Origin of the sequence: Bradyrhizobium sp., from assembly GCF_035484855.1 — a bacterium.
GTDB lineage: Bacteria > Pseudomonadota > Alphaproteobacteria > Rhizobiales > Xanthobacteraceae > Bradyrhizobium.
On the sequence record NZ_DATHOP010000208.1, the window covers coordinates 1 to 43,279 of the forward strand.

Genomic DNA, 43,279 nt, shown 5'->3' on the forward strand with positions numbered 1-43,279 from the left:
CGTAATTTAGCGCGCGGGCGAGGATGCGCGCGGTGGTGGTCTTGCCGACCCCGCGCACGCCGGTCAGGATCCAGGCCTGCGGAATCCGCCCGGTTTCGAACGCGTTGGAGACGGTGCGAACCACCGCGTCCTGGCCGATCAAATCCTCGAAGCTGGAGGGGCGGTATTTCCGCGCCAGCACCCGATAGGGTTTTCCCGCCTGCGGCGGGCCGCCGAGATCGAAGCCGCCCTGATGGGTGCTGTCGGGAACGCCGGGGGCGGCATCGCTAGGGGATTTGGGGGGCGTGCCAGCGTCGCTCATCGATCGATCCGCAATTGAGTGTCTCTCGAAGCCGGCTTGCGGAAACGCAGGAGAATCAAGCGCAGGACGGGTCACCCCTTTTGGCGCGATTCGCAGGCAATAACAGGCAAAAAAACGAGTAGGAGACTGACGAGCGACCCGATCCGGACCTCGTTAGGGCTGCTTCCTTCCGGACCTGACCCGGTTGGCGAGTGGCTCGTCCACCGCCAATCTCCCGGTCCCTATTTGGGGCCAAAAGGGGCGGAAAGCAAGCGGGGCGGCAGGCCGTTTCCGGGGCTTGTGCAGAAACGCGGAAAGGCATTAGTTGCCGTCATGCCCCCCGACGTTCCCGCCTGGTCGCTGCATTCACGGCTCAAAGAGGACACCATCGACATCGGCGACCTGCCGCTGTGCCGGGTGCTTGTGATCAAGGATGCCCACTACCCGTGGCTGTTGCTGGTGCCGCGACGGCATGAGGCCAGCGAGATCATCGACCTCGACGAGGTCGAGCAGGGCCAGTTGATGACCGAGATTTCCCGCGTCGCACGCGCGCTGAAGGAAGTAACAAGATGCGACAAGCTGAATATCGCCGCTCTCGGCAACCTGGTGCCGCAACTGCACGTCCACGTCATCGCGCGCCGCGCCAGCGACGCGGCCTGGCCGCGTCCGGTCTGGGGAGTGATGCCGCCGCTCGCCCATGACGCCGAGGAAGTCCAGAATTTCATCAGCGCGCTTCGCCGCAAGATTTGGCTTGGTTAGGACATGACAGCATTCGAAAAATTTCCCTTAGGGAAGCCGGGTTTCGTCAGCAATATCCTCGATCGCGCCGCGCATTTGCGCGGCGACGATGCGAAGCTGCTGGCGCTGGAGGGCGAGAGCTCCTCCCGCGCCTATGTGGTGCATCGCGATTCGCTGGTGGTAGCGCAGGACGCAGATAGTCCGCGGGCGCTATTGACCATCGAGGAAGCGCTGAAATTCGGCGCCAACCCCGGGACGATCTTTTTGGGATTGCGCGAGGGCTCGGCGATCTTCGGCATGGGCATTTCGGCGGCTGCGGTGGAGGCCCTGTTGCCCCGCAACGACGTCAAGGTCAGCGAGTTGCGCGGCATGGCGATGCAGGGCGTGGTGCCGCCCGAGCAGCTGTCGGCGATCGCGATGGCGAAATCGATGGTCACCTGGCACCAGCGCCACGGCTTTTGTGCCAATTGCGGAACCCGCACCGCGATGAAGGAAGGCGGCTGGAAGCGCGACTGCCCGAACTGCAAGGCCGAGCATTTTCCGCGCACCGACCCGGTGGTGATCATGCTGGTGACCTCGGGCGACAAGGTGCTGCTGGGCCGGCAGAAGCAGTTCCTGCCGGGGATGTATTCCTGCCTCGCCGGCTTCGTCGAGGCCGCCGAGACCATCGAGGACGCGGTCCGCCGCGAGATCTTCGAGGAATCCGGGATCCGCTGCACCGACGTGACCTATTATATGACCCAGCCCTGGCCCTATCCGTCGTCGCTGATGATCGGCTGCACGGCGCGCGCCACCAATGAGGATATCGTGGTCGATCACTCCGAATTGGAAGACGCGCGCTGGTTCAGCCGCGCCGAGGCGACCCTGATGATCAAGCGGGAACATCCCGACGGGCTGGCTGGACCGCATCCCTTTGCCATTGCCCATCACCTGCTTGGCCGCTGGGTGCATGGGGGAAACAACGCGACCGCATAGCGGGGAACGGCTCATGGCCCAGTCCATTAATTCCGGACCGGGGTTCCGGCAGAAAGCGGAACCCGCATGACGGACTCCGACATGAACTTTCACGCCACCGCGCCGAAAATCCCGCCGCGCATCCTCTGCATCGGCATGCCCGTGCGCGACCTGACGTTCCGCGTGCCGGGCGTTCCGGCGCGCGGTTCCAAGGAGAATGCCACCCATTTCGACGAGATCTGCGGCGGCAATGCGCTCAACGCAGCGATCGGGATCGTGCGCCTTGGCGGCCGTGCCTCGATCTGCGGGCCGATGGGCGATTCCCGGGAGACCTCCAGCCGCTTCATCTTCGAACAGATGGCGCATGAGGGCATCGACACCCGTCACATCGTCCATATGCCAGGACTGGTGACCCCGATTTCGGCGATCATGATCGACCCCTCGGGCGAGCGCACCATCGTCACGTTCCGCGATCCCGAATTGTGGAAAGTCCACCTGCCCGATGCCGACGTCCTGCTCGACGACTGCCACGCGATCCTGACCGAGAGCCGCTGCGCGGAATTCTGTACCGAGTTGTGCGCGGAGGCTCGCCGGCGCGGGATTCCCGTGATCGTCGACGTCGACCGCGCAATGTCGCTGCGCGAGGGATTGCTCAACGCCTCCTCGCATCTGGTATTTTCCAGCGAGCCGCTTCAGGAGACCGCCGATGTCAGCGACGACGGCGAGGCGCTGAAGAAGATCGCCAAGCTCACGCCGTCGTTCCTGGCGGGCACCCGCGGCGCGCAAGGCACGATCTGGCTCGACGAGCATCAGAACCTGCAGCAGACCCCCGCCTTCCCGGTGCATACCGTGGACACACTCGGCGCCGGTGACGTGTTCCATGGCGCGTTCGCGCTGGCGATCACCGAAAAGCAGGAACTGCGGGAGGCGCTGCGGTTTGCCTCCGCCGCCGCAGCCCTGAAATGCACCCGTTTCGGTGGTGCCTTCGCCGCCCCGCAACGTGCTGAAGTTGAAGGGCTTTTGGGCCATGACCAAGCTGCCGGCGCAATCAGGCGTGGCTAATCGGGGCTTGTCATAGAAGAATTTTCTCTATATGAGGGTGATTAGCCCCATAAATGGAACAAAGTTCTTCCCATGACCGACCTCGCCGTTCAGCTCCATGAGCCCAATCGCCGCCTCGACGCCATCGACCGCAAGATCCTGACCGTGCTTCAGGAGGACGCTTCGCTCTCCGTCGCCGAGATCGGGGACCGGGTCGGGCTGTCCTCGACCCCGTGCTGGAAACGCATCCAGCGGCTGGAAGCCGACGGCGTGATCCTGCGCCGGGTGGCACTCGTCGACCAGAACAAGATCGGGCTCGGCATCACCGTCTTCGTCTCGGTCGAGAGCGCCGATCACTCGGAGGCGTGGCTGCGCAAATTCGCCGACGCCGTCAGCGCGATGCCGGAGGTGATGGAATTCTACCGGATGGCCGGTGACGTCGACTACATGCTGCGCGTCGTGGTCGCGGACATGCCGAGCTACGACGTGTTCTACAAGAAACTGATCGGCGCGGTGCCGCTGAAGAACGTCACCTCGCGGTTTGCGATGGAGAAGATCAAGTCGGTCACCGCACTGCCGGTGCCGGTGGCGGCCTGAAAGCTACCCCGCCCCTCTGCTGTCATCGCCCGCGAAAGCGGGCGATGACAAGTGAGGTTGTCATTGCGAGCGCAGCGAAGCAATCCATCGCGCAGCAAAAAGAAAGAAAGAGTAGATTGCTTCGTCGCAAGAGCTCCTCGCAACGACGTTGAGACATGACTTCACGATCTCGCCGCATGCTTTTTTGCGCGAGGTATTCTTTTATTCCCGCCCTCTCCAAATCAAAGGGCGCGGGAATGCCCGGCGCCCGATAGCCGCGCGTGCGATGGGTAGCAAAAAAATGCACATGCGTTGGTCAGGTCACACCGGAATCACCCGGCATTCCCCACGCATCGGCCTGGAGCGGGCACTTCCCGACAATTTCCGGTTGCAAAACCCGAGTGGCGGGGCATGTTGGACCGGCGCAACCCTGCCTGGCGGCAGGGCGAAGGCTCAGACAGGAGGAACTCGATGGCGGACCCCGCAGTATTTCCCAGGACCCAGCGCATCGGCATCTTTGTTTTCGACAAGTTCGAGCCGATCGATGTGTTCGGCTTCGTCGAGGCCTTTTCGATCGCGCGCTTCCCAGGCACCCACTATTTCGATCCGCCGCCATATCCCTTCGAGATCAGGCTGATCGGAAGGCACAAGGGCAATGTGAGGAGCATCAACGGCCCCTCGGTCGCGCCCGACTGGGATTTTGACCAGGCGTTGGCCGAGCCGCTCGACATGCTGATGGTCCCCGGCGGCGGCGGCACCTGGCCGCTGCTCGACGAGAAGACGTATCCGAAAGAGGTCGCGGATCTGTTCGAGTGGATGCATGCGATGGACAAGAGGGTGAGCATCATGGCCTCGGTCTGCACCGGCGCCGCTGTACTCGCCAGATGCGGCTTTCTCGACGGCCTGCCCGCCGCCACCAATCATTCCGCGTTCGACTGGGTGGCGGCCCAAGGCCCGAAGGTCAAGTGGGACAGGATCTCACGATGGGTTGACGCCGGCAAATACGTCACGTCCGCGGGCGTATCGGCCGGCACCGATATGGGCTTCTACCTGGTCTCGCGGCTGGCCAGCTATCCGGTTGCGGTCGAGGCCGTGATCGCGGCCGAGTATGACTGGCACCGCGATCCGCAGGCCCCGATCATCTATCCGCCGCTGCCGCCCTCCTGACTCGGCTCTGCGGCGCCCGACACTTCCCAGTTGCAAAAGCTGGCGGGCACGGCATGGTTGGCGCCGATGCCCGCGAAACTAAGCGACAAGCCGGATCCGCCCGCCGAGAAGCCGCATTATCACGGCCATCGGGAGCGGCTGCGCGAGCGATTTCGCAGCGCCGGTCCCGATGCGCTGAGCGACTACGAACTGCTGGAGATGGTGCTGTTCACCGCCCAGCCGCGCGGCGACATGAAGCCGGCCGCCAAGGATTTGCTCAAGAGGTTCGGCTCCTTCGCCGAAGTCGTGCACGCCCCGGAGCACCTGCTGCGCGAAGTCGATGGCATTGGAGAGGCCTCTGCAACCCAGCTCAAGCTGATCGCGGCGGCCGCCAGCCGCATCGCCAAGGGCCAGTTGAAACAACGCACGCTGCTATCGTCCTGGAACGACGTGATCGACTATTGCCGCACCTCGATGGCGTTCGCCGACAAGGAGCAGTTCCGCATCCTGTTCCTCGACAAGCGCAACCAGCTGATCGCGGACGAGGTGCAGCAGACCGGCACCGTCGACCACACCCCGGTCTACCCGCGCGAGGTGATCAAGCGCGCGCTGGAACTGTCCGCCACCGCGATCCTGCTGGTGCACAATCATCCCTCCGGCGACCCGACGCCCTCGCAGACCGATGTGCAGATGACCAAGGCGATCATCGACATCGCCCAGCCGCTGGGGATTTCGGTGCATGACCACATCATCGTGGGCAAGAACGGGCATGCGAGCCTGAAGGGATTGCGACTGATCTGAGTGCGGCTTCCAGTTCGGTGGCTTCATCCTTCGAGACGCCGCAAACGCGCGGCTCCTCGGGATGAGGTCTTCGATCCTCATGGTGAGGAGCGCGGCGAAGCCGCGCGTCTCGAACTACGAGGCTGCGGCACACGCCGTCATGATTCCGATCGAGTGGAATTGCCCCGTCGTCGCTATTGTCCCAGCCGCTGCAACTCAGCCCTTGCGGCGTTGTATTCGATGAATGTCTTCGGGCAGCTGCCCTCGGCATCCACCAGATACGGCCGGGCGGCGGCGCGGTCGCCTTTCAGAAGCTGCCATTCGCCGACATAGAACTGCGCCTCGCAGCGCTCCTCGGGCTTTTGCGCGGCATCGAGCACAGCCTGCGGATCGCGCCGCCCGAGAAACAGCTCGAACACCGGATAGGGCCAGTCCTGGTTCTTCAGACGCTGCATCGCGGGCTGGAGATCGGGCGCCGCCTGACCGCTGCGCGATTGCGCGAGATATCCGATCAGGCTCGGATACGGGTAGGGACTTGACGCCGCGACCCGCAACAGATCCGCCGCCGCGTCAGCAAAATCGCCCCGATAGAAGTGCAGGTAACCGCGCATGCCGAGCGTGTTGTTGTCCTGCGGATTGGTGGCGAGAACCTTGTCGTAGTCGGCGATCGCCGCATCGCTGTCGCCGTTTTTCTCGTAGGCCACGCCGCGGGCGAGATGGACGTCGGAATCGTTGTCGTTGATGGCGAGCGCGGCGCTGTAGTCCGAGATTGCGCTGGGGTAGTCGGCCTTGCCGTACCAGGCGTTGCCCCGGTTCCGGAAGGCGTTGGCATATCCTGGCGCGATCGTCACGGCCTTGCTGAAATCGGCGATGGCGGTGTCGTAGTCGCGCTTCTCCAGGTATTCGAGGCCGCGGTTGTTGTAGGCCAAGGCGAATTTCGGATCGAGGCGGATCGCGCTGTCATAGTCCACGAGCGCAAGGTCGCGCTTGCCGAGACTGTCATAGGCGATGCCGCGGCTGTTGTAGGCATCGGCAAAGTCGGGATTGATCCTGATGGCCTCGTCATAGTCCGATATTGCGCGGGTGTATTCGTGCTTGTCGTCCCGATAGGTCTTGCCGCGATTGATCCAGGCCATGAAAAATTTCGGGTTGAGCCGGATCGCCTCGTTGTAATCCTCGATCGCCCGGTCCGGCTCGCCCTTGCGGGTGTATGCGTTGCCACGGTTGTTGAAGGCGAGATCCAGCTTCGGATCGATCTTGATCGCCAAATCGTGATCGGCGATGGCGCGGTCCTCGTCGCGCTTGTCGTCATAGGCGCTGCCGCGGTTGGTGTAGGCGATCGCAAGGTCGCGGCCGGAATATTCGCCGGAGGAGATCATCGCCGAACATCCGGCGATCATCATGTCCGGCGTCGCGTGGTCGTCGCCATTGCACCAATCAAGGGCCTTTTCCGCAGTAACGGGAGCCGCCGGCGTAAATCCACCGCTGATCAAGGCGAGGGCTACGACCAATGCTCCGAAATACCGCCCCGCGCATTGAGATTTGGCGTCTTGCATGGCGTCCTCGACCGACCGCACTAACCTCTATCCGGGTGCAGTCGCGCCAGCACGCTTGCCGGTTCACTTCGTCCGGCTCGATCTCAGGTCAGATGTCGTTGTGCCCGCTATTGGGCGAGCGCGCCGCGTTGCTCCCATGGTCCCGGATTGAGAACCGCGCCATTGACTTTGCCGGCTGCGTCGCGGACGAAGGCGATCCGCGTGTGATCGCCACTCTCGACGTAGAATTCATCCTTTGAGCGAACCGCCACTGATGTCGGCTGGCCCTTGTCGAAATCGAGGATCGACCAGCCGCCCGTGGCTTCAACGACCAGCTTGCCATCCGCGACGCGGACTCGAAGCTGAACGCTGTGCGCGGGGACCGCCTCCCGGGCAAAGGCGACAACGAGCGGATCGCTCTGCTTCCCGCGGATGATCTTGAGCTTGATCGGGGCGTTGACCGGACCCGAAATCCGGCCAAAGGCCGCTTCCAGAGTCAGGCCCCCGGTCGACTTGTCGCCGATCGCCGTGATGAGATCTCCTGCCGTGACGCCCGCCCTCGCGGCGGGGCCTGCCTCGGCCGGTTTGATCACCCGGAGGCCACCGGTCTCCGCGACAACGGACTCAAGACCGGTCCAGCCCTTGCCGTCGGCGACCAATACCTGTCGGTCCAGCGAACTTGCCGACCCGCCGAAATCGTAGCGTCCGACGTAGTCGGTGAGCGCGGCGGTGTTCGATGGCCCCGACGCGGGCGGCGCGGGGGCTTCGGGAACCTTCAACGCCGCATAGGACAGACGACGGATGGCGTTGAAATAGAGGCCGTTATCTTCGTACTGCTGTCTCTGCGTCATCATGACCAGGATCAGCTTCTCAACGGGGTCGACCGAGAAAAACGTGCCCCAGCTTCCCTGCCAGTTGAAGCTGCCCACCGCGCCCGGGATGAAACTGAAATCCGGGTTGGTACGGATGGCGAAGCCGAGCCCCCAACCCGTCCCATAGGCTGGACCGGCTTCGTGTCCCGCGAGGTGCATGTCGGGCGGCAGCGAATTCGTGGTCATTAACCGCACCGTTTCCGGTTTCAAAATGCGCGCACCGTCAAGCTCACCGCCGTTGAGCAGCATCTGGCAGAAGCGCAGGAAATCGGGGACCGTTGAGACGATCCCTCCCCCACCCGAAAAGAACGTTTGCGGCCTGCCTACGTCCCCATCCGAAAGCGGTGCGGGCTGCGCGCCCGGCACGGCGACGAGACGGTCGAGTTTATCCGCCGGCACCGAGAAGCCGGTGTCGACCATATGCAGCGGCGCAAAGAGACGGCTTTGCAGAAACTGGTCGAAGCTCTCACCCGACACGACTTCGATGACACGTCCGAGAACATCGTAACCTATGGAATATTCCCAGACTTCGCCCGGCTGGTGCAGAAGCGGGAGTGTGCCGAGGTTTGCTACGAAGGAGGCGATGGGCTTGTCGCGCCGGAACGGCGCCCTGGCGCCGTAAAGCACGTGGATCGCCGTATTGCCAAATCCGGGATCTGCAAAGTAGGGCTGTGCATAGACGAGACCGGACGTGTTGCGCAGGAGATCCCGGATGGTCATCGCGCGCTTCGCAGGTTCGAGATTCAGGGGGAAGGCATCGACGATGGCGTCCCCGGTGGCCGGATCGGTCTTGACCACCTGCATATCCCTGAGTTCCGGCAGATACTTCGCCACGGGAGCGTCAAGTTCGAGCTTGCCTTCATCGACCAGCATCATGGTGGCGACGCTGGTGATCTGCTTGGACATCGAGCCGATGCGAAAGATCGAATCCGGCCGCATCGGAATTTTCCTGTCGTGGTCCGCAAAGCCGGTGGGCTTCAAATAGGCGAGCTTGCCGCCTCGGGCGATGCCAACGACAAATCCGGAGGGGTCGCCCTTTTCGCTATGCTCCTTGAACCAGGAGGTCATGCGCTCCAGCCGCCGCGCCGAAAAGCCTGTAATGTCCGGATCGCCGACGGTCTCTAAATCGTAGGCCCGCGCCACACCCGCCAGACAGAGCGTGAGAGCCGCCATGCATGATGCCTGGATGATCTTCATTGTAAGCCCTGTCCGCGTTGTCGTGGATCTGGTTGAGAAGGATTCGCGGATCACTCTGTCTGATTTTTTCGGTTCCTTCTCGCCGAATCCTGCAACCCGGCTGGCCGATTCCTCAACCCGACTGGCCTATTTTCAATCGGCTGTTTGCCGGGGATGCATTCCCGGCCATCGCGAGACGCCGGAATTCGGTGGGAGTTAGATCGGTCGCTGCCTTGAAGGCGCGGTTGAACGGCCCGATCGACTGGAAACCGGCGTCCAGGGCGATCGTCAGCACCGGCACCTCCACTTGTTCGGGGTCGGCCAGCGCCGCCTTGGCTTCCTCGATCCGGTAGCGATTGAGGAACGCATTGAAATTGCGATGACCGAGGCCTTCATTGATGAGCTGACGCAGCCGGTATTCCGGCACGCCGAGCTCGGCGGACAGCGAGCCGATGGTCAGTCCCTCGCGGCGATAGGCGCGCTCGACGGTCATCAGCTGTTCCAGCCGGCGCAAGAGAGCCGGTTCGATCGCGGCAGGCTTGCCCCGATCGGTCGATGCCACGGCGTGCGTGCCGCCGGGGGCGTCGCCTTTCGCCGGCAGCAGCATCGAGCCGTCGCGCGTTCCCGCCTCCAGCAGATTCCATGCGCTGAGGCCGACCAGCACGCACAGAGCGAGTGCGTTGGCGACGCTAGCCATGGAAAAAGTGCGGATCGAGGGCTGCTGCAAGAAGCTCAAGTAAGAGTTGAGAACGATTTGGGCCGACGCCCCGATCAGTACGACCAGCCGGAGCCGACGCCGGCCCTCCACCAGATCCGCCCGCCAGGTGAGAAGGGTCTGCGCCACCGCCAACAACGCCAGGCCGAGAAAGGTGAACGACAGCGTCCGGTCGATCGCCAGCTCGAGCGCGGCCGATCGTGTGATGCCGCTGGCCTCCAGCCATTGCGCGACGGCGACGACCGCCCACAAGGCCGCATGCCAGGGCCGCGGCACGAAATCGTCATCGAAGGCGGCACGCGCCCATAGCCAAAACACGACCGAGTTCGCGCTGGCCACCGCCAGCAGCAACAGGCCCCACCACGCAAATGGCCGCGGGAACGTCGGCGCCGAGCAGATCATCGAAGCCGCGGCGCCGATCGCGAGCGCAGCGCCGAGCTGCGCGGCCATGCTGTCGCGGCGATCGCGCAGCGCCAGGGCTGCAATCAGCAGGCACAATGCGACGACGGCGCCCCGCAGACCGAGATCGATCGACATCAGGCCGCTGCGGTCCACGATCGCCTATGCTCCATCGCCGCCCAACAAGTCGCAACCACGCGGGCTCGCTCATACGCTGGAAGCGCAGCCAATGTCGAGGGGAGATCATTCCGCCACAAGAGGGCCTCGGTCAGGCCTGTGCGCCGGAACCGTTCCGACTGGAAGGATAGACGCGTGTCGCGACGTACATCGCCAGCATGCCAAGCATGAAGCCGCCGAAGACGTGAAGCAGCGGATGGCCGGGGGTGGGGCCCCTGACGAAGTATCCGACCACGAAGATCGCCGCCCATACGACGACAACGCCGATCACGTAGGCGGTCAGCGTATTGAAGGATTTTGGCATCATGATTTGCTCCCGGCGTGTATGGAGTCGTCACCGGCGGCAGGCCGACCGGGCCATTTCGTCCGCTTGCGGGAAGAAAGGCGCAGCCGGTCCGCTGGTTCCGGCATCAGCCTATCACATTCTGGTTCGCCTTTACTCTGCTCGGCGCGCCCGGAGGCGGCGTGGTTCCGACAAAGTTCGGCCGCGCCGCATGCCGCTCGAAATAGGCGGTGAGATGGCTGGCCGCGGCGCCGGACGGATGTGCCGGGAAGCGCCGCTAGCCGGGGCTTGAACCCATAAAACCAAAGGCGCCGACGACCGTCCGCTTTGGTGCGCATGCGCATAACGGGTTCGAGTCGGACATCGCGCCAGGTCCGAAAGTGCCAATTTTAGACTCATGCGCCGTACCAAGCAGCGTCTCTATTCGATCACTTCTTCGGCTTGAACCAGCAGGTTTGCCGAAATGGTGATGCCCAGTGCCTTCGCGGTCTTGAGGTTGATCACCAATTCGAACTTTGTAGGTTGCTCAATCGGCAGATCGGCGGGCTTGGCCCCTCGCGCGAGACGATCGACATACTCGGCGGCACGCCGGTACATTGGGGTGAAGTTTGGTCCGTAGGACAGCAAACCGCCTACTTCCACACATTCGCGAAAGCAGAACATCGACACGACCCGATTTTGCAGCCCAAAGCGAGCGAGGCGTTCCCGATCTCGAAAAAACAAACCCGATGCCAATACAAAGACAGTTCTGCGATAGTCAGGGTTCGCCTGCGCGAGCGCTTTGTCATAGTCAAAAGGCGGGTCGCCTAGATCAAAGCCCGCGAGCCTCAAGCCCAGAGTTGTGGCGACGCTTTGCGCCGCCTCCCACTGGTCAAAGGCCGTTCGATCGTAGAACACAGTCAAGGCCTGCATCTCAGGAAATGCGTTCTTCAAGAGCTGCAGACGCTTCGCCGTAAGCTCAATCTGTTCTAGAAACAATCCGGTTACATTCCCGGTAGGCCTTGCCAGGCTCGTCACATAGCCATGGGCGAGCGGATCGTAATCAACTGCCACCATCACGATCGGCTTCGTGCGTGAAGTTGCGAGAGCCGACTTCAAGGAAATCTCAGGACCGGAAGCAACGATAATATCGACGCCGCGCGCGACGAGTTGCCGATAGTTCGGTTCGTATTCCTCAATCTTGGCCACATTCAGATAATCAAACGTGTAATTGTCGCCCTCCTGATAACCAAGCTCGCCCATACGCTGCTCGAAGGCCTTCCAAAGGGGCGACGATTTCGGTTGGGTGCTAGCCGTCCCCACACGCAGCATCTTCTCCGCCTGCTGCGCACGCACAGCGTTCGGCCATGCTGCGGCCGCGCCGCCAACTAGCGCGATGAACTCGCGGCGTCTCATGTACCCCCTTTGGGAACGGGCCTCGTCCGATGCTAAAGCCTAGCACTTTGCGACCGCCAGGTGAGGGAGAAATTGCGGACAATCGACCTCTGACCGGTCAGGTCCCGATGTCGGGGTTGGGTTATTCGCGTCGATTTAGAGCGTTTTCGAGCGAAGCGGTCACCGGTTCGCGTGAAGAAAACGCGTCAAAACAAGAATCTAGAGCCCCGTTTCGATTCCATCGAAACGGAAAAGACTCTGGGTGCGTCGGCGTCATGCCCGGTTGGGCGACATTCTCGGAAATGCCGGTTGTCCGATTGAAAGCGTCGGCCTGGATGTGATTCAAGCGCCCATCGGAGGCCCGAACCATCCGGCATGAAGTCATGGATTTTAAATGGGCTGCTCGCGGCCAACTATCTGGCCTTCATCGAACTCGCATCCATCCGCATTTGGCGGGTATTAAATCCGCGCCCTAGTTCGGCGTGGTCCGCCGCGGCGGCCCAATCGGCGGAACGGTGCGCGCGAAGCACGGCCGCGCGGCGTGGGCGTCGTAATAGGCGGAGAGATGAGGCGCGCCGGCGAACGCCTCGCCGCCCTCCGGCGTCCGCCGGATGTAAAACAGGATCGGCAGCAGGTTGATGTCGGCGAAGCTGAACTCGCCGCCGACGAGATAACCGGTCGCGGCGACCGCGCGATCGAGGATGCCGAGTTGCTTGCGCACATCAGGCATCACGGCCTCGATCGCCGCGCGATCGGGCGTTCCATCCGGCCCCTTCGGGACGATATAGGCGAACAGATAGGTGCGGATCAGGGTGCGGTCGACCGAGGTATTGACGAACGAGACCCATTGCTCGGTCAGCGCCGCAAGGTGCGGATCGGAGGGGAACACCGAAGGACCCGGAAAACGGCGATCGAGATAGGTGGCGATCGCCTTGGATTCGAACAACTCGACCTCGCCGTGGCGCAACACCGGCATCTTGCCCAGCGGATGGATGGCGGCGATCTCGGGGGCGCCCAGCAGCCGCTCGGTCAGCACGTGATCGATGCCCTTCTCCTCGCACACCATGCGCACCACGCGGGTATAGGTCGACCGCTGCGAACCGATGATCTCGGGCTTTGGCATGGCGCATCTCCACAACACTTAACCATTCTGTTAAGTATCGGATTGCGGCTACACTGTCAATGCCGTCGCGATGGTCTCAAGGCTCGATCCAGCGCTGCACGGCGGCCACGGTGTCCGCCGGATTGGTGTTGAAGCAGATGCAGGCTGTGGGCGCGAGCCGGTGAATGAGGTTGATGATCTTTTCGAACAACAGCAATTGCGGCGCGGGCAGCCGCAAGCCGGCGCCGATGACGACGCAGTCGAATGGCTTGGCCTTGAGCGCCGCCGCCGTCACCTGTTCGGCGGTCTCGCCGAGATCGATCAGGCAGATCTCCGCATCGAAGCCGAGCGCATGCAGCTGCTCGATCTGCGCGTGGACATAGGCCCGCACGCGGTCGGGATTGAGTTCCGGCGCCGCCGTGAAATCCGCCAGCGCCGGCTCGATGCCGATCGCGAGCACGCTCTTTTTCGCCATGGTGGCCGCTCCACCGCCGATTACGCGCGAGCGCGGGATGGTCGAGGCGAGGTGCCGTCAGGTCGGCTTGCCGGACCGTTCCTCTTCCAGCGTCACCGCGACAGCCGCATTGGCCGACAACCGCACTTTCTGGCCCTCGACGCCGGCGACCAGCCCGAGTTCGACGAAATGGTGATGGCCCTTGTGGTGGCCTTCGCCGCTGTCGGCCCTGGTGAGCTTGATCCGGCCGCCTTCGACGCGGTCGACGGTGCCGATGTGAACGCCGTCGGCGCCGATCACTTCCATATGTGGCTTGATATTCATTGCGGAATCTCTCCCTCCCACGTGTTGTTTTCGCTGCAGCAGTTCATCGCGCTGCCGGGTCAGCCGTTCGAGTTGCGCCTCCTGGTCGGCGATCCGCTGGGCGTTCAACTCCTCGGTCGCGCCCCCGGAATAGGCGGCGGCTTGATCTTCCAGCTCGGTGAGGTTCTCCCTGAGCGCCGAGATGCGCTCCTCGATCTCGGCGAGGTCGAGCAAAATGTCAGGCATGGATCATCTCCTCGGCAACCACCCACTGCAAATATGGGGCTCCGGAGGGCGGCAACAAGGCAGTTTTTCGGTACCCCGGCAAGCAACTGCCCGTGCAGGGAAATTACTGCCGCAGCATGATCAGAGGATCGGCCGAGTCGGGCACCCGGCGCCATTGCGCGTTGTCGTCGGCCTCGAACTGCCAGACCTCGCCGCTCTCCGACATCAGGATCATCTGGCCGTGCTCGAGCCGCCATTGCGTCGGCGCAAAGGCGGCGACCCCGGGATCGCATTTCGGCTTCAGGAAGACCTGGAAATTATCCGGGCTGGCCTCGGTGTTGGTCAGGGTCAGGCCGCAGATCGCCTGGCCGTTGCCGCGGACCATCGCCCAGTCGCCGATCATTTGGTCCATCGATTTGGCGAGCGAGCGTGCCGCGGCGAGGTTCTGCAGGATGTAGATGCCCTCGCCCTGCCGCAGGCCTTCGAGGATGCCGCTCTCGACCTCGGTGAAATCGATCACCGATTCTCCGCCTGCATCCTGCAGCCGCACGATGTCCAGTCCCTTGATGCTCCAGGCGGTGATGTCCTTGGTGAACGGCAGCGCCGCGGCGCAGCCAGGCTCGAGCTCGAGCTTGAGTCCCTGCGGAGTGCTCTCGTTCTTCAATGTCACCACGCAGGTCTTGCTGCGCTCGGTGGTCGCCAGCTCCCACTGGCCGATCATGTTTTTCTTCAGGGTCGCGGCATCCTGCGCCAGGACCGGTCTGTCCCCGACCGCGAGCGCCAGCAGCGCCGCGAGAGCGATGCCACAACCGCGCGTCATCAGCGGCTCTTCAGCGGGGTTTCGGCGACCGGCGTCAGCGGCGGCTTGCCGGCAAACCAGGCTTTCAGATTGTCGACCACGAGCTGATCCATGGCGTTACGCGTTACCACCGAAGCCGAGCCAATATGTGGCAGCAGCACGACATTTTGCATGCTGCGCAATTCGTCCGGCACGGCCGGCTCCTTTTCGAACACGTCGAGACCGGCGGCCAGGATGGTTCCCGATTTCAGCGCCGCGATCAAAGCCTGCTCGTCGACCACGGAGCCGCGCGCCACGTTGATGATGACGCCGCGCGGGCCGAGCGCCTTCATGACGTCGGCATTGATCAGCTTCGCGGTCGCGGGTCCCCCGGGGATGATGACCACGAGGGTATCGACCGCCTTCGCCATCTCGATCAGATCCGGATAGTGCTTGTGCGACACGCCTTCGGCGGGCTTGCGCGAATGATAGACCACGGGCACGCGCGAGGCCTCCAGCCTTCGCGCGATCGCCTGGCCGATCCGGCCCATCCCGACCATGCCGACCTTGCGATCCCGCAGCGAGCCGACGCTCAGGGGAAAATTCTGCGTCATCCAGAGCCCGGAGCGCAAATAGCGGTCGGCCTTGACGAACTCGCGCAAGGTCGCGATCAAGAGCCCGAGCGCGATGTCGGCGACCTCCTCGGTCAGCACGTCGGGGGTGTTGGTGACGACGATGTTGTGCTGGCCGGCATAATTGGCATCGACGTGGTCGTAACCGACGCCGAAGGCTGCGACGATCTCGAGTTTCGGAAAGCGCGCCAGGGTGGCGGCATCGCCGCGCACCGAATTGTAGGTCACCGCGGCGCCGCGGATTTTTTCGGCGACGGAAGGCGTCAGCCGCTCGAGGTCGGGAATGGTCTCGAACTTGTGCAGCACGAACTGGTCGGAAAATCCGTTATCGACGATCGGCTTGCTCGGCCCATAGATCAGGAGGTCGATCTTCTCGGAGGAAATATTGCCGCCAACCATCAGTTTTCCTTTCCAAGCGCGCTCTCGTGCCAGCGCCGCAACGCGAGGTGCGAGGTTAGCGCGAGCAGCCCATAAATGACAATTCCGGCGGCGGAGAGCAACAGCAGCGCCGCGAACATCCGGGGAATGTTGAGGCGGTAGCCGGATTCGGCGATGCGATAGGCCAGCCCGGACCCGGCGCCCGCGGACCCCGCCGCGATTTCGGCGACCACCGCGCCGATCAGCGACAGGCCGCCGGCGATCCTCAAGCCGCCCAGGATGTAGGGCAGCGCGGACGGCAGCTTGAGAAGCACGAGTGTCTGCAGCCGCGAGGCGCCGTAAAGCCTAAACAGCCCGGCCAGATTGCGGTCGACCGAATTGAGCCCGAGCGTGGTGTTGGACAATACCGGGAAGAACGCGACGATCCAGGCGCAGACGATCACCGCCGTCTGCTGCGGCAGATAGATCAGAAGCAGGGGCGCGATCGCGATCACGGGGGTGACCTGCAGGATCACCGCATAGGGAAATAACGAGACTTCGAGCCACTTCGATTGATTGAACAACAGCGCCAGCGCGATGCCGCCGATGCCTGCTGCGACAAAGCCTTCGAGCGTGGTCGCAAGCGTGGTCATCAGCGATTGCGACAGCACCGGCCAATCGGCAATCAGCGTCTCGAACACCGCTGATGGCCCCGGCAGCACATAGGGCGGGATGTTGTTGACGCGTACCACCAGTTCCCACGCAGCAATGCCGACGGCCAGCACGGCAAGCGGCAACAGGATGCGAAGCGCGCGCGAGGCGAGGCCATCGGGCGTTGCCTGTTCGGCTGACGGAGGCGGCTGCAGGGCGCTCATGAGACCGCCTGCCCGGCATAGGACGGCGCCAGCGCGTTCGAAACCTCGCGGCAATAGCCGGCGTAAGCCGGAGAGGTTCGAAAATCCTCAGTCCGCGGCTCCGGCGCGTCGATGCGGATCTCGGCGGCGATGCGGCCGGGCCGCGCCGTCATCACCACGATCCGCTGCGACAGGTACACCGACTCGAATACCGAATGGGTGACAAAGATGACGGTCTTGCGCAAATTGCGCCACAGCGCGAGCAGGTCGTTGTTGAGCCGAAAGCGCGTGATTTCGTCCAGCGCCGCGAACGGCTCGTCCATCAGCAGAATGTCCGGATCGGTGACCAGTGCGCGCGCCAGGGATGCCCGCATCTTCATGCCGCCGGACAATTCCCGGGGGTATGCATCGGCGAAATCCGCGAGCCCCACTTGCGCCAGCGCCTCGGCGACGCGGGCATCGGCCTCGGCGGGGGAGGCATGCGCGATCCGGAGCGGCAGCCGCACATTCTCGCGCACGCTGGTCCACGGCATCAGCGTCGGTTCCTGGAACACGAAGCCGATCGAATGCGCCGCTTGCGCCTCACGGCTGCGATGCGCGACGCCGACCTCCCCGGAGCTCGGCGCGTTGAGGCCGGCGATCAGCCGCAGCGCCGTCGACTTGCCACACCCCGAGGGTCCCAGCAGTGAAATGAATTCGCCCTTGCGCACGTCGAGGTCGAGCGGCCCGAGCGCCGCGACGCCGTTGTCATAGACTTTTGTCACGCCGCGCAGGCGTACCGCTAGGCCAGCCGGACCGGCATCGATTTCGGACAAGGCTCCGGGCTCGGCCATCGCGCCGCTAATTCTTCGGCCGCAGGTCGAGGCCGACGCCCTTGTTGATGAAGCGAAGCGTATAGGCCTTGCGGAAGTCGATGTCGGGCTTCACCACGCCGGCCCGCACCATCTTGTCGAAGAAGCTCGCCTCGCGTTCGTCGCTCATGGCGCCGATGCCCTCGCGCAAGGTGTCGCCGGAATCGACGATGCCGTATTCCTTCATCTTGGCGAGCGAAAAGGCGAGCAGATCGTCGGTCATTTCGGGATTGAGTTTCTTGATCAGCGCATTGGCCGGCGCGTTGTCGCCATAGAGATAATTGTACCAGCCGATGATCGAGGCGTCGACGAAACGCTGCACCAGATCGGGCTTCTTGTCGATCAGCTCGCTGCGGGTTTCGATCAGGGTCGAATAGGTGTTGAAGCCGTAATCCGCCAGCAGGATGATGCCCGGCTTGAACTGGGCGGCCTTTTCGACCGCGTAGGGTTCCGAGGTGACATAGCCCTGCATCGCGCTCTGCGCCGTGGCGATGAACGGCTGCGGGTTGAAGGTGTAGGGACGGACATTTTTCTCGTTGAAGCCGTATTCGGATTTCAGCCACTGGAAATAGCCGGTGATGCCCTCCTTGGACACGAACAGCGTCAGCGGCTTGAGCTCTTCGAGTTTGGTGATCTTCGATTCCGGATGGGTCAGAAAAACCTGCGGGTCCTTCTGGAAGATGGCGGCGACGCTGACCACCGGCACCTTGTTGGCGACCGCGTCGAGCGACATCAGGGTGTTGGCGGCCATGAAGAAGTCGAGCTTGCCGGAGATCAACAGCATGCGGTTGTTGTCGTTGGGGCCGCCCGGCACGATGGTGACGTCGAGCCCGTATCTCTTGTAGGTGCCGTCGGCCACGGCCTGGAAGAACCCGCCATGTTCGGCCTCGGGCACCCAGTTGGTTCCGAACGAGACCTTGTCCAGCGTGGCTTGGGCGCGCGCGGGCGAAAGGGCCGCAAGGCAGGCCAGAAGACCCATCGTTAACGCTCGCGGCAAAATGGCCGGGTTCATGGTTGGACTCCGTCGATCGTTCTGGCCCATGATGGGGAGGCAGCGGGCGCAGACAGCGTCCTCTAGCCCATACAAACTAGCTTGCAAATCGCCCCAAAGAAACATTTCGCTCGATGACAGCTCCGTTTCCTCCCCGCGACTGGACCGCGATCCGCTGGCCCGAAATCGCCCCGACTGAGGCGGCGCGGTGGATCGCGGTGTTGCCGTTGGCGGCGACCGAACAGCACGGCCCGCATCTGGCTGTCGGCACCGACGTCATGATCGCCGAGGCCTATCTGGCGCGGGTGCGGGAGCTGTTGCCGGAAACCGTCCCGGCGACCTTCCTGCCGCTGCAGCCGGTCGGCATTTCCACCGAGCATATCGATTTTCCGGGCACGCTGACGCTGTCTGCGGAAGAAGCCTTGAAGAGCTGGCTGGCGCTCGGCGAGAGCGTGGCGCGGGCCGGCGTCCGAAAACTCGTGATGGTGACGAGCCATGGCGGCAACAGCGCGGCCATGACACTGGTGGCGCAGGAGCTGCGCGCGCGATGCGGGCTGCTCGCGGTGACGACGAGTTGGTCGCGCTTTGGCGCGCCGGATGGATTATTCTCAGGTGAGGAATTGCGTCACGGCATCCATGGCGGCGCGGTCGAGACCTCGATCATGCTGGCGCGGTACGCGCAGCATGTCCGCATCGACGCGATCGCCGATTTTCGCTCCAGCAGCATCGCGATGGAAAAGCAGTTTCGCTGGCTCTCCACGCAGCGGCCGGCGCCGTTCGCCTGGCAGGCGCAGGATCTGCATCCGAGCGGCGCCGTCGGCGATGCCACGCAGGCTTCCGCTGAGAAGGGCGAACGTTTGCTCGATCACGGCGCGCGCGCGTTTTGCGAATTGCTCGGCGAGGTCGATAACTTCGACGTGAAGAGGTTTTTTGGCAAACCCGATACTCCTTCTAAATGATTGTTTTATTTATCTAATATTGGATCGACCTGACCTCCGGCACGGGATTCGAACCGGAATCCAAAAGCCTCCGTCCAACTGGCATGCGGACCACAACGGATACCGCCCTCAACCGGATGGAGTTTTTCATGTCGATCAAGACCAGGATTGCCGCTGTCGCACTCGCAGCCCTCGCCGTCACCGGCAGCATCGCTTCCACCTCGACGCCTGCGGAAGCCCACGGCTTCGGCCTCGGCTGGGGCATCGGCGCCGGTATCGTCGGCGCCGCCGTGGTTGGCAGCGCGATCGCCGCCAGCAATGACGGCTACTACTACAACGGCTATCGCCGCTGCGGTTGGGTGCGCCAGTTCGACGCCTACGGCAACTACATGGGCCGCGTTCGCACCTGCTACTGATTGTTGCCTGACGCGTTTTCATTGCTCGAAAACGCATCTCATCGTGGATCCCGCGTTCGACACGGGCGCCTCATCCACCCCGTGTCGCACCCGACCCGCCCGGTCGTCCCCCCGGGCGGGTCAACTTTTTTCAAGCGCGCTGGCTAGCCAGGCATGAACATCAGCACGGCAGCGAGCCCCATCACCGCGGCGCCGATCCAGCCGAGGATCACGATCGGCCGGCTCGAGGTGAATGCGCCCATCACGGATTTGCTGGAGGCGAGCAGGACGATCACCACCATCAGGGGTACGGCGACAACGCCGTTGATCACCGCGCTCCAGAACAGGGCTTTCATGGGGCTGATCGGCGAATACTGGATGACCAATCCGGCCAGCAGGCTGACCGCGATCACGCCGTAGAAGCCCTGTGCCTTGATCGGCTTCCGCTCCAGGCCCGATTTCCAGCCCATGGCTTCGGCGAGCGCATAGGCGGCGGAGCCGGCGAGCACCGGCACGCCGATCAGGCCGACGCCGAGAATCCCCAGCGCGAACAGAATGAAGGCGAAATTGCCCGCCAGCGGCCGCAACGCGCCTGCGGCCTGTGCCGCGGTATTGATGTCGGTGATTCCCGCCGTATGAAGCGTGACGGCCGTGGCGAGGATGATGAAAAAAGCGGTGATATTGGAAAACAGCATCCCGCTCCAGGTGTCCCACTGGATGCGCCGGAGTTCGGCGGGCGCGGACGCCGGTTTATGCAGAAGCGCCGAACCTTTCCTGGCATGCATGTCCTCGACTTCTTCCGATGCCTGCCAAAAGAACAGATAGGGGCTGATGGTCGTTCCGAGAACGCCGACCACCATGGCGGCAGTGCCGGAATCAAATGTCAAGTTCGGCCAGACCGTCCGCAGCGCGACTTCACCCCAGGGGACATGGACCGTGAACAGCACGGCGACATAGGCAAACAGCGACAGCGTCAGCCATTTCAGGAAAAACACGTAGCGGTGATAGGGCACGAAGACCTGCAGCAGCAGCGTGAGCCCTACGAAGAACGCCGTCATCAGATGGCGATCGATGCCGCTGACGAGTTCTGCGACTTCCCCCATCGCGGCGACGTCGGCGGCAATGTTCAGCGTGTTGGCGATCAACAGCAGCAGGACGACGGCCTTGAGCACCACCGGCGGGAACGCGGTCTTGATATTGGCGGCCAGCCCCTTGCCGGTGACGCGCCCGATCTGCCCGCACATCGCCTGGATCGCGGCCATCAGCGGGTAGGCCAGCGGCATGGTCCAGAGCATGTTGAGGCCGAACTGGGCGCCGGCCTGCGAATAGGTGGCGATGCCGCTCGGATCGTCGTCCGCCACGCCGGTGATGAGCCCCGGACCGATCCGCGCCAGCGGATGCTTCTTCAGGCGCCCCCAAAACGATCGGAGCGCGTTCACGCGTCGGTATTTTCCTGCCGCCATCCCCAGACAACCGCACAGTGCTCCACCTGTTCCCCTCGGACGCACGGACAGCGCATGATCAACGACCGCAAGAGGGCACGGAATTCACGATCGGTGCAAGACCTCGACCGTCAGATGCGACAGCGACTTGAACCGGGCGAGCCGGGTCCGATAGTAGTCGGCATCGTGCGCCTTGCTGGTGACGACCGAAATGATCGCCCCGAGATGTCCCGGCCCGAGCCGCCACAGATGCAGGTCGGCGAGCGTATCCCCTTCCGTCTCGACCGCTTCGCGCAATTTGTCGGCCATGCCCTTGTCGGGATTCATGTCGAGCAGGATGGCGCCGGTGTCGCGGATCAGGCCGTAGGACCAGCTGGCGATGACGCCGGCGCCGATGATGCCGGCAAGCGGGTCCATCCAGAGCCAGCCGAAGGCGCGCGCCAGCAATAGGCCTGCGATCACCAGCACCGACACCGCGGCGTCGGCCATGACGTGGATCACGGCTGCCCGCATGTTGTTGTCACGGGCGGTCGAGCCGTGCGCGTGTTCGTGTTCCTCGAACCTCGCCGGATAGCTCTGCTCGTCGATCCGCACCGTCGCGGTGAAGGCGTGCGGTTCGGGGATCTCGTCGATGGATTCCAGGAAGCCGTCTCGAGCCCGCATCTCAAAAAGCTGCCGCGTTCCGTCGGGACGCATGGTTTCGATCGGCGATGCTTGCGCCAGCAGGGCGGAGCCGTCGGCGGCCCGTAGCCGGAAACGCGGCGGGACGCCGTCTTCAAAGATTTCGAGCACGACGATTCCATCGGAGGTCGCAATCTCATGCCGTTCATCATGGCCGTGGCCTTCATGCGCGTGGCCATGACTGTGGCCGTGGCCATGGCCGTGGTCATGATCCCCACCCCCGCTCAAGAGCCATGCGCTTGCGACATTCACCGCAAGGCCAAGGCAGGCGATCGGAATCGCCTCGGCAAAATGGATCGGCACGGGACTGAAAATGCGGGCGACGGATTCGTAGCCGATCAACAGCGCGATCATGGCCAGCACAATGGCGCTGGTGAAGCCGGCGAGATCGCCGAGCTTGCCGGTGCCGAAGGTAAAGGCGGGATTTTCGGCGTGCTTGCGGGCGTAGGTGTAGGCCAGCGCCGCCAGCAGCAGCGCGCCGGCATGCGTCGACATGTGCAAGCCGTCCGCCACCAGCGCGATCGAACCGAACAAAAGGCCGCCGACGATTTCGGCGATCATCATGGCCCCGCACAGCCAGATCACCGTCCAGGTCTTACGCTCGCTCCTCTCGTGGCCTTTGCCGAGAAAGACATGGCTGTGAAAAGCCGCCGCCGCGCCGTGGTTGGGCTCGATCATGAGCGTTCTCACTTCAGGTAGGTATGGACCACGTCGATCAGCTGGTCGGCGGCTTCCGCGTTCAGCGCCCCGGGGTTCTTCTGGGGATCGACCAGATGGGTGCGGATGTGATCCTCCACCACCTCGGCCATCAGGCTGGCGACGCCGCCGCGGATGCCGGCGATCATGTGCATGATGCGCTCGCATCCGGCTTCTTCGTTCAGGGCCCGCTCGATCGCCTCGACCTGGCCGCGAATCCGGCCGACGCGGGCGAGCAGCTTCTTCTTGTCTTTGATGGTATGTGACATATTGCCAATATAGGATACCCCCCTATCCTACGTCAACCCGAGGCCGGGGCGATCCGGCTTGGCGGAAGACCGTCCGGGATGCGCCTCACAAATACTTCGCGATCAGCTTGAAGTCGCGCAGCGCGGCGCGGCCTTTGGCGCCCGCCGTTTCGAACGATCGTTCGAGGCTGTGGCTGATGTGGTCGTGGATCAGCGCCTTCTTGGCGCTCTCGATCGCGCTCTCCACCGCCTGCAATTGCTGCGCGATCTGGGCGCAGGGGCGGTTACCTTCGATCATTTCAATGATGGTTTCGAGATGGCCGTTGGCGCGCTTCAGGCGCCGGGCAATTGCGGCATGCGGATGGTCCATATATTTCTCCTATCCTCCCGGGAGGATAACAGCCATCCTCCCGGCAGGATACGGAAAAATAACTTGACACCTTGAAGCGTCGGGCATACTTGCCGAATGCTGCCGCGAACGCTTGCGTTCAAGGCGGCCCTTTCAACCCTGATGAAGAGCCCATGGGCAGTACCACCTTTGGCAACGTCACCCCGGCGATGACCGGGCAAGCGCTGCCGCAAGACATCAAGATCAATCGCGCCGGCTTTCGCCGCGTGAGTGGTATGGTCGCGCCCAGCTGACCATTTCGCTCACCGGCCAGCCGCACAATGCGGACATGGAGGTGAGCGATGTTCGAGACGCTCGCGAAATCCGGACTTGTCGACTTCCGATTTGCAGGATTGCGGCGCCGCGTGGCCGCCTTCTCCAGCCATTCCCATTCCAATGACAACCTTCCGGGTTTTCGCCGCCCGAAGGGCCGGCGCCGGATTCCAACCCCGGCACTGGCCTGTCATTGGATCGTTCGCAACGGCCGGCTCGAATGCCGCTGGCAGGCCGATGGCGATTTGCCGAAACCAGCCCTGGCAATGGAGGCGTGATCGGGCCAGCGCCGCATTTCACATAACCGTCTTCGAACTGTCTTACTCAGGAACGCGATGGCTGCAGCGGTGCGGGCATGGTTAGCCCGTCGCCGCCGGCGAAAGCGCCAGTAAGAGGAACAGGAATTTCGTCGTGAACGGATCGATCGATCAGGCCGCCATCAGCCTCGCCATGGCCACCATCATGGGCGCATGCATCGGATTCGAACGCCAATGGCGTCAGCGGATGGCCGGCTTGCGCACCAATACGCTGGTCGCGATCGGCGCGGCGAGTTTTGTGATCTTCTCCGGTCTGATTCCAGGGGAGGACAGTCCGACACGCGTGGCGGCGCAGGTGGTCTCCGGCATCGGCTTTCTCGGCGCCGGCATCATCTTCCGCGAGGGGATGCAGGTCTCGGGCCTCAATACCGCGGCCACCTTGTGGTGCTCGGCGGCGGTCGGGCTATTGGCCGGCAGCGGCCATCCGCTGCACGCGGCGCTGGCCACGGGCTTTGTCGTCCTCGTCAATCTGATCCTGCGGCCGCTGGTCCGGGTCATCAACCGGCAGCCGATCGCGCAGACCGAGACCGATTTTCACTATCGGGTCCGCGTGGTCTGCCGCAGCCCGGAGGAGGCCCATGTCCGCGCGCTGCTGCTGCAAAGCGCCGGCAGCGGCCAGCTCAGCCTGCGGCAGCTCGACAGCACCGACCTCGAGGACAGCGGCCGCGTCGAGGTCACGGCCCAGCTGACATCTCCGTCGAAGAACGACGCCATTCTCGAGCAGGCCGTCGGCCGCCTCAGCCTCGAGCCGACGGTTTCCGCCGCCAGTTGGAGTGTCGAGACCGGGCTGGAATAGTAGCTGTCAACAGGGCAGTCTTGCTATATGCGAATGAGTCGCAATAATGCTTGGAAATGAATGTCACCTTCGTTTGATCTAACGTCGGTTGGGGTAGTGGGGCGCGTGATGAAGGCGATCTGCAGGATCGGGGGCGGCATCGGCATCGCGCTATCGGCGTGGTCTGCCGCGAGCGCTGCCGATTTACCGGTGAAGGCGCCGGTACCCGCCGCTGTCTTCAACTGGACCGGCTTCTACATCGGCGGCCATTTCGGATATGCGACCGGCAACACCAACTGGAACGCGACCGAGGCGGGCGCCGCCATCCCGACCCTCAACGGCTCCATCGATCTCTTCAACTCCTACGATGCGTTCAAGGGCACCGGGAGCTATTTCGCCGGACTGCAGGCCGGCTACAATTACATGCTGAATTCGCGATTGCTGGTCGGGTTCGAGGCCGATGCCTCGGCCCCGAACACCATCGCCGGGACGCAGATCTTCTCGTCGCCGCTGGTCGGGCAGGCGAGCTACAACGATACCGTCCTGGAATTCGGCACGGCAAGGGGCCGGATCGGTTACACCTTCGGCCGTTGGCTGGTCTATGGCACCGGGGGCGTCGCCTGGGCCTACGACAAGCTGACACGCACGCAACTGGCGGGAATGCCGGCGGGTGGCACCGCGACGGTCGGCACGACCGAGGCGCAGTTGCTGTGGCGATGGGGTTGGGCCGCGGGCGCCGGAGTGGAAGTGCCGATCGCGCCGAACTGGAGCGCCAAACTCGAATATCTGGCGACCGATTTCAGCGGCAGGCCGAAACCCTTTCTCGCATCGGCACAGACGTTCAACTCCGACCTCGAGATGCAGAGCTTCCGGCTCGGCCTCAACTACCAGCTTGGCGCCGATCCCTTGAAAAGCGACGTATTCGTCAAGGGCGTGCCGGCGCTGGACACCAGCAATTTCGCCGTGCATGGACAGGCCACGCTGGTGACGCAATATGCGGCGCCTTTTCGCGCCCCCTATGCCGGGCAGAACAGCCTCGCCTCGGATTCCGGGAGGGAGACTTTCGACCTCGATGTGTATCTGGGTTTTCGCCCCTGGAAGGGAGCGGAGATCTGGATCAACCCGGAGATCGATCAGGGTTTCGGCCTGAGCGGGACGTTCGGCGTCGCCGGATTTCCAAGCGCCGAGGCCTACAAGGTCGGCGAGGCCTATCCCTATGCGCGGGTGCCGCGCGCATTCCTCCGGCAAACCATCGACCTCGGCGGCGATGTTCAGAAGGTCGACGCCGGCCTCACCCAGTTTGCCGGGACCCAGACCGCGGACCGGCTGGTGATCACGGTCGGCAAGTTCAGCGTCGTCGATATCTTCGACCAAAACAAATATGCCCATGATCCGCGCGGCGATTTCCTGAACTGGACCCTGGTCAATACCGGGGCCTTCGACTACGCCGCAGACGCCTGGGCCTTCACCTATGGCGGCGCCGTCGAATGGTACACCGGTCAATGGACATTCCGCGGCGGCGTGTTCGATGGCCCGGTGGTCCCGAACAGTACCGATCTGGACCCGACCTTCGGGCAGTTTCAAATGGTCGGCGAAATCGAACGCCGCTACTCGCTGTGGGATCAGCCCGGCAAGATCGCAGTAACAGGCTATCTGACGCGCGCGCGGCTGGGGAATTTTGCCGACGCGGTCGCGCTTGCCGCGCAGACCGGCGCCGCACCGGACCTCTCATTGGTGCGGACCTACACCAGCAAGACCGGCATCACGGCCAATCTGGAGCAACAGATCATGCCCGGTGTCGGCCTGTTTGCGCGCGCGGGATACACGCCCGGCCAGCTCGAGGCCTACGCATTCACCGATGTCGACGCAACCGCCGCCGCCGGCGCCTCGCTGTCAGGCTCGCTCTGGGGGCGAACCGGCGATACGCTTGGGCTTGCCGGCGTCGTCAATACCATCTCCAAGGAGCATCAGGCCTATCTTGCCGCCGGCGGATTGACCGCCTTGATCGGAGACGGAATGCTGCCGCATCCTGGCCCGGAGAAAATCCTGGAGGCCTATTACCAGATCCCGATCCAGGCCTGGCAGCTCACGTTCGACTATCAGTTCATCACCAACCCCGCCTATAACCGGGACCGCGGACCGGTGTCGGTGATCGCCTCGCGCATCCACACGCAGTTCTGACCGGCGAGTTCTCAACAAGGCGCCGCTGATGCCGCTTCGAGATATTCCGTGGCTGAGATTCGGGCGGAGCGCGCTGGCGATCCTGTCTTTGTTCGCGACGACGAACCAGCCGAGCGCAGCGCACGCCGGCGAATGCCCGACATCGGCGTCGGAAATCGCGACCGACCGGCCGGACGTGACAAATTCGAGCCTCGTGGTCCCGGTCGGCAGCCTGCAGAATGAGAATGGAATCAACACGACCGGGCGGGACTTCGAAAAGACCTTCGACGGCACCAACAGCAGGTGGAGGCTGGGGATCGCGCCGTGCCTCGAAATCCTGGTCGACCTGCCAAATTACACGGGCAAGCTGCAGGGCGACGCCAATAGCGGCTTCGGCAATTTGGTGCCGGCCGTGAAATGGCAGTTGAACTCGCTTCCCGAGCAGTGGAACCTGTCGGTGACCGCCGGCGCCGGATTGCCCACGGGTTCTGTCAAGATAACGGGCCCCGGCCTGCAGCCCTATCTGCAATTCCCATGGTCGCACGAACTTGGCGGCGGCTGGGGCACCAGCGGCATGGTCACGTCATTCTTCTTTCCTGCCGACCCATCGAACCAGCAGACCACCGAGGCAACCTTCGTGCTGGAAAAGAAGATGACCGAGCGGACCTCCCTGTTCGTCGAATATGTCGGGGACTATCCCAGCCGCGGCGCCAGCATGAGCCTCTTCAACAGCGGCGGGGAATATTTGCTGACAAAAACCCAGCAGGTCGATTTTCACATCGGCTTCGGCCTCAACCGAAACTCTCCCACCTACATCTTCGGCGTCGGATATTCTTTTCGACTTGACGGCCTGTTTCGTGTATCGGCGCGCTGAGACAGGTCTTTGCTGTCTGTCTTGCGGGGACACAACCGGACATGCCAATCTTGAGAGAGTTGTGGTCCCCTGCATGATATTCGTTGTCACACCGCTGTCGCGCCGGTCTGAATAGAAGAAATCCATCCGATTCGGTCAGACCAGCGGTCGTCAGCCCGATCGAATATCTCCCTGCCCCCGTATCAGAGACGACCTCATGACGCTTCAGGAAATTCTCTCGCCGCGATTGGGGCAGGCGCTGCGGCCCAACATCTGGGACGCGGTGGCGCTGATTCTGGTGGTCGGCGCCATGGTCCTGATCGTCTATGGCGGCGAGCAGACCACGCTGCCGCTGTCGGCGCTCGACGTCGCGCCTGTCACGCTCGATCCTTCGAACCTGCCCCTCTATGCGTTGCGCACCACGATGCGGATGCTGCTCGCCATCGCCTGCTCGATCGTGTTCACCTTCGTCTACGCGGCGCTGGCGGCGAAAAGCCGGCGCGCCGAGATGGTGCTGATCCCGCTGCTCGACATCCTGCAGTCGGTGCCGATTCTCGGCTTCCTCACCTTCACCGTGGTGTTCTTTCTCAACCTGTTCCCCGGCAGCGTGTTCGGCGCCGAGCTGGCCTGCGTGTTCGCGATCTTCACCAGCCAGGCCTGGAACATGACCTTCAGCATGTACCAGTCGATCCGCAACGTGCCGAAGGATCTGGAGGAGGCCTCGCAGAGCTTCCATCTCAGCGGCTGGCAGCGCTTCTGGCGGCTCGACGTGCCGTTCGCGATGCCGGGCCTGATCTGGAACACCATGATGTCGATGTCGGGCGGCTGGTTCTTCGTGGTGGCCTCCGAATCGATCACCGTCGGCAAGACCACGGTGACGCTGCCCGGGATCGGCTCCTATGTCGCGCTCGCCATCGAAAAGCAGAACCTGCCCGCGATCGGCTACGCCATCCTGACCATGCTGCTGGTGATCATCGCCTATGACCAGCTGATGTTTCGCCCCGTGGTGGCCTGGGCCGACAAGTTCCGCTTCGAGCAGACCGCCTCCGGCACCGCGCCGACCTCCTGGATGCTCGATCTGTTCCGGCGGACACGGGCGCTGCGCGCCCTGACGCTGCCATTCGCCGCGCTGAACCGGACGTTCTCAAATTTCAAGATATCGCTGCCGGCGGCGTTGCGGATGCGGGCGCAGGGCGGGCCACCGTCACGAATCGTCGACGCGATCTGGCTTCTGATCATTGCCGTCAGCACCTGCTATGCCGGCTGGAGGGCCTATCAATATCTCTCGGCCACCTTGACCCCGTCGGATATCCTCATCGCCTTCGGCCACGGCTTCGCCACGCTGTTGCGCGTCATCGTGCTGATCGCGCTGGCGTCGCTAATCTGGGTGCCGATCGGGGTCTGGATCGGGCTGCGGCCGAAACTCGCCGAGCGGGTGCAGCCGCTGGCGCAGTTCTTGGCGGCGTTTCCCGCCAACCTCGCCTTCCCGGTATTCGTGGTGATCATCGTGCGCTACAGCCTCGATCCGAACATCTGGCTTTCGCCGCTGATGATCCTGGGCACCCAGTGGTACATCCTGTTCAACGTCATCGCGGGCGCCAGCGCCTTTCCGACCGATTTGCGCGAGGCCGCCGGCAGCTTTCATCTCGGCGGCTGGCGCTGGTGGATCAAGGTGATCCTGCCCGGCATCTTCCCCTATTACGTCACCGGCGCCATCACCGCCTCCGGCGGATCGTGGAACGCCTCGATCGTTGCAGAAGTCGCAAGCTGGGGCGATACCCACCTGACGGCGACGGGGTTGGGCGCCTATATTGCCGAAGCGACGGAGGCCGGTGACTTCCCTCGCGTCGTGCTCGGCATCGCCATCATGTGTATCCTGGTGACGCTGTTCAACCGGCTGCTCTGGAGGCCGCTCTATGCCTTCGGCGAACGCCGCCTTCGCCTCGGCTGATCCCGGAGGGAAAACCCATGCTCGACATTGCCAAGCCAACCAACCTGCTCGAAATCCGCGGCGTCTGCCGGTCGTTCCCGAAAGGCAGCGGCGAGGAGCTTCTGGTCCTGGAAAAGGTCGACCTGACGATCCATGCCGGCGAAATCGTCGGCCTGCTCGGCCGCTCCGGATCGGGCAAGTCGACGCTGTTGCGTATCATCGCCGGGCTGATCACGCCGTCCTCGGGCAACGCCAAATGCCGCGGCGAGACCATTGTGGGGCCGCCGAACGGCGTCTCCATGGTGTTCCAGTCGTTCGCGCTGTTTCCCTGGCTGACGGTGCTGCAGAACGTCGAACTCGGACTGGAGGCACTCGGGATCGATGCCGCCGAGCGCCGCAAGCGGGCGCTGGCGGCGATCGACCTGATCGGGCTCGACGGCTTCGAGTCCGCCTACCCCAAGGAATTGTCGGGCGGCATGCGCCAGCGCGTCGGCTTCGCCCGCGCGCTGGTGGTGCATCCGGACCTGTTGCTGATGGACGAGCCGTTCTCGGCGCTCGACGTCTTGACCGCCGAGACGCTGCGCACCGACCTGGTCGATCTCTGGATCGAAGGCCGTCTGCCGATCAAGTCGGTGCTGATGGTGACGCACAATATCGAGGAGGCGGTTCTGATGTGCGACCGCATCCTGGTGTTCTCGTCCAATCCGGGCCGCGTCGCCGCCGAGATCAAGGTCGACCTGCCGCATCCGCGCAACCGGCTCGATCCGACCTTCCGGCAGCTGGTCGACAGCATCTATGCCCGCATGACGCAGCGCGCGGAGCCGAGAAGCCCGACGGTCGAGGGCATTCACGGCACCGGCGTCGGCATGATCCTGCAGCACGTCTCCTCCAACGTGCTGTCCGGCCTGATCGAGACGCTGGCGGCGCCGCCCTATAATGGGCGCGCCGATTTGCCGGTGCTCGCCGGCCAGCTGCAGCTCGAAGCCGACGAGATCTTCCACCTCGGCGAATCCCTGCAATTGTTGCGCTTCGCCCAATTGAGCGAGGGCGACCTGGTGCTGACCGAGGCCGGCCAGCGCTTCGCCCATTTGGAGACCGACGCGCGCAAGAAATTGTTTGCCGAACATCTGATCAACTATGTGCCCGTCATGGGCCTGATCCGCCGTGTGCTGGACGAGCGTCCCTCGCACACCGCGCCCGCCGCGCGCTTCCGCAACGAGCTCGAGGATTACATGGCGGAAGACCAGGCCGACGAGACGCTGAAGACCATCGTGTCATGGGCGCGCTACGCCGAGCTGTTCGCCTACGACGAACAGTCGGAACTGTTCAGCCTGGAGAACCCGCATTGAATTCGCATTGAATTCGTAGGGTGGGTTGAGCCCTTCGCGAAACCCACCATCTTCTTCGCGATTGATGGGTATCGCTATGGAGGCTGGGCATGCCCAGCCTCTGACGCTCCACCCATCCTGCCGTCTGCACCGGGACGACGATGGAGCAGAGTCATCACCCCGCCGGCTGGAACGACTCCGGCCGCGCCATCGCCCAGGCTTCGCGGAAGCGGGGATCGCTGGTGCCGTCGATCAATTCGCCCGGACGCAGCGACGGATAGAGTCTTGCAAAGGTCTGCACGTCGGTGGTCGAACTGCGCTGCGAGAAATGGATCGGCCGCAGCTGCTGCGGATGTTCGAGCCCGGCGGCGGCGAGCAGTTCGGCCAGCGCATGCAGCGTGGCGTGGTGATAATTGTAGACCCGCTCGACCTTGTGCGGCACCACCAGTGCGCGCTGGCGGGTCGGGTCCTGCGTGGTGACGCCGGTCGGGCAGCGGTCGGTGTGGCAGGACAGCGACTGAATGCAGCCGAGCGCGAACATGAAGCCGCGCGCCGAATTGCACCAGTCGGCGCCGATCGCCATCGCGCGCGCCATGTCGAAGGCCGTGGCGATCTTGCCGGCGGCGCCGATCCGGATGCGATCGCGCGCGTTGATACCGATCAGCGCGTTGTGCACGAAACTGACGCCTTCGCGCATCGGCATGCCCAGATGGTCCATGAATTCGAGCGGCGCCGCGCCGGTGCCGCCTTCATTGCCGTCGACCACGATGAAATCGGGATAGATTCCGGTCTGCAGCATCGCCTTGCAGATCGCCAGGAATTCCCAGGGATGGCCGATGCAGAGCTTGAATCCGGCGGGCTTGCCGCCGGACAGCCGCCGCATCTCGGCGATGAAGGCCATCATCTCCAGCGGCGTCGAAAACGCACCGTGGCAGGCCGGCGAGATGCAGTCCTCGCCCATCGCGACGCCCCTGATCCTGGAGATCTCCTCGGAAACCTTGGCCGCCGGCAGCACGCCGCCGTGACCGGGCTTGGCGCCCTGGCTGACCTTGAGTTCGACCATCTTGATCTGGTCGGAGGCTGCGACGCGGGCGAATTCCTCCGGGTTGAATGAGCCGTCGCGGTTGCGGCAGCCGAAATAGCCGGAACCAACTTCCCAGATGATGTCGCCGCCGTTCTCCTGATGGTAGGGGCTGAAGCCGCCCTCGCCGGTGTCATGCGCGAAGCCGCCCTTCTTGGCGCCGGCATTGAGCGCGCGCACCGCGTTGGGACTGAGCGCGCCAAAGCTCATCGCCGAAATATTGAAGACCGACGCCGAATACGGTTTCGCGCAATCGGGGCCGCCGATGGTGATGCGGAATTTCTCGCCGGAATGGACCTTCGGCGCGACCGAATGGTGCATCCATTCATAGCCCTCGCGATAGACGTCTTCCTGGGTGCCGAACGGGCGCTTGTCGAGCACCATCTTGGCGCGCTGGTAGACCAGCGCGCGGGTGTCACGCGAGAACGGCATGCCGTCCTTCTCGCTCTCGAAGAAATACTGCCGCATCTCCGGCCTGATCTCTTCCAGCAGGAAGCGCATATGCGCGGCGATCGGATAGTTGCGCAAAACCGCATGGCTCTTCTGCGTGAGATCGCGAATCCCGAGCAGCGTCAGCGCGCCGAAGATCAGCATCGGGATCAGCACCAGGTCGAATGCCTTGTGATCGACCAGCCCGATGCCGAGCAGCAGCGCCGTGACGACGGCGCAAATCGTGAGAACGATGAAGCGTGGCGAAAACGGAAGCATCAACGTTTCCATGACATCCCTCCGGCAGATTCCGCCGTATTTTTGCTCTTCAGCCGCAATCGGATGCGGCCATCACACCACTGCAGTACCACGATATCCGACCCTGAGGTCGCTGATATGACACCCCTGACGCTAGCGAATTCCGGGACTGCGAATCAATCCGTTTCACGGCATCGGCATTTCGCCCGACGCGCGGATTATTGCGCTGCAACGTAGCCTGATCGGCTCCTCCACGGCTCAGTGGTTGTGCGGCCGCATCTCGTCTGGAATTCCGGTTTGTTCAAGGCCATTTTGCGCTAGCCATGCATCGGTGGAGCGGATCGCGCGCTCGATGTGATCGGCGGTTCGCGAGAAGTCGTAGGGTGAACCCACCAGCGGGCAGAGCGGCGGCACCACATAGTATTCGATATCGGGGGCGAGGTCTTCCAGCTCGCTCACCAACTGCCGCGCGATCAGCAGCGTCAGCGCGTGCAGCACGTTGGCCACCGCGCCGACCGGCGGGGCATTGGTGGCGCAGGCATAGCCGGTCGGCAGGATGATCAGGCGACGCGCGCCCATCTTGACCGCGACCTTGATCGGCGTGTTGGAAGAGATCGCGCCGTCGGCGAGGTAGAAATCCTTGTAGCGGACGGGCGCGAAGGCCCCGGGGATCGCGGTCGAAGCGATGATCGCCTGCGCCGCCGAGCCCTCCGACAGCACCACGGCTTCACCGGTCACGATATCGGTGGTGACGATGTGCACCGGAAGCCTGGCGTCCTGCAGGTCGCGATAGGGCAGATGATCGTCGATCAGCTTGGCGATGCCGTCATGCGGAATCAGGAAGTCGCGGCGCCAGAGAAATCCGGCCAGCGTCCGCCAGGTGATCGGGAATACGTCGTGCCGCGTCAGGCCGCGCCAGATGGTTTCCAGCTGCAGCACGCCCTTCAGCGTGGGATCGCCGGCAAAATAGGCGCCGTTGAGCGCGCCGACGCTGGATCCCACCACCATATCGGCGGATACGCCATGGGCGGCGAGCGAGTGCATCATCCCGACCTGAATGGCGCCAAAACTGCCGCCGCCCGCGAGTACAAGGGCCGTCCTGGCGGGGCCGGCATGGTCAGAAAGGGACAAAGTCGCGTTCGCTCCCGCACTCGCCCCGTTGGCGATGGGCCACGCGGCGTTCGGAGAGGTTTATAGCAGCCGATGCGCGGGAAGCACTATCAACATTGGTTGTGGGATCCGTCATTCCGGGACGGTCCGAAGGACCAGACCCGGAATCTCGAGATTCCGGGTTCATCGCTGCGCGATGCCCCGGAATGACGATGACGCATCACCGCTCCACGAACGCCTTCTCGATCACGAAATGGCCGGGCTCGCTGTTGGAGCCCTCGGCAAAACCCCGTGCCTCGAACATCGCCCGCAGCTCTTCGAGCATGGCCGGGCTGCCGCACATCATGATGCGGTCGGTCGCGATGTCGAGCGGCTCCTGGCCGATGTCGTCGAACAATTGCGCTGAGGTGATCAGGTCGGTGATGCGGCCGCGGTTGCGGAACGGCTCACGGGTGACGGTCGGATAATACTGAAGCTTTCCGGCCAGCAATTCGCCGAACAGCTCATCGTCGCGCAGCTTCGCCACCAACTCCTCGCCATAGGCGAGCTCGGATACCTGGCGGCAGCCGTGCACGAGCACGATGCTCTCGAACCGCTCGTAGACGTCCGGATCCTTGATCAGGCTCGCGAACGGCGCGAGCCCGGTGCCGGTCGACAGCAGCAGCAGGCGGTTTCCCGGAATCAGATTGTCGGCGACCAGCGTTCCCGTCGCCTTGCGCCCGACCAGGATGGTGTCGCCCTCCCTGATCTTCTGCAGCCGCGAGGTCAGGGGACCATCGGCGACCTTGATCGAGAAGAATTCCAGCTCGTCCTCGTGATTGGCGCTTGCCATCGAGTAGGCGCGCAGCAACGGGCGGCCGTCGACCTCCAGCCCGATCATGGCGAATTGCCCATTCTGGAATCGGAAGGCTGAATTGCGGGTGGCCCGGAAGCTGAAAAGCGTATCGGTCCAGTGCCGGACGGAAACAACTTTCTCTCGATGGAATGCGCTCATGTGTTTTATTTTTCCGATTTGCCGCACCGTAGAACGAACGGTTTCGTGGCCTCCGACTGAGGCGAAAACCCCTGCCGCGATTGAGGATTTGACGCTTCACCTACGCCACTTCGTCAGATAGTCAACACGCGCTGACGCGCAATTGAGGCGTCAAAACTGCATTGAAATTATTTTGCAAGGATGGTCGCGCGGAGCGCAATTAACTTGCCCAAATGGCGGATAAGGCAGCAGTAAATTGCCGCGCCGGACGGTGCCGGACTATGTTCCGATGCGTCTTTAAGGATATATCAAGGCAAACTCCAAACGGCCGCGGCGGCAATGCCGGTGGCCGGCGACAAGCTGACGGGATGGTAATGCTCAACAGCCGGCGAATATTCGTGGATGCGGTGAAAAAATACTGCGTCCGTCATGGCATCGCCATCGAGCTGCGGTCCGAAGGCTGGCTCATCGTCATGCATCGCGGGCCGAGGCGGCATTTCGCTTTCGGCTACGACATCGGATTGAACAGCGCGATCGCGCATCGGATCGCCAACGACAAGGCGGCGACCGCGGAAGTGCTGGAGATTTCCGGCATTGCCTGCATTCCCCACGCCCTGTTCCTGAACCCAAGGCTGAACGAGTTCGTCGCGGCGCGGGGATCGTGGGAAGCCATGCTTCGTCTTTTGGAGCGGCATCCCTCAGGGATCGTCGTCAAACCGAATGAGGGGACCACCGGCAAATCGGTCTTCATGGTGTCGACCAAGCCGGCGCTCGAACTCGCGGTAAACCGGGTGCTTGCCTCGAATGCGAGTGTCTCCATCTCGCCTTACGTCAATATCGAACGGGAGGTCCGGGTGGTCCTTCTCGATCATCTCCCTGTCGTCGTCTACGACAAGGACCGCCCTTCGGTCACCGGCGACGGCAAACGATCCCTGCTCGAGCTCGCGCTCGCAGCGACGCCGGTTGAACAGCGATCAGCGGTCTTGCCCGGCATGGTCGGCGATCTCGATCGAGCCGACCTCGACGCGATCCTGCCGCTTGGCCAGCGACGCGTCCTGAATTGGCGCCATAACCTCGATTCCGGCGCGCGCCCGATCCTGCTGGAGCAGGGAGAAATCCGTGACGCCTGCGTCAAGATTGCAATCGAGGCCGCGAAGGCCATCGATATAAGGTTCGGATCGATCGACGTCGTCCAGGTCGATGGCGGCTTACAGATTCTCGAAATAAATTCCGGAGTCATGATGGAATCGCTGAACCGATTTCATCCCGATCTGGTCGACGATGCCTACAGCGCCGCCCTCGACAAGGTGTTTCATGAAGCCCGTTAACGGCTCGTTAACCATACTGGCCCGATGTTTCCGCGTATCAGAGCGTTTTCGGGCGAAGTGAAGACCGGTTCGCGTCAAGAAAACGCGTCAAACGAGAATCCGGAGCATCGCATGACCGACCTCACATCCGTGACTTCGTCCGCGGCAGCCTTCGTCTCGCAGCAGACCACGGCGCTGACCAAGGCCGCCGGCTCGGCGACGACGAGCTTTGCCGCGACGCTATCCAAGGTCCAGACCACCATCGTCGGCCGGCCCAAGACAGGTTTCACGGCCGGCCCGACTTACGAGGCCGGCACCTTGACCGGCCAGACCAAGGCCGCCTTCAACAACACGATCAACGCAACGAAATCGGTGTTCGGCATCAAGCCGTGAAAACATGGCCTCGAGATCGGGCCATCTGAAAATAATTCCTCCGTCATGGCCGGGCTTCGTCCCGGCCATCCACGTCTTTCTTGGATGCCGCCAAGACGTGGATGCCCGGGACAGGCCCGGGCATGACGAGAATGAAAGAGCTTAATTGCTCGTGCCCTCGGTGTCGTTGAGCACGTTGAAAGCCTCTTCCAGCTGCGGCGAGATTTGCACGTTCAGCCTTTCGCCGGTCGGCAGCCGCGCCATGAACCATTTGTTGTAGAGCGGGATCAGGTCGCGGTTGGAGCCGAGCTTGTGGAAGGTGCGCTCGATCACGGCGGCGAGTTGCGGCTCGCCCTTGCGGAACATGATGCCGTAGGGATCGTAGGACAGATAATCGCCGGTGACGTGGAACTTGTCCTGCGACTTGTGCCGCGCGATCAGGCCGTAGAGCAGGATGTCGTCGGTCGCGAACGCATCGGCCTTGCCGTCCGACAACATCTGGTAGGATTGCTCGTGATCGGGCGATGTCACGATGGTGAGGCCGAGCGACAATTTCTTGTCGACGGCGTGCATCGCCTGCTCGTTGGTGGTGCCTTTTGTCACCACCACCGTCTTGCCCTTGAGGTCGACCGCTCCCTGGATGCCCGAGGCCTTCGCCACCATCAGCTTGGTGCCGGCCACGAACATCAACGGCGAGAACGCCACTTGCTTGGCGCGCTCGGCGTTGGCCGTGGTCGATCCGCATTCGAGATCGATCTTGTTCTGCACGACAGCGGGAATGCGGTCGTCGGAGGTGACCTTGACGTATTCGATCCGGAGATTGGCGTCGTCGACCTCGACGCCGATCTCGTCGACGATGGCCTCGCAGAGTTCGAGGCTGTAGCCGATCGGCCGGTTGGCCTGATCGAGGAACGAGAACGGCGGCGAGCTCTCGCGGTAGCCGAGACGCACGACATGCGTCTGCTTGATGTTGGCAAGCGTCGGGCTAAGCCCTTCGCCGCTGGTCTGGGCACCGGCCGCCGTGGTCAGCAGGCACGCCGCCAACCACAGGCCGCAGGCCCCCGCCGTTCGCCGTAAAATCTGGCGCATGAATCGCTCCCGTCAATGGCCGGCCATCGCGGGAATTTCGCCGGGGACCATGTCCGGCGGCACGACGTCGTCGGGACCGAGCGCGTGTTCGGGCGCGAGTTCGCCCTCCCACTTCGCCACCACGGAGGTGGCGAGCGAGTTGCCGATCACGTTGGTGGCGCTGCGTCCCATGTCGAGGAAGGTGTCGATGCCCATGATCATCAACAGTCCCGCCTCGGGAATGCCGAACTGGCCGAGCGTCGAGGCGATCACCACCAGCGAGGCGCGGGGCACGCCGGCGACGCCCTTGGAGGTGATCATCAAGGTCGCCAGCATCGCGAACTGGGTGCCGAGCGACATCTCGATATGGTAGGTCTGCGCGATGAAGATACTGGCAAAGGTGCAGTACATCATCGTGCCGTCGAGGTTGAACGAATAGCCCAGCGGCAGCACGAAGCTCGAAATTCGCGCCGACGCGCCGAAGCGGTTGAGGCCCTCGAGCGTCTTCGGATAGGCCGCTTCCGAGCTGGCAGTCGAGAACGCGATCATCAGCGGTTCACGGATCAGCCGCAACAGGTGGCTGTATCGCGGCCCGATGACGATGAAGCCGACGATGACCAGGATGCCCCACAGGATCATCAGCGACAGATAGAAGCCGCCCATGAACACGACGAGCTTCCACAGCACCAGCAGACCGTTCTTGGCCACCGTCGCGGTGATCGCCGCCCATACCGCGATCGGCGCGAACAGCATGACGTAGCTTGTCACCTTCAGCATGATGTGGCCGAGATCATCGATCACCGAGAGGATCTGCTTGGAGCGCTCCGGCATCGCGCCGAGCGCAACCGAGAAGAACACCGCGAACACCACAATCTGCAAAATCTCGTTCTGCGCCATCGCATCCGCGATCGAGGTCGGGATCAGATGGGTAAGGAATTTCTCGATAGAGAACGCCGACACCGGCAATCCCGTCGATTGCGCCTTGTCCGGCAGGGTGCCGGGGAAATTGGCACCGGGCTGCAGCAGGTTGACCATCACAAGACCGAGCAGCAGCGAAACGAAGGAGGCGCTGACGAACCAGCCCATGGTCTTCGCAAAGATCCGTCCCAACTTGGCGCCGCTGCCCATATGGGCGATGCCGCCGACCAGCGTCGCAAACACCAGCGGTGCGATGATCATCTTGATCAGCCGCAGGAACAGCATCGCGATCAGGTTCACGGTCGAGGCGATATCTCCCCTTATATCGGGCAGATAATTGAAGATCAGCGCGCCCATCACGATGCCGAGCACCATCGCGATCAGGATGTATTGCGTAAACCTGTTGGACATTTTCTTACCCCCGTAAGTTCCGACGACGCCAAGTGTGGCAGATTCCGCCGCCGACGCAACTCGCTTCGAACCTTCAGGTCGTTTGCCACAATGTTCCCGTTGTGAATTGAGCCGCCGCCGACTAGCGTCGTGCGCAGCGCACAATCTGTGCAGTTTGCGCGTTTCATACGCGGAAAAATGCATCAAGAACGGCCATGTCGGGGAGGGAATGCCATGAGCGGCAATGTCAATCGTCAGATCCTGCTGGTGGAGAAGCCCACAGGGAAATTAGGGCCGGAACATTTCAAGCTGGCCGAGGCGGCGATCCCGGAGCCGAAGGACGGCGAGGCTTTGCTGCGGGTGCGATATATCTCGCTCGATGCCGCCAACCGGGCCTGGATGCACGGCGCGACCTATCGCGCGGCGGTCGAGGCCAACACCGTGATGGCCGGCGGCGGCATCGCCGAGGTGGTGTCGTCGAAGGCGCCGGGGCTTGCAGCGGGCGATCTCGTATTCGGCGATACCGGCTGGCAGGAGTATGCGGCCGTGCCGGCGAAACACCTGACAAAAATGCCGAAGGTCGAGCCGATGACGCATCTCCTCAGCGTCTACGGCATCGCCGGCCTCACCGCCTATTTCGGGCTGCTCGATATCGGCAAGCCCAGGGCCGGCGAGACCGTGGTGGTCTCGGCCGCCGCCGGATCGGTTGGCTCGATCGTCGGCCAGATCGCGAAGATCAAGGGCTGCACTGTGGTCGGCATCGCCGGCGGCAAGGACAAGTGCCACTGGCTCACTAGCGAACTCGGTTTCGACGCCGCGGTCGACTACAAGGACGGCGCAGTATTCAAGGCGCTGCGCGCGGCGGCGCCCAAGGGCATCGACGTCTATTTCGACAATGTCGGCGGCGACATCCTCGAAGCTTGTCTTGCGCAGATGAACAATCGCGGCCGCATCGCCTGCTGCGGCGCGATCTCGCAATATGACGGCGTGCCCTCGGCGCACGGGCCGCGCGGCGTGCCCGGCCTGATCGTGGTGAAACGGCTGATCATGCAGGGCTTCATCGTGATGGACTTCATGGACCAGCGCGACGAGGCGCTATCCGATCTGCAATCCTGGGTCGCCTCCGGCAAATTGAAAGTGCAGGAGGACGTCATCAAGGGGTTGGAGAATACACCGAAGGCGCTGATCGGATTGCTCGCCGGCGAAAACCGCGGCAAGCGGATGGTCAGGGTGTAATCGTCGAATCATCAAAGCGAGACGAGACGTTCATGCAAGGGACGGCGATGGAAAACATGAATGTAGCAGACGGCGCGTACGACTTTGGCGCCGCGATGCGCCGCTATGTCGATGGCGACATCCTGCCCGGCGTCTCCTCGGCGGTACTGGTCGGCAGGGATCTGGTGGACGTGAATTGCGTCGGCTGGGCCGACAGGGAAGCGCGGATTTCCCTGCGCGCCGACCACATCTTCCGGGCCTTCTCCAATACCAAGCTGATCACCTCCTGCGCGGCGCTGCTGCTGTTCGAGCAAGGCCGCTTCCAGCTCGACGATCCGGTCGAGAAATTCATCCCGCAGCTTGGCAACCGCCGCGTGCTGCGCGCCGGCGCAACCTCGCTTGACGAAACCGAGCCGGCCAGGGGATTGATCACCATCCGCCATCTGTTGAGCCACCGATCGGGGTTGAGCTACGGCGTGTTCGACCCCGGTACGGTGATCTTCAAGGCCTATAACGAGCGCAAGGTGCTCAATCCCGCCACGCCGCTGGCGGACATGATCGAGGTACTGGCGGAGCTGCCGCTGATCTATCATCCGGGAACGTCGTGGGAATATTCTGTGGCGACCGATGTGCTGGGGCGCCTCGTCGAAATCGTCAGCGGCGAGCGGTTCGACAAATTCGTCCAGGCGAAAATTCTCGATCCGCTCGGCATGGTGGACACCGCCTTCGCGGTGCCTGAGAAAAAGCAGGACCGGCTCGTCGCCTATTATCTCGGGGCGGACCTGATGAACTCGATGAAGCCGGGACTGACGCGCAGCGATAACGCGCCCTATCCCGGAGCTTATCTGCGCCCGTGCCGAGGCTGAGCGGCGGCGCCGGCATGGTTTCGACCTTGCCTGACATGGTGGCGTTGATCCGAAGCCTGCTCCCCGGCGGTCCGACCTTGCTGAAACCGGACACGATCGCGCTCATGATGACCAACCAGCTGCCTGAGGGCATGTGGATGCGCTTCCCCGAGAGCGGAGTGCTGCCAGGCCACGGGTTCGGGGCGGGCTGATCGAAAAACCGTCGTCGGCCGGACATGCGGATTCCGCCGGCGAACTCTATTGGGGCGGCCTGGCGGGCACGCAATGGTGGATCTCGCCAAGGGCAGGCGTCGCGGGCGTGATGATGGCGCAGCGTCACATGGGATTTTTTCATCCCTTTGCGTTTCAGTTCAAGCAGCTGGCATATGAGGCGGTCAAGCGCGGGGGCTGACCTCGCCGGGACGGGAGCCTGATCGATGCAGCGTTTTACGCTCTATGGCAGCCCGCATTCGCTGCCGACCTACAAGGTGGCGTTGATGCTGCGCCTGTCGGGCGCGCCGTTTTCGTTCCGCTATGTCAGTTTCCAGAAGGGAATGCACAAGGCACCGGAATTTCTGGCGCTGTCGCGCTGGGCCCAGGTGCCGGTGCTGATCGACGACGGCGAGACCTATCTCCAGTCGGCGGCCATCGTGGAGCATCTCGCCAAAACGCTCGGCCGCTTTCAGGGCAAGGATGCGACGGCACGCCAGCACGTCCGGGAATGGCTGTACTGGGACGTCGATACCCTGTTCCCGCCGATCTTCAATTGCTATGGCGTTCAGCTTGGCCAGCGCAACCTGCTGCCGATCCAGGTCGATCCCGTCATTGCCGCCCACCACCGGCAGCGTTCGGAGACCGCGCTGTCGGTACTGGACAGCCATCTCGCCGGTCGCGACTATTTGTGCGCGGCTGAGCCCACCATCGCGGACCTGTTCTGCTATGGCGACATCGCATTTGCGGAAATCTGCGCGTTCGACCTGAAGCGCTGGACCAATGTGGCGCGCTGGGCGGTGCGAATAACCGCGCTGCCGGGCTTTGAGGCCCCCTTCGAATTGCTGGCCATGCAGGACGCCGAGTTCTCCTAGAGGACCGTCTCCGGCGCCAGCGTCTCTTAACAGTCGCCGGACATTCCACCGAACAGACTGCCTGGACTCGAGCCGCCCGTCGTCGACGGCACCGAAGCGGAACAGGCGGGAGTGGAAGCGGCGGGCGCTTGCGATGCCGTAGTATTCGCAACCTGTGTCGGCGTGTTGGATGCCTCGCCGGATAATTGCGCGGCTGCCTGGGGATTGATCGAGGGGGAGGCGCTGATGCCGTTACTCGATCCTGGCGGTGCTCCCGTCGCCGATACGGTCTCCGAAACTCCGGACGACGTCCGCACGTTCCAGTTGGGCACATACAAGGGATCGGAAGCGCATCCTGGCGCCGTCAAGCCACCGGCTTCCGGGCATGGCGTTTGCGACAGCATCGTTCCGCTCGGGGCCGCCCCGGTCCCACCGACGGTTGGGGGAGCGGACGGTGCGGCCGTGGCGGGCGCGGCCGCGACGGATTCTGACGCGGCACCAGCCTGGAGACCGGGTTGGGAACCGGATTGGAGGCCGGTTTGGGAATTGGCTTGAGAATTGGCCTGGGGATTCACCTGGGCATGGACCGCACCGAGCGCCGCAAGCCATGGGATCACTACAAAGATGAACGCTCTCTTCATCGCGCCCTCCTCCGTTTGCCAAGGTTTCGGTAAGCTCGCCGCATCACGCGGGCGAATGTGATTCAACACATGCCGGTTGGTGACGTTCCGGAACCGAGGTCACTTTCGTGTGGGGAGGTGTCTCGGCCGCGAGACCGCTATCTGATCAATCCAGCGAGCCTCGGCAGCGTCAGGCTGATCTCCGGGATGCAGATGATCAACAGCAGCCCGGCGAACAGCGCCAGCATGTACGGCAGATAGGTGCGGAAGTGCTCACCGACGCTTAGGTCGGCGAAGCGCAGCGCCATCAACAGGCCGACCCCCATCGGCGGCAGGAACAGGCCGATGCCGACGGCAGCGGTCTGGACAATGTCAAAATGGATCGGGTTGACCCCGATCTTGGTGGCGATCGGAAACACTACCGGGATCAATACCACCGCTGCCGGCAGTCCTTCGAGCACCATGCCGAACACCATGGTCAGCAACGCGACGCCGAGCAGGAAAAGCCATTGCGCGCTTTCGAGCGGCTTCAATACCTCCCCGAGCAACACTGGTACGCCGGTTACGCCCATGAGGTATTGGAAGATTGTTGCGACCGCGAGGAGAAAGACG

Annotated in this window: 43 protein-coding genes, 1 other RNA gene and 1 pseudogene; 20 read left to right on the plus strand and 25 right to left on the minus strand. The window is 63.2% G+C overall.

The features are described 5' to 3' along the window. Window positions 1–301: pseudogene (locus VK804_RS23690) on the minus strand (DNA polymerase III subunit gamma/tau); the annotation flags it as partial. Between the two features lie 118 nt (window positions 302–419). Next, an RNA gene (ffs, locus tag VK804_RS23695) (signal recognition particle sRNA small type) lies at window positions 420–516 on the minus strand. A 97-nt stretch (window positions 517–613) separates the two neighbouring features. Between ffs and VK804_RS23700 the strand changes: the two genes are divergently transcribed. The 6 genes from VK804_RS23700 to radC all read left to right on the plus strand — a co-directional run bounded on the left by VK804_RS23700 (window position 614) and on the right by radC (window position 5,536). After that, on the plus strand, window positions 614–1,039 hold the full coding sequence (locus tag VK804_RS23700) for an HIT family protein (RefSeq protein ID WP_325374750.1): 426 nt from the start codon (window positions 614–616) through the stop codon (window positions 1,037–1,039). 3 nt (window positions 1,040–1,042) lie between these two features. Next, complete coding sequence (gene nudC / locus VK804_RS23705) at window positions 1,043–1,993, plus strand: NAD(+) diphosphatase (RefSeq protein WP_325374751.1); 951 nt, start codon at window positions 1,043–1,045, stop codon at window positions 1,991–1,993. Between the two features lie 81 nt (window positions 1,994–2,074). Next, a complete protein-coding gene (locus VK804_RS23710; RefSeq protein WP_325374827.1) occupies window positions 2,075–3,034 on the plus strand; it encodes a sugar kinase in 960 nt (319 codons plus the stop codon). A gap of 72 nt (window positions 3,035–3,106) precedes the next feature. Continuing rightward, window positions 3,107–3,610: an Lrp/AsnC family transcriptional regulator gene (locus VK804_RS23715; RefSeq protein WP_325374752.1), complete on the plus strand. Its 504-nt coding sequence runs from the start codon at window positions 3,107–3,109 to the stop codon at window positions 3,608–3,610. Window positions 3,611–4,060: 450 nt separating this feature from the next. Next, on the plus strand, window positions 4,061–4,756 hold the full coding sequence (locus VK804_RS23720) for a DJ-1/PfpI family protein (protein ID WP_325374754.1): 696 nt from the start codon (window positions 4,061–4,063) through the stop codon (window positions 4,754–4,756). 66 nt (window positions 4,757–4,822) lie between these two features. After that, a complete protein-coding gene (gene radC, locus VK804_RS23725; protein ID WP_325374755.1) occupies window positions 4,823–5,536 on the plus strand; it encodes a RadC family protein in 714 nt (237 codons plus the stop codon). Between the two features lie 173 nt (window positions 5,537–5,709). Here radC and VK804_RS23730 read toward each other — a convergent pair whose 3' ends face one another. The 13 genes from VK804_RS23730 to VK804_RS23790 form a co-directional block, all read right to left on the minus strand. Then, the gene (locus VK804_RS23730; RefSeq protein ID WP_325374756.1) at window positions 5,710–7,071 is read right to left on the minus strand and encodes a tetratricopeptide repeat protein; all 1,362 of its coding nucleotides are present in this window, start codon (window positions 7,069–7,071) and stop codon (window positions 5,710–5,712) included. Window positions 7,072–7,178: 107 nt separating this feature from the next. Beyond that, window positions 7,179–9,119: a serine hydrolase gene (locus tag VK804_RS23735; RefSeq protein WP_325374758.1), complete on the minus strand. Its 1,941-nt coding sequence runs from the start codon at window positions 9,117–9,119 to the stop codon at window positions 7,179–7,181. A gap of 112 nt (window positions 9,120–9,231) precedes the next feature. After that, window positions 9,232–10,368 carry an AraC family transcriptional regulator gene (locus VK804_RS23740; protein ID WP_325374760.1) on the minus strand — a complete coding sequence of 379 codons (1,137 nt, stop codon included), beginning with the start codon at window positions 10,366–10,368 and terminating at the stop codon, window positions 9,232–9,234. Between the two features lie 112 nt (window positions 10,369–10,480). Then, a complete protein-coding gene (locus VK804_RS23745) occupies window positions 10,481–10,696 on the minus strand; it encodes a hypothetical protein (protein ID WP_325374762.1) in 216 nt (71 codons plus the stop codon). Between the two features lie 396 nt (window positions 10,697–11,092). Beyond that, window positions 11,093–12,067: an ABC transporter substrate-binding protein gene (locus VK804_RS23750; protein WP_325374764.1), complete on the minus strand. Its 975-nt coding sequence runs from the start codon at window positions 12,065–12,067 to the stop codon at window positions 11,093–11,095. A 451-nt stretch (window positions 12,068–12,518) separates the two neighbouring features. Beyond that, window positions 12,519–13,169 carry a glutathione S-transferase family protein gene (locus tag VK804_RS23755; RefSeq protein WP_325374766.1) on the minus strand — a complete coding sequence of 217 codons (651 nt, stop codon included), beginning with the start codon at window positions 13,167–13,169 and terminating at the stop codon, window positions 12,519–12,521. A 76-nt stretch (window positions 13,170–13,245) separates the two neighbouring features. Next, window positions 13,246–13,623: a hypothetical protein gene (locus VK804_RS23760; protein ID WP_325374768.1), complete on the minus strand. Its 378-nt coding sequence runs from the start codon at window positions 13,621–13,623 to the stop codon at window positions 13,246–13,248. Between the two features lie 57 nt (window positions 13,624–13,680). Next, window positions 13,681–13,926, minus strand: coding sequence for a DUF2171 domain-containing protein (locus tag VK804_RS23765; protein ID WP_325374829.1), 246 nt, complete (start codon window positions 13,924–13,926; stop codon window positions 13,681–13,683). 328 nt (window positions 13,927–14,254) lie between these two features. Then, window positions 14,255–14,950, minus strand: coding sequence for an AprI/Inh family metalloprotease inhibitor (locus VK804_RS23770; protein ID WP_325374770.1), 696 nt, complete (start codon window positions 14,948–14,950; stop codon window positions 14,255–14,257). After that, on the minus strand, window positions 14,950–15,939 hold the full coding sequence (locus tag VK804_RS23775) for a 2-hydroxyacid dehydrogenase (protein ID WP_325374772.1): 990 nt from the start codon (window positions 15,937–15,939) through the stop codon (window positions 14,950–14,952). The genes VK804_RS23770 and VK804_RS23775 overlap by 1 nt, the downstream gene beginning before the upstream one ends. Next, the gene (locus VK804_RS23780; protein WP_325374774.1) at window positions 15,939–16,772 is read right to left on the minus strand and encodes an ABC transporter permease; all 834 of its coding nucleotides are present in this window, start codon (window positions 16,770–16,772) and stop codon (window positions 15,939–15,941) included. The genes VK804_RS23775 and VK804_RS23780 overlap by 1 nt, the downstream gene beginning before the upstream one ends. Then, window positions 16,769–17,584 (minus strand): ABC transporter ATP-binding protein, encoded by an 816-nt coding sequence (locus VK804_RS23785; protein WP_325374776.1) that lies wholly within the window; start codon window positions 17,582–17,584, stop codon window positions 16,769–16,771. Before VK804_RS23785 ends, VK804_RS23780 begins: the two co-directional genes overlap by 4 nt. Window positions 17,585–17,591: 7 nt before the next feature. Continuing rightward, window positions 17,592–18,614, minus strand: coding sequence for an ABC transporter substrate-binding protein (locus tag VK804_RS23790; protein WP_325374777.1), 1,023 nt, complete (start codon window positions 18,612–18,614; stop codon window positions 17,592–17,594). Window positions 18,615–18,727: 113 nt separating this feature from the next. Between VK804_RS23790 and VK804_RS23795 the strand changes: the two genes are divergently transcribed. Next, window positions 18,728–19,552, plus strand: coding sequence for a creatininase family protein (locus VK804_RS23795; RefSeq protein ID WP_325374779.1), 825 nt, complete (start codon window positions 18,728–18,730; stop codon window positions 19,550–19,552). Window positions 19,553–19,680: 128 nt separating this feature from the next. Next, the gene (locus tag VK804_RS23800) at window positions 19,681–19,947 is read left to right on the plus strand and encodes a hypothetical protein (protein ID WP_325374781.1); all 267 of its coding nucleotides are present in this window, start codon (window positions 19,681–19,683) and stop codon (window positions 19,945–19,947) included. Between the two features lie 143 nt (window positions 19,948–20,090). Here VK804_RS23800 and VK804_RS23805 read toward each other — a convergent pair whose 3' ends face one another. From VK804_RS23805 to VK804_RS23820, 4 genes are all read right to left on the minus strand, one after another. Next, entirely contained in the window at window positions 20,091–21,365 is a 1,275-nt protein-coding gene (locus VK804_RS23805; protein ID WP_325374783.1) for a divalent metal cation transporter, read from the minus strand. A gap of 108 nt (window positions 21,366–21,473) precedes the next feature. Next, on the minus strand, window positions 21,474–22,727 hold the full coding sequence (dmeF, locus tag VK804_RS23810; RefSeq protein WP_325374785.1) for a CDF family Co(II)/Ni(II) efflux transporter DmeF: 1,254 nt from the start codon (window positions 22,725–22,727) through the stop codon (window positions 21,474–21,476). A gap of 8 nt (window positions 22,728–22,735) precedes the next feature. Beyond that, window positions 22,736–23,014 carry a metal/formaldehyde-sensitive transcriptional repressor gene (locus VK804_RS23815; RefSeq protein ID WP_325374787.1) on the minus strand — a complete coding sequence of 93 codons (279 nt, stop codon included), beginning with the start codon at window positions 23,012–23,014 and terminating at the stop codon, window positions 22,736–22,738. A gap of 85 nt (window positions 23,015–23,099) precedes the next feature. Beyond that, a complete protein-coding gene (locus VK804_RS23820) occupies window positions 23,100–23,363 on the minus strand; it encodes a metal-sensing transcriptional repressor (protein WP_325374789.1) in 264 nt (87 codons plus the stop codon). A 320-nt stretch (window positions 23,364–23,683) separates the two neighbouring features. On the opposite strand from VK804_RS23820, the gene VK804_RS23825 reads away from it, so the two are divergent. From VK804_RS23825 to VK804_RS23850, 6 genes are all read left to right on the plus strand, one after another. Continuing rightward, window positions 23,684–23,932, plus strand: a complete 249-nt coding sequence (locus VK804_RS23825; RefSeq protein ID WP_325374791.1) for a hypothetical protein — start codon at window positions 23,684–23,686, stop codon at window positions 23,930–23,932. Window positions 23,933–24,104: 172 nt separating this feature from the next. Continuing rightward, window positions 24,105–24,767 (plus strand): MgtC/SapB family protein, encoded by a 663-nt coding sequence (locus tag VK804_RS23830; protein WP_325374830.1) that lies wholly within the window; start codon window positions 24,105–24,107, stop codon window positions 24,765–24,767. A 108-nt stretch (window positions 24,768–24,875) separates the two neighbouring features. Continuing rightward, window positions 24,876–26,927 carry a carbohydrate porin gene (locus VK804_RS23835; RefSeq protein WP_325374793.1) on the plus strand — a complete coding sequence of 684 codons (2,052 nt, stop codon included), beginning with the start codon at window positions 24,876–24,878 and terminating at the stop codon, window positions 26,925–26,927. A gap of 28 nt (window positions 26,928–26,955) precedes the next feature. After that, window positions 26,956–27,780, plus strand: coding sequence for a transporter (locus VK804_RS23840; protein WP_325374795.1), 825 nt, complete (start codon window positions 26,956–26,958; stop codon window positions 27,778–27,780). 196 nt (window positions 27,781–27,976) lie between these two features. Then, a complete protein-coding gene (locus tag VK804_RS23845) occupies window positions 27,977–29,710 on the plus strand; it encodes an ABC transporter permease subunit (RefSeq protein ID WP_325374798.1) in 1,734 nt (577 codons plus the stop codon). A 17-nt stretch (window positions 29,711–29,727) separates the two neighbouring features. After that, complete coding sequence (locus VK804_RS23850; protein ID WP_325374800.1) at window positions 29,728–31,038, plus strand: nitrate/sulfonate/bicarbonate ABC transporter ATP-binding protein; 1,311 nt, start codon at window positions 29,728–29,730, stop codon at window positions 31,036–31,038. 154 nt (window positions 31,039–31,192) lie between these two features. Here VK804_RS23850 and VK804_RS23855 read toward each other — a convergent pair whose 3' ends face one another. The 3 genes from VK804_RS23855 to VK804_RS23865 all read right to left on the minus strand — a co-directional run bounded on the left by VK804_RS23855 (window position 31,193) and on the right by VK804_RS23865 (window position 34,889). Further along, window positions 31,193–32,818 (minus strand): FMN-binding glutamate synthase family protein, encoded by a 1,626-nt coding sequence (locus tag VK804_RS23855; RefSeq protein ID WP_325374802.1) that lies wholly within the window; start codon window positions 32,816–32,818, stop codon window positions 31,193–31,195. A gap of 225 nt (window positions 32,819–33,043) precedes the next feature. Further along, window positions 33,044–33,916, minus strand: coding sequence for a patatin-like phospholipase family protein (locus VK804_RS23860; protein ID WP_325374804.1), 873 nt, complete (start codon window positions 33,914–33,916; stop codon window positions 33,044–33,046). Between the two features lie 199 nt (window positions 33,917–34,115). Next, a complete protein-coding gene (locus tag VK804_RS23865) occupies window positions 34,116–34,889 on the minus strand; it encodes a ferredoxin--NADP reductase (RefSeq protein WP_325374806.1) in 774 nt (257 codons plus the stop codon). 377 nt (window positions 34,890–35,266) lie between these two features. On the opposite strand from VK804_RS23865, the gene VK804_RS23870 reads away from it, so the two are divergent. Continuing rightward, the gene (locus VK804_RS23870) at window positions 35,267–36,196 is read left to right on the plus strand and encodes a RimK-like protein (RefSeq protein WP_325374808.1); all 930 of its coding nucleotides are present in this window, start codon (window positions 35,267–35,269) and stop codon (window positions 36,194–36,196) included. 111 nt (window positions 36,197–36,307) lie between these two features. Next, complete coding sequence (locus VK804_RS23875; protein WP_325374810.1) at window positions 36,308–36,568, plus strand: hypothetical protein; 261 nt, start codon at window positions 36,308–36,310, stop codon at window positions 36,566–36,568. Window positions 36,569–36,709: 141 nt separating this feature from the next. On the opposite strand, the gene VK804_RS23880 is transcribed toward VK804_RS23875, so the two are convergent. Together VK804_RS23880 and VK804_RS23885 are read right to left on the minus strand one after the other, a co-directional pair. Next, window positions 36,710–37,636 (minus strand): amino acid ABC transporter substrate-binding protein, encoded by a 927-nt coding sequence (locus tag VK804_RS23880; protein WP_325374812.1) that lies wholly within the window; start codon window positions 37,634–37,636, stop codon window positions 36,710–36,712. 12 nt (window positions 37,637–37,648) lie between these two features. After that, window positions 37,649–38,944 (minus strand): dicarboxylate/amino acid:cation symporter, encoded by a 1,296-nt coding sequence (locus VK804_RS23885; RefSeq protein ID WP_325374815.1) that lies wholly within the window; start codon window positions 38,942–38,944, stop codon window positions 37,649–37,651. A gap of 213 nt (window positions 38,945–39,157) precedes the next feature. Here VK804_RS23885 and VK804_RS23890 point away from each other — a divergent pair, with 213 nt between their 5' ends. The 4 genes from VK804_RS23890 (at window position 39,158) to VK804_RS23905 (ending at window position 42,068) form a co-directional block, all read left to right on the plus strand. Beyond that, the gene (locus VK804_RS23890) at window positions 39,158–40,159 is read left to right on the plus strand and encodes an NADP-dependent oxidoreductase (RefSeq protein WP_325374817.1); all 1,002 of its coding nucleotides are present in this window, start codon (window positions 39,158–39,160) and stop codon (window positions 40,157–40,159) included. Window positions 40,160–40,215: 56 nt separating this feature from the next. Further along, window positions 40,216–41,004: a serine hydrolase domain-containing protein gene (locus tag VK804_RS23895; RefSeq protein WP_325374819.1), complete on the plus strand. Its 789-nt coding sequence runs from the start codon at window positions 40,216–40,218 to the stop codon at window positions 41,002–41,004. 133 nt (window positions 41,005–41,137) lie between these two features. Further along, window positions 41,138–41,395 (plus strand): hypothetical protein, encoded by a 258-nt coding sequence (locus tag VK804_RS23900; RefSeq protein ID WP_325374821.1) that lies wholly within the window; start codon window positions 41,138–41,140, stop codon window positions 41,393–41,395. A gap of 25 nt (window positions 41,396–41,420) precedes the next feature. Continuing rightward, complete coding sequence (locus tag VK804_RS23905) at window positions 41,421–42,068, plus strand: glutathione S-transferase family protein (RefSeq protein WP_325374823.1); 648 nt, start codon at window positions 41,421–41,423, stop codon at window positions 42,066–42,068. 757 nt (window positions 42,069–42,825) lie between these two features. Here VK804_RS23905 and VK804_RS23910 read toward each other — a convergent pair. Beyond that, the coding region (locus VK804_RS23910) for a TRAP transporter large permease subunit (protein ID WP_325374825.1) at window positions 42,826–43,279 on the minus strand (454 nt) is incomplete at its 5' end.

Bases quoted from the DNA above. Each gene is read 5' to 3' on its own strand.
- VK804_RS23780 (WP_325374774.1), bottom strand. From the start codon at position 16,772: ATGAGCGCCCTGCAGCCGCCTCCGTCAGCCGAACAGGCAACGCCCGAT.
- VK804_RS23745 (WP_325374762.1), bottom strand. From the start codon at position 10,696: ATGATGCCAAAATCCTTCAATACGCTGACCGCCTACGTGATCGGCGTT.
- radC (WP_325374755.1), top strand. From the start codon at position 4,823: ATGCCCGCGAAACTAAGCGACAAGCCGGATCCGCCCGCCGAGAAGCCG.
- VK804_RS23715 (WP_325374752.1), top strand. From the start codon at position 3,107: ATGACCGACCTCGCCGTTCAGCTCCATGAGCCCAATCGCCGCCTCGAC.
- VK804_RS23890 (WP_325374817.1), top strand. From the start codon at position 39,158: ATGAGCGGCAATGTCAATCGTCAGATCCTGCTGGTGGAGAAGCCCACA.
- VK804_RS23895 (WP_325374819.1), top strand. From the start codon at position 40,216: ATGAATGTAGCAGACGGCGCGTACGACTTTGGCGCCGCGATGCGCCGC.
- VK804_RS23845 (WP_325374798.1), top strand. From the start codon at position 27,977: ATGACGCTTCAGGAAATTCTCTCGCCGCGATTGGGGCAGGCGCTGCGG.
- VK804_RS23830 (WP_325374830.1), top strand. From the start codon at position 24,105: ATGGCCACCATCATGGGCGCATGCATCGGATTCGAACGCCAATGGCGT.
- VK804_RS23905 (WP_325374823.1), top strand. From the start codon at position 41,421: ATGCAGCGTTTTACGCTCTATGGCAGCCCGCATTCGCTGCCGACCTAC.
- VK804_RS23815 (WP_325374787.1), bottom strand. From the start codon at position 23,014: ATGTCACATACCATCAAAGACAAGAAGAAGCTGCTCGCCCGCGTCGGC.
- VK804_RS23875 (WP_325374810.1), top strand. From the start codon at position 36,308: ATGACCGACCTCACATCCGTGACTTCGTCCGCGGCAGCCTTCGTCTCG.
- VK804_RS23795 (WP_325374779.1), top strand. From the start codon at position 18,728: ATGACAGCTCCGTTTCCTCCCCGCGACTGGACCGCGATCCGCTGGCCC.
- VK804_RS23865 (WP_325374806.1), bottom strand. From the start codon at position 34,889: ATGAGCGCATTCCATCGAGAGAAAGTTGTTTCCGTCCGGCACTGGACC.
- VK804_RS23855 (WP_325374802.1), bottom strand. From the start codon at position 32,818: ATGGAAACGTTGATGCTTCCGTTTTCGCCACGCTTCATCGTTCTCACG.
- VK804_RS23710 (WP_325374827.1), top strand. From the start codon at position 2,075: ATGAACTTTCACGCCACCGCGCCGAAAATCCCGCCGCGCATCCTCTGC.
- VK804_RS23840 (WP_325374795.1), top strand. From the start codon at position 26,956: ATGCCGCTTCGAGATATTCCGTGGCTGAGATTCGGGCGGAGCGCGCTG.
- VK804_RS23720 (WP_325374754.1), top strand. From the start codon at position 4,061: ATGGCGGACCCCGCAGTATTTCCCAGGACCCAGCGCATCGGCATCTTT.
- dmeF (WP_325374785.1), bottom strand. From the start codon at position 22,727: ATGATCGAGCCCAACCACGGCGCGGCGGCGGCTTTTCACAGCCATGTC.
- VK804_RS23825 (WP_325374791.1), top strand. From the start codon at position 23,684: ATGTTCGAGACGCTCGCGAAATCCGGACTTGTCGACTTCCGATTTGCA.
- VK804_RS23750 (WP_325374764.1), bottom strand. From the start codon at position 12,067: ATGAGACGCCGCGAGTTCATCGCGCTAGTTGGCGGCGCGGCCGCAGCA.
- VK804_RS23775 (WP_325374772.1), bottom strand. From the start codon at position 15,939: ATGGTTGGCGGCAATATTTCCTCCGAGAAGATCGACCTCCTGATCTAT.
- nudC (WP_325374751.1), top strand. From the start codon at position 1,043: ATGACAGCATTCGAAAAATTTCCCTTAGGGAAGCCGGGTTTCGTCAGC.
- VK804_RS23835 (WP_325374793.1), top strand. From the start codon at position 24,876: ATGAAGGCGATCTGCAGGATCGGGGGCGGCATCGGCATCGCGCTATCG.
- VK804_RS23800 (WP_325374781.1), top strand. From the start codon at position 19,681: ATGTCGATCAAGACCAGGATTGCCGCTGTCGCACTCGCAGCCCTCGCC.
- VK804_RS23760 (WP_325374768.1), bottom strand. From the start codon at position 13,623: ATGGCGAAAAAGAGCGTGCTCGCGATCGGCATCGAGCCGGCGCTGGCG.
- VK804_RS23785 (WP_325374776.1), bottom strand. From the start codon at position 17,584: ATGGCCGAGCCCGGAGCCTTGTCCGAAATCGATGCCGGTCCGGCTGGC.
- VK804_RS23885 (WP_325374815.1), bottom strand. From the start codon at position 38,944: ATGTCCAACAGGTTTACGCAATACATCCTGATCGCGATGGTGCTCGGC.
- VK804_RS23770 (WP_325374770.1), bottom strand. From the start codon at position 14,950: ATGACGCGCGGTTGTGGCATCGCTCTCGCGGCGCTGCTGGCGCTCGCG.
- VK804_RS23790 (WP_325374777.1), bottom strand. From the start codon at position 18,614: ATGAACCCGGCCATTTTGCCGCGAGCGTTAACGATGGGTCTTCTGGCC.
- VK804_RS23735 (WP_325374758.1), bottom strand. From the start codon at position 9,119: ATGAAGATCATCCAGGCATCATGCATGGCGGCTCTCACGCTCTGTCTG.
- VK804_RS23820 (WP_325374789.1), bottom strand. From the start codon at position 23,363: ATGGACCATCCGCATGCCGCAATTGCCCGGCGCCTGAAGCGCGCCAAC.
- VK804_RS23850 (WP_325374800.1), top strand. From the start codon at position 29,728: ATGCTCGACATTGCCAAGCCAACCAACCTGCTCGAAATCCGCGGCGTC.
- VK804_RS23755 (WP_325374766.1), bottom strand. From the start codon at position 13,169: ATGCCAAAGCCCGAGATCATCGGTTCGCAGCGGTCGACCTATACCCGC.
- VK804_RS23700 (WP_325374750.1), top strand. From the start codon at position 614: ATGCCCCCCGACGTTCCCGCCTGGTCGCTGCATTCACGGCTCAAAGAG.
- VK804_RS23765 (WP_325374829.1), bottom strand. From the start codon at position 13,926: ATGAATATCAAGCCACATATGGAAGTGATCGGCGCCGACGGCGTTCAC.
- VK804_RS23730 (WP_325374756.1), bottom strand. From the start codon at position 7,071: ATGCAAGACGCCAAATCTCAATGCGCGGGGCGGTATTTCGGAGCATTG.
- VK804_RS23880 (WP_325374812.1), bottom strand. From the start codon at position 37,636: ATGCGCCAGATTTTACGGCGAACGGCGGGGGCCTGCGGCCTGTGGTTG.